At 69.5% G+C, this 56210-nt stretch carries 55 protein-coding genes (2 of these 55 cut by a window edge); 24 read left to right on the top strand and 31 right to left on the bottom strand.

Features of this window, described 5'->3' with window-relative positions; all coding sequences use genetic code 11:
• A protein-coding gene (locus tag NV348_RS14980; RefSeq protein WP_447151046.1) for an HAD family hydrolase crosses the window boundary here: on the top strand, positions 1 to 235 show its end. 569 nt of this gene lie to the left of the window's left edge; only the last 235 of its 804 coding nucleotides appear in the window; its start codon lies off the left edge, out of view; the stop codon is at positions 233 to 235.
• A gap of 46 nt (positions 236 to 281) precedes the next feature.
• Here the strand turns inward: NV348_RS14980 and NV348_RS14975 are convergent, their stop codons facing one another.
• The 4 genes from NV348_RS14975 to NV348_RS14960 form a co-directional block, all read right to left on the bottom strand.
• On the bottom strand, positions 282 to 1331 hold the full coding sequence (locus NV348_RS14975; RefSeq protein WP_447147503.1) for an alpha/beta hydrolase: 1050 nt from the start codon (positions 1329 to 1331) through the stop codon (positions 282 to 284).
• Positions 1332 to 1487: 156 nt separating this feature from the next.
• Positions 1488 to 2252, bottom strand: coding sequence for an AIM24 family protein (locus NV348_RS14970; RefSeq protein WP_447147502.1), 765 nt, complete (start codon positions 2250 to 2252; stop codon positions 1488 to 1490).
• A 4-nt stretch (positions 2253 to 2256) separates the two neighbouring features.
• Positions 2257 to 2958, bottom strand: a complete 702-nt coding sequence (locus NV348_RS14965) for an AIM24 family protein (RefSeq protein WP_447147501.1) — start codon at positions 2956 to 2958, stop codon at positions 2257 to 2259.
• A 7-nt stretch (positions 2959 to 2965) separates the two neighbouring features.
• On the bottom strand, positions 2966 to 3589 hold the full coding sequence (locus tag NV348_RS14960; RefSeq protein WP_447147500.1) for an AIM24 family protein: 624 nt from the start codon (positions 3587 to 3589) through the stop codon (positions 2966 to 2968).
• Positions 3590 to 3755: 166 nt separating this feature from the next.
• On the opposite strand from NV348_RS14960, the gene NV348_RS14955 reads away from it, so the two are divergent.
• Complete coding sequence (locus tag NV348_RS14955; RefSeq protein ID WP_447147499.1) at positions 3756 to 5126, top strand: TerD family protein; 1371 nt, start codon at positions 3756 to 3758, stop codon at positions 5124 to 5126.
• Positions 5127 to 5156: 30 nt separating this feature from the next.
• The gene (locus NV348_RS14950) at positions 5157 to 6683 is read left to right on the top strand and encodes a TerD family protein (RefSeq protein WP_447147498.1); all 1527 of its coding nucleotides are present in this window, start codon (positions 5157 to 5159) and stop codon (positions 6681 to 6683) included.
• Positions 6684 to 6687: 4 nt separating this feature from the next.
• On the opposite strand, the gene NV348_RS14945 is transcribed toward NV348_RS14950, so the two are convergent.
• The 3 genes from NV348_RS14945 to NV348_RS14935 form a co-directional block, all read right to left on the bottom strand.
• Complete coding sequence (locus tag NV348_RS14945) at positions 6688 to 8367, bottom strand: glycosyltransferase family 87 protein (protein WP_447151045.1); 1680 nt, start codon at positions 8365 to 8367, stop codon at positions 6688 to 6690.
• Between the two features lie 71 nt (positions 8368 to 8438).
• Positions 8439 to 10643, bottom strand: a complete 2205-nt coding sequence (locus tag NV348_RS14940; protein WP_447151044.1) for a transglycosylase domain-containing protein — start codon at positions 10641 to 10643, stop codon at positions 8439 to 8441.
• Between the two features lie 802 nt (positions 10644 to 11445).
• Positions 11446 to 11865 (bottom strand): DUF5318 domain-containing protein, encoded by a 420-nt coding sequence (locus tag NV348_RS14935; RefSeq protein WP_218718591.1) that lies wholly within the window; start codon positions 11863 to 11865, stop codon positions 11446 to 11448.
• A gap of 123 nt (positions 11866 to 11988) precedes the next feature.
• Between NV348_RS14935 and NV348_RS14930 the strand changes: the two genes are divergently transcribed.
• The 4 genes from NV348_RS14930 to NV348_RS14915 all read left to right on the top strand — a co-directional run bounded on the left by NV348_RS14930 (position 11989) and on the right by NV348_RS14915 (position 15674).
• Positions 11989 to 13062 (top strand): DUF1707 SHOCT-like domain-containing protein, encoded by a 1074-nt coding sequence (locus NV348_RS14930; protein WP_447147497.1) that lies wholly within the window; start codon positions 11989 to 11991, stop codon positions 13060 to 13062.
• A gap of 8 nt (positions 13063 to 13070) precedes the next feature.
• Positions 13071 to 13862, top strand: coding sequence for a DUF1707 SHOCT-like domain-containing protein (locus NV348_RS14925; RefSeq protein WP_447147496.1), 792 nt, complete (start codon positions 13071 to 13073; stop codon positions 13860 to 13862).
• A 152-nt stretch (positions 13863 to 14014) separates the two neighbouring features.
• Complete coding sequence (locus tag NV348_RS14920) at positions 14015 to 14572, top strand: PadR family transcriptional regulator (protein ID WP_189031469.1); 558 nt, start codon at positions 14015 to 14017, stop codon at positions 14570 to 14572.
• The gene (locus NV348_RS14915; protein ID WP_218718588.1) at positions 14565 to 15674 is read left to right on the top strand and encodes an inositol-3-phosphate synthase; all 1110 of its coding nucleotides are present in this window, start codon (positions 14565 to 14567) and stop codon (positions 15672 to 15674) included. Before NV348_RS14920 ends, NV348_RS14915 begins: the two co-directional genes overlap by 8 nt.
• 219 nt (positions 15675 to 15893) lie before the next feature.
• Here NV348_RS14915 and NV348_RS14910 read toward each other — a convergent pair whose 3' ends face one another.
• The 6 genes from NV348_RS14910 to NV348_RS14885 all read right to left on the bottom strand — a co-directional run bounded on the left by NV348_RS14910 (position 15894) and on the right by NV348_RS14885 (position 22641).
• Complete coding sequence (locus NV348_RS14910; RefSeq protein ID WP_447147495.1) at positions 15894 to 16325, bottom strand: GyrI-like domain-containing protein; 432 nt, start codon at positions 16323 to 16325, stop codon at positions 15894 to 15896.
• A 2-nt stretch (positions 16326 to 16327) separates the two neighbouring features.
• Complete coding sequence (locus NV348_RS14905; RefSeq protein WP_447147494.1) at positions 16328 to 16786, bottom strand: GyrI-like domain-containing protein; 459 nt, start codon at positions 16784 to 16786, stop codon at positions 16328 to 16330.
• 203 nt (positions 16787 to 16989) lie between these two features.
• Positions 16990 to 19314, bottom strand: a complete 2325-nt coding sequence (locus tag NV348_RS14900) for a transglycosylase domain-containing protein (RefSeq protein ID WP_447147493.1) — start codon at positions 19312 to 19314, stop codon at positions 16990 to 16992.
• Between the two features lie 127 nt (positions 19315 to 19441).
• A complete protein-coding gene (locus NV348_RS14895) occupies positions 19442 to 20341 on the bottom strand; it encodes a carbohydrate ABC transporter permease (protein ID WP_447147492.1) in 900 nt (299 codons plus the stop codon).
• Positions 20341 to 21318, bottom strand: coding sequence for a carbohydrate ABC transporter permease (locus tag NV348_RS14890; RefSeq protein WP_447147491.1), 978 nt, complete (start codon positions 21316 to 21318; stop codon positions 20341 to 20343). Before NV348_RS14890 ends, NV348_RS14895 begins: the two co-directional genes overlap by 1 nt.
• A 45-nt stretch (positions 21319 to 21363) precedes the next feature.
• Positions 21364 to 22641: an ABC transporter substrate-binding protein gene (locus NV348_RS14885; protein ID WP_447147490.1), complete on the bottom strand. Its 1278-nt coding sequence runs from the start codon at positions 22639 to 22641 to the stop codon at positions 21364 to 21366.
• A gap of 198 nt (positions 22642 to 22839) precedes the next feature.
• Here NV348_RS14885 and NV348_RS14880 point away from each other — a divergent pair, with 198 nt between their 5' ends.
• Complete coding sequence (locus NV348_RS14880) at positions 22840 to 23640, top strand: DUF2786 domain-containing protein (protein WP_447151043.1); 801 nt, start codon at positions 22840 to 22842, stop codon at positions 23638 to 23640.
• Positions 23640 to 24167: a TIGR04338 family metallohydrolase gene (locus tag NV348_RS14875; RefSeq protein ID WP_447147489.1), complete on the top strand. Its 528-nt coding sequence runs from the start codon at positions 23640 to 23642 to the stop codon at positions 24165 to 24167. The genes NV348_RS14880 and NV348_RS14875 overlap by 1 nt, the downstream gene beginning before the upstream one ends.
• Before the next feature lie 176 nt (positions 24168 to 24343).
• Here the strand turns inward: NV348_RS14875 and NV348_RS14870 are convergent, their stop codons facing one another.
• The 6 genes from NV348_RS14870 to NV348_RS14845 form a co-directional block, all read right to left on the bottom strand.
• Positions 24344 to 24766 (bottom strand): organic hydroperoxide resistance protein, encoded by a 423-nt coding sequence (locus NV348_RS14870; protein WP_447151042.1) that lies wholly within the window; start codon positions 24764 to 24766, stop codon positions 24344 to 24346.
• An 8-nt stretch (positions 24767 to 24774) separates the two neighbouring features.
• Complete coding sequence (locus NV348_RS14865) at positions 24775 to 25206, bottom strand: MarR family winged helix-turn-helix transcriptional regulator (RefSeq protein WP_447147488.1); 432 nt, start codon at positions 25204 to 25206, stop codon at positions 24775 to 24777.
• Between the two features lie 39 nt (positions 25207 to 25245).
• Complete coding sequence (locus NV348_RS14860) at positions 25246 to 25806, bottom strand: RipA family octameric membrane protein (protein ID WP_447151041.1); 561 nt, start codon at positions 25804 to 25806, stop codon at positions 25246 to 25248.
• Between the two features lie 48 nt (positions 25807 to 25854).
• Positions 25855 to 26835: an o-succinylbenzoate synthase gene (locus NV348_RS14855; protein ID WP_447147487.1), complete on the bottom strand. Its 981-nt coding sequence runs from the start codon at positions 26833 to 26835 to the stop codon at positions 25855 to 25857.
• A 59-nt stretch (positions 26836 to 26894) separates the two neighbouring features.
• On the bottom strand, positions 26895 to 27533 hold the full coding sequence (locus NV348_RS14850) for a Uma2 family endonuclease (protein ID WP_447147486.1): 639 nt from the start codon (positions 27531 to 27533) through the stop codon (positions 26895 to 26897).
• A 101-nt stretch (positions 27534 to 27634) separates the two neighbouring features.
• On the bottom strand, positions 27635 to 28804 hold the full coding sequence (locus NV348_RS14845) for a thiolase family protein (RefSeq protein WP_447147485.1): 1170 nt from the start codon (positions 28802 to 28804) through the stop codon (positions 27635 to 27637).
• A gap of 93 nt (positions 28805 to 28897) precedes the next feature.
• Between NV348_RS14845 and NV348_RS14840 the strand changes: the two genes are divergently transcribed.
• Positions 28898 to 29428, top strand: a complete 531-nt coding sequence (locus NV348_RS14840) for a winged helix-turn-helix transcriptional regulator (RefSeq protein WP_447147484.1) — start codon at positions 28898 to 28900, stop codon at positions 29426 to 29428.
• A 33-nt stretch (positions 29429 to 29461) separates the two neighbouring features.
• Here NV348_RS14840 and NV348_RS14835 read toward each other — a convergent pair whose 3' ends face one another.
• Both NV348_RS14835 and NV348_RS14830 read right to left on the bottom strand, forming a co-directional pair.
• Positions 29462 to 30109 carry an NADPH-dependent F420 reductase gene (locus NV348_RS14835; protein ID WP_447147483.1) on the bottom strand — a complete coding sequence of 216 codons (648 nt, stop codon included), beginning with the start codon at positions 30107 to 30109 and terminating at the stop codon, positions 29462 to 29464.
• Positions 30110 to 30266: 157 nt separating this feature from the next.
• The gene (locus NV348_RS14830; protein ID WP_447147482.1) at positions 30267 to 31349 is read right to left on the bottom strand and encodes an ABC transporter ATP-binding protein; all 1083 of its coding nucleotides are present in this window, start codon (positions 31347 to 31349) and stop codon (positions 30267 to 30269) included.
• Positions 31350 to 31494: 145 nt separating this feature from the next.
• Here NV348_RS14830 and NV348_RS14825 point away from each other — a divergent pair, with 145 nt between their 5' ends.
• The 5 genes from NV348_RS14825 to NV348_RS14805 all read left to right on the top strand — a co-directional run bounded on the left by NV348_RS14825 (position 31495) and on the right by NV348_RS14805 (position 36462).
• Positions 31495 to 32289, top strand: coding sequence for an LLM class F420-dependent oxidoreductase (locus tag NV348_RS14825; RefSeq protein ID WP_447147481.1), 795 nt, complete (start codon positions 31495 to 31497; stop codon positions 32287 to 32289).
• A 71-nt stretch (positions 32290 to 32360) separates the two neighbouring features.
• Entirely contained in the window at positions 32361 to 34151 is a 1791-nt protein-coding gene (locus tag NV348_RS14820) for an ABC transporter substrate-binding protein/permease (protein WP_447147480.1), read from the top strand.
• The gene (locus NV348_RS14815) at positions 34148 to 34873 is read left to right on the top strand and encodes an amino acid ABC transporter ATP-binding protein (RefSeq protein ID WP_447147479.1); all 726 of its coding nucleotides are present in this window, start codon (positions 34148 to 34150) and stop codon (positions 34871 to 34873) included. Before NV348_RS14820 ends, NV348_RS14815 begins: the two co-directional genes overlap by 4 nt.
• Before the next feature lie 95 nt (positions 34874 to 34968).
• Complete coding sequence (locus tag NV348_RS14810; RefSeq protein ID WP_447147478.1) at positions 34969 to 35265, top strand: hypothetical protein; 297 nt, start codon at positions 34969 to 34971, stop codon at positions 35263 to 35265.
• Positions 35266 to 35418: 153 nt separating this feature from the next.
• Complete coding sequence (locus NV348_RS14805) at positions 35419 to 36462, top strand: alpha/beta hydrolase (protein WP_447147477.1); 1044 nt, start codon at positions 35419 to 35421, stop codon at positions 36460 to 36462.
• A gap of 4 nt (positions 36463 to 36466) precedes the next feature.
• Here the strand turns inward: NV348_RS14805 and NV348_RS14800 are convergent, their stop codons facing one another.
• The 4 genes from NV348_RS14800 to NV348_RS14785 form a co-directional block, all read right to left on the bottom strand.
• Complete coding sequence (locus tag NV348_RS14800) at positions 36467 to 37684, bottom strand: CHAT domain-containing protein (protein WP_447151040.1); 1218 nt, start codon at positions 37682 to 37684, stop codon at positions 36467 to 36469.
• A gap of 23 nt (positions 37685 to 37707) precedes the next feature.
• Positions 37708 to 39222, bottom strand: a complete 1515-nt coding sequence (locus NV348_RS14795) for a tetratricopeptide repeat protein (RefSeq protein ID WP_447147476.1) — start codon at positions 39220 to 39222, stop codon at positions 37708 to 37710.
• 177 nt (positions 39223 to 39399) lie between these two features.
• Complete coding sequence (locus NV348_RS14790; protein WP_447147475.1) at positions 39400 to 40434, bottom strand: hypothetical protein; 1035 nt, start codon at positions 40432 to 40434, stop codon at positions 39400 to 39402.
• Positions 40434 to 41876 carry a hypothetical protein gene (locus tag NV348_RS14785; RefSeq protein WP_447147474.1) on the bottom strand — a complete coding sequence of 481 codons (1443 nt, stop codon included), beginning with the start codon at positions 41874 to 41876 and terminating at the stop codon, positions 40434 to 40436. Before NV348_RS14785 ends, NV348_RS14790 begins: the two co-directional genes overlap by 1 nt.
• Positions 41877 to 42008: 132 nt before the next feature.
• On the opposite strand from NV348_RS14785, the gene NV348_RS14780 reads away from it, so the two are divergent.
• From NV348_RS14780 to NV348_RS14770, 3 genes are all read left to right on the top strand, one after another.
• On the top strand, positions 42009 to 42521 hold the full coding sequence (locus NV348_RS14780; protein WP_447147473.1) for a lipoprotein LpqH: 513 nt from the start codon (positions 42009 to 42011) through the stop codon (positions 42519 to 42521).
• 41 nt (positions 42522 to 42562) lie between these two features.
• Positions 42563 to 43363: a hypothetical protein gene (locus NV348_RS14775; protein WP_447147472.1), complete on the top strand. Its 801-nt coding sequence runs from the start codon at positions 42563 to 42565 to the stop codon at positions 43361 to 43363.
• A gap of 133 nt (positions 43364 to 43496) precedes the next feature.
• Positions 43497 to 45551 carry a PhoX family protein gene (locus NV348_RS14770; RefSeq protein ID WP_447147471.1) on the top strand — a complete coding sequence of 685 codons (2055 nt, stop codon included), beginning with the start codon at positions 43497 to 43499 and terminating at the stop codon, positions 45549 to 45551.
• Between the two features lie 64 nt (positions 45552 to 45615).
• Here NV348_RS14770 and NV348_RS14765 read toward each other — a convergent pair whose 3' ends face one another.
• Entirely contained in the window at positions 45616 to 46356 is a 741-nt protein-coding gene (locus tag NV348_RS14765; protein WP_447147470.1) for a glycoside hydrolase family 25 protein, read from the bottom strand.
• Positions 46357 to 46526: 170 nt separating this feature from the next.
• On the opposite strand from NV348_RS14765, the gene NV348_RS14760 reads away from it, so the two are divergent.
• Complete coding sequence (locus NV348_RS14760) at positions 46527 to 47210, top strand: pentapeptide repeat-containing protein (RefSeq protein WP_447147469.1); 684 nt, start codon at positions 46527 to 46529, stop codon at positions 47208 to 47210.
• A 1-nt stretch (position 47211) separates the two neighbouring features.
• Here the strand turns inward: NV348_RS14760 and ggh are convergent, their stop codons facing one another.
• Both ggh and NV348_RS14750 read right to left on the bottom strand, forming a co-directional pair.
• Positions 47212 to 48552 carry a glucosylglycerate hydrolase gene (gene ggh / locus NV348_RS14755; protein ID WP_447147468.1) on the bottom strand — a complete coding sequence of 447 codons (1341 nt, stop codon included), beginning with the start codon at positions 48550 to 48552 and terminating at the stop codon, positions 47212 to 47214.
• 54 nt (positions 48553 to 48606) lie between these two features.
• The gene (locus NV348_RS14750; RefSeq protein ID WP_447147467.1) at positions 48607 to 49110 is read right to left on the bottom strand and encodes a DUF6069 family protein; all 504 of its coding nucleotides are present in this window, start codon (positions 49108 to 49110) and stop codon (positions 48607 to 48609) included.
• 213 nt (positions 49111 to 49323) lie between these two features.
• On the opposite strand from NV348_RS14750, the gene NV348_RS14745 reads away from it, so the two are divergent.
• Positions 49324 to 50013: an SDR family oxidoreductase gene (locus NV348_RS14745; RefSeq protein ID WP_447147466.1), complete on the top strand. Its 690-nt coding sequence runs from the start codon at positions 49324 to 49326 to the stop codon at positions 50011 to 50013.
• 217 nt (positions 50014 to 50230) lie between these two features.
• Entirely contained in the window at positions 50231 to 51022 is a 792-nt protein-coding gene (locus NV348_RS14740) for a polysaccharide deacetylase family protein (RefSeq protein WP_447147465.1), read from the top strand.
• Between the two features lie 93 nt (positions 51023 to 51115).
• Here the strand turns inward: NV348_RS14740 and leuS are convergent, their stop codons facing one another.
• Entirely contained in the window at positions 51116 to 54004 is a 2889-nt protein-coding gene (gene leuS / locus NV348_RS14735; protein ID WP_447147464.1) for a leucine--tRNA ligase, read from the bottom strand.
• A gap of 120 nt (positions 54005 to 54124) precedes the next feature.
• Between leuS and NV348_RS14730 the strand changes: the two genes are divergently transcribed.
• The 3 genes from NV348_RS14730 to NV348_RS14720 all read left to right on the top strand — a co-directional run bounded on the left by NV348_RS14730 (position 54125) and on the right by NV348_RS14720 (position 55347).
• Entirely contained in the window at positions 54125 to 54532 is a 408-nt protein-coding gene (locus tag NV348_RS14730; RefSeq protein ID WP_447147463.1) for an SdpI family protein, read from the top strand.
• Between the two features lie 87 nt (positions 54533 to 54619).
• Positions 54620 to 54916, top strand: coding sequence for a hypothetical protein (locus tag NV348_RS14725; RefSeq protein WP_447147462.1), 297 nt, complete (start codon positions 54620 to 54622; stop codon positions 54914 to 54916).
• 101 nt (positions 54917 to 55017) lie between these two features.
• Positions 55018 to 55347, top strand: coding sequence for a hypothetical protein (locus tag NV348_RS14720; RefSeq protein WP_447147461.1), 330 nt, complete (start codon positions 55018 to 55020; stop codon positions 55345 to 55347).
• A gap of 3 nt (positions 55348 to 55350) precedes the next feature.
• Here the strand turns inward: NV348_RS14720 and NV348_RS14715 are convergent, their stop codons facing one another.
• Together NV348_RS14715 and NV348_RS14710 are read right to left on the bottom strand one after the other, a co-directional pair.
• Positions 55351 to 55734, bottom strand: coding sequence for a cupin domain-containing protein (locus tag NV348_RS14715; protein WP_447147460.1), 384 nt, complete (start codon positions 55732 to 55734; stop codon positions 55351 to 55353).
• A 27-nt stretch (positions 55735 to 55761) separates the two neighbouring features.
• On the bottom strand, positions 55762 to 56210 hold the 3' portion of the coding sequence (locus NV348_RS14710) for a pyridoxal phosphate-dependent aminotransferase (protein WP_447147459.1). It continues 580 nt past the right edge of the window; the window shows 449 of its 1029 coding nt (coding positions 581-1029); the start codon falls outside the window, past its right edge; its stop codon occupies positions 55762 to 55764.

Below are 56210 nucleotides of genomic sequence, written 5' to 3'. Positions count from 1 at the left end.
TGCATTGGGCGAGGGCGCAGAGCTTTTCACCGCCGGTGACGGTGCGCTCGACGCGCCGATGCTGGCCGCGGCCGATGCCGCGATCCGGCCACGGCACGGCGAGCTGGAGGAGCTGGACCATACGGCCCCGAATCTGACCGTGACCGAGAACGCGGGGATTCTCGCCGGAGTGGAGATCCTCGAGTGGTTCCACGCCGCGCTCGAGCGGTCCGCGCTGGCGGCGGACCCGGTCTGAGTCGTGAAATCCCGGGTGCCGCTGGGGCACCCGGGATTCCTCGGACTCACGACTCGGGGAACAGGCCCTTCGCCAGCACCGGCCACGAGGTCTTGAGATCATCCTGCCAGTAGCCCCACGAGTGGGTGCCGGTGTCGCGGTAGACGAAGGTGCCGGGGATACCCAGCTGGTCCAGTCGCGTCTGCAGATTGTGCGAGGACACGAAGATCGCGCCCTCGATCAGCGCGCCGAGCGCGACCGTCTTGGGCGTATCGGCGGGCTTCTCCATCCGGAACGGTCCGCCGGGCTGATCATGGATACCCGGGATGCCGGTGCCGGTGGAGACGAAAAGGTGGGTGCCACGCAGCTTTTCGGCATTCACCAGCGGATCGTTGGCCACCCACAGCGGTCCGCCGACCGGACCCCACATGTTCTCCGCGTCACCGCCGCCGTACATCTCGACGGTCAGCTTCACCGCCTGCTGACCCGCCGGATCGCTGACCTGGGTGAGTCCGCTGTACACCGCCGCACTGCGGAACAGGCCCGGCTTGGCGATCGCCAGGTTCAGCACCGGAATGCCCGACATCGACAGGCCCGCGATGGCATTGACGCCATTGGTGCCCAGCGCCGCGTCGATCAGCGGGGGCAGTTCCTCGGCGATGTAGGTCTGCCACTTGTTCACGCCGAGCACCGGATCGGGCTCGAGCCAGTCGGTGTAGAACGTCCACGCGCCACCGATGATCTGGACGACGTTGACGTCCTTGTCCGACAGGAAACTCAGCGCGTCGGTGCGCAGCTGCCAGGAGGCGCGGTCCACCCCGCCGCCCGCGCCGTTGAGCAGGTACAGCGCGGGCTTGGGCGCGGAGGTGTCGGCCGGGCGCTGGATGTCGACCGGGAAGGTCTTGTTCATCGCCGCGGAGTGCACGTACAGGCGCAGGTGCCGGGAGTCGGTGACCTCCATCTTCTCGATGAAGGAACCATCAGGCGCGGTCACCGCGTCGATGTCGACGCCAGGTGCGGTGGCGGGCGCCGCCGACGCGGGGGTGCCGGTGATGATCGACGCGGTGACGGCGCACAGTGCCGCCGCCACGATCCGCCGGATGCTGCGACGCTGCACTGCGCCCACTCCTCTGATCGAGCTCTCGCCGAACCGTTCCCTCGGCGGTGCCCACGGTAGCGGTAGTCCCGCGACTGCCGTCGGAGTTTGGGGCGTACTCGTTTCAGAATTCGTGGGCGGGCCGCCGAGTAGACGGTCGGGCGCTCGTCAGCGGTCTCAGTAGTGCTGCTGCTGACCCGCCAGCTGCTGGGCGATCACGCCCTGGATGCGCTGCAAACCGCCGACGGTGATGCCGCTCTGGAGCTGGCCCTCGATGGTCCTGACCAGGGCATGATCGCTCATCACCTTCTCCGACGACTGGATCAGCACGGTGCCGGCGCCGGTGAAATCGAACTGGCGCTCCTCGCCGGAGTTCGCGCCCATCCTGGCCGCGCCCGCCGCCAGGAAGCTACCGATCCAGCCTTCGTCGAAGTGATGACTGGGAGAAGGGCAGTCCGCCCAGCCCACCAGCGCCTCGGGGTCGACCCGCAGGGGCGGCTCGGCGAACATCACCGGGCCGTTGGAGGAGGCGAGGAACTTGCCGGTGCCGATCAGGGTGAGGAACCCGGGCACGATCGACTGCTTGAGCGCCAGGCCGGGCTCGAAGGCGAGCAGGTTGGCGCCCCGGATGGTGAGGTTGCCGTCCTCGAGATCGTAGGAATTGATGTCGTAGCCACGGTCGCCGATGATCAGCTTGCCGTGGCCCTCGGCCACCACGTAGTCACCGGCGAACAGCGGCGCCGAGAACTGGCTGCTCACCATGTGCATGAGGTTGCCCTGCAGGCCGTGGGTGAGCATCTGGAACTGGATCTGGCCGTAGTAGGCGATCATCGCGCCCTTGCGCATGAACCACGGGCCGGTCAGGTCGATGGAGTAGGCGTAGCTGTTGCCCGGAATGTTGTCGCTGGCACCGAGAGTCATCGGGGAATGGATCTGGCTCATCGGCTCACAACTTCTCTTCGGAGGCCTGCACGTACACGACGCCCTGTCCGTGGCAATGCAATTGCATCGCCTCGCCCGCGCCGCGGCCGACCGCGTCGCGCCAGCTCATCGCCGACTTCAGTTCGGTCTGCACATTGCCGTAGGCCGCGACGAAGGCCTGCGGATCGACGATCACCGGATTCGGGCCGCCCACTTGCAGCTCCAGGAAACCGCCGTGCGCGAGCAGCACCGCGGCGCCGTGGCCGCTGAGCTGGGTGGTGAACATGCCCTGGCCGGTCACGACACCCGCCGCGGCACCGCGCAGCGCGCCCATCAGGCCACCGCCGCCACCTCCGCCGCCACCGGAACTGGCCACCGAGACGACCGAGGCCTGCAGGCCCGCGGTGTTGGCGAGCAGCCGCGAGGCCTCCGCCCGCAGGACCGCACCGGGCTGCATCTGCACCACATGCACCTCGAGCCCGGCGAAACCGTAATGGACGGAGCCGTTTCCGCGCGCCAGCATGGTGCGCTCGTGCTCACCCGCCATCATCGCGCCTGCCATCCGCATCAGCCCGCCGCCGCCCATGCCGGGACCAGCGCCGGGGATCTGGTGCGGCGCGAACGCGACCTGACCCTGGTAGAACAGCATCGCGCCGGTCCGGGCGACGACGCCGCCCGCCTGCCCGACGTCGACCTTGACGACCTTGCTGTTGACCTTCTCGAACATCGCCTGCCTACCGTTCCGCCGGCTGGATCAGCACGACACCCTGGCCGTCCCACCGCAGCGAGAAGGCCTCACCCGCGTCCTGGCCGACCATGGTGCGCCAGGAGACATCGGTGACGAAGGACTGGTTGAGGTTGCCGCGGGCCGCGACGAACGCGTCCGGATCCACGATCAGTGGATACTGCGGCGAGACCTCGAGATGGATCAGGGGACCACCGGCCGACAGCAGCGCCACCTGGCCCTGCCCGCTGACGGTGGTGGTGAACAGGCCGCTGCCCGCCGACATCCCGCCGACGCCGGCGAAGCGCACGTCGGTGCGCAGATTGCCCGCGAAGGCGAGCAGCTGCTGCGACTCGACCTGCAGGGTCTCGTTGTTGAGATCGACCACGGTGACGTTCTGGCCGTTCACCGCGAAGAAGACACGGCCGTTGCCGGTGCACTCCATCAGGGACAGCTTCTCGCCGGTGGCGCGGCGCTTGAGGCCCGAAAGCACGCCCTCGCCGCCGCCGAACCCCGCCGATTTGAACTGCACATTGCCTTCGTAGGCGATCATCGAGCCGGCGATCGCGCGGATACTCGTCCCCGCGAGGTGGGCCTCGATCACCTTCTTCGATTGTTCGAACAGCTGCGCCATGACGGCCCTGAGGTCCCCTCTGAACAGCGGGTGGAATGCCCGATACGTACTGCGTGGACACCCTAACCGATCGATCGGGCGCGCGCCGTGGCTGCGGAGCGCGGACGCTCGTCGCCGCTTTCTCGTAGAGTGGCAGACGACCGCACCGACAAGCGAAGGGTCGAACTTGTCTGCAACACTCGCCAAGGGCCAGAACGGTCCACTGGCCGTCAGTGACGTGGTGATCTCGCTCCAGCTCACGGCACCGGCCGATCTGTCCGCGCTGCTCGTGACCGAGCAGGGCAAGGTCCGCACGGATGCCGATTTCGTCTTCTACAACCAGCCCAGCGGGCCCGGTGTCGACCTGCGTCCCGGACCGGCGGGTCAGGCAGCCTCCCTTGCGGTTTCGCTGCCCGCGGTGCCCGCCGACATCGATCAGATCCGCGCCGTCATCACCCTCGACGACGCGAACAGCAACTTCGGCCGGTTCGCCCCGCCCACCGCGATCGTCTCCGACGCCGCGGGTAACCAGCTGTTCGAGTACCGGATCGACGGGCTCAACGCCGAGTCGATCGTGATCGCGCTGGAGCTGTACCGCCGTCAAGGCAGCTGGAAGGTCCGCGCCGTCGGCCAGGGGTACGCCGGTGGCTTCGCGGCGCTGGTCACCGATCACGGTGTGCAGGTGGACGATTCGCCCGCGCCCGCCGCCGCGCCCCAGCAGGCCGCCCCGCCACAGGCCGCACCGCAGCAGGCTCCGCCGCCGCCCGCCTACCCCGCGCAGGCCGCGCCGAGCTATCCGCCGCAGCAGGCCCCCGTCTACGCGCCGCCCGGTGGTGGCTACCCGCCGCCGCCCGGTCCGGCGCAGCAGCCGCCCGGCGCGGGCTACCCGCCGCCGCCCGGCCCCGGCCCCGGCTACCCGCCGCCCGCGCAGGCCGCGCCGCCGCAGCAGGCCGGTGAGATCAGTCTGAGCAAGGATCGCCCGGTCAGCCTGCAGAAGGGGCAGCGTGTCACGCTCCGCAAGGAGGGCGGCGCCGCGCTCACCTTCGTCAAGATGGGCCTGGGCTGGGACCCGGTGCGCACCCGTGGCATGTTCGGCAACCGCACCGTCGACATCGACCTCGACGCCTCGGTCTGCCTGTTCGCCGACAACAACCTCGTCGACGTCGCCTACTACGGTCAGCTGTCGTCCAAGGACGGCTCGGTGCGCCACCAGGGTGACAACCTCACCGGTGAGGGTGAGGGCGACGACGAGATGATCCTGGTCGACCTCACCCGGATCCCCGCGCACGTCTCCACGCTGCTGTTCATCGTCACCTCGTACAAGGGCCACACCTTCGAGCAGGTGCAGAACGCGTTCTGCCGCCTGATCGACGGCGCCAACAACGGCGAACTCGCCCGCTACACCCTCGCGGGTGGCATGCCGTTCACCGCGATGGCGATGGCGAAGGTATACCGGGTCGGCGGCGACTGGAAGATGCAGGCGCTGGGCGAGGGCTTCCAGGCCAAGCATCCCGGCGAGGCCGTGCCCCAGCTGGGCCGGTTCCTCGGCAAAGACTAGGGCCGTACGACACAGAGCAGGCATAACGACGTGATTCACCTGAAGGCGGGTCAGAACACCGCGCTGTCCGCCGACACCGTGCGCTTCACCGCACAGACCACCGGCACCGTCGAAGTCGGCGCGCTGGTGGTGGACGAGAATCTGCGGGTGCGCGACGAGCACGATCACGTGTGCGCGTCGCGCCCCGCGGCTCCCGGCGTCACCTTCGCCGGTGGCGCGGTGGACATCGCGCCCGCGCAGCTCAGGTCGGATGCGAACGCCGTGCTGCTCTACGTCACCGCCGGGCACGTGCTCGGCAGCGTCACCGCGACGCTGTCCGAGAACGGCTCGCCCACCGCGGAATTCGTGGTCACACCGACCGCGGGGGAGAGCGCGCTGATCTGCCTCGAGGTGTACCGGCGCGGTGGCGGCTGGAAGCTGCGCGCGCTGGGCCAGGGCTACGACGGCGGCGCTGCGCAGCTGCTGCCCGCGCACGGCGTGCCCGCCCCGGTGACACCGCGGGCGACCGCGCCCACCGAGACGGTCGAGCGGCCTGCCGCCGCCGCGGCGCCCGGTGTCCCGCTGGAGGTCGATTACGGCCTGCAGCGGATGTGGATGATCTTCGAGGACGCCGCCCGCTCGGCGGCCGCCCTGCTCTCGGCTCGCGACTACGCCGCGAACCGGCTGGATCAGGAACTGTCCGAAGCGGTGTCGAACCCGGCCACCCGCAACACCCCGGCCGCCGATGCCGCGCGCGCCGCCGCGCAGCGCCGCCACGACGAACTGGTCGGTGTCGCCGACGGGAACCATCGGCGCGACAGCGACCAGCTCGGTCGCGAGATCGCCGAGGCCGACGCGGTGATGCCCGCCGCGCTGGCGTCCTGGCTGGCCCCGGCCTGGACGACGAAAGCCGTTCGCAGCGACGGCATCCGGCTCGGCGAGCTGTACGCGCTCGATCGCGGCGCGCTGCGCGTGCCGTATTGCGTTCCGGTGCCGCTGAATCGGCCGCTGTGGGTCGACACCGAGTCCAGCGCCGCCGCGTCCCGGGTGGTCGGCGCCTTGGTGGCCCGGCTGGTCGCGGCGCTGCCGGACAAGCCGACCCGAGTCGACCTGATCGATCTCACCGGTGGTCTGCGCGGGCTCGCCGCACCGCTCGCCCCGCTGCTCGCCGGACCGGTCGTGTCCGATCACGCTGACATCCCCGCGCGTCTCGGTGAACTCGCGCACGCGGCCGAGCTGGCCGAAATCTCTTACAACAGTGGGCAAGCCGTGCCGCCCGCCGAGCACCGGATTCTCGTCGCGGCCGACTTCCCGCACGGCTACCAGGCCGCCGATGTGGTGCGCCTGGGTCAGCTGATGGTGCGCGGCGACCTGATCGGGCTGTCACTGGTGATCGTCGGCAGCGGCGGCGTGGACTTCGGTGACGGACCGCTGTCGCTGCTCTCGCAGTCGTGCAGGCACCTGCCCACCGTGCCAGGCACCCCGCTGTTCGATCCGTGGACCGGCAACGCCTGGGAACTCGACCTCGACATGCTCCCGGCCGAACCCGAACTCCAGGCCCGCTACCTGCGGATGTAGCCGGTCACTCGACCATCGCGGCGGGCCGCGAGCTGGTGCACGCCTGCTTGGGGCGCAGGAACTCCGGCAGCCACGGCAGCAGGGGGTCGGGGGCGCGGTCCAGCACGCCGCCCGCCGGATCGTCGACGAAGTCGCGGCGCACCAGATCGGCCTGCGGGCGCAGGATCTCGTGCACGATCAGCGCGCACAGGCCGAGGACGGCGAGATCGCGCAGCACGACGGTGCCGGTGAACCACTGCTCGGGCAGGCCCTTGGCATCCTCGCCGAGGTAGTAGTACATCCGGGGCACCCAGACGAGCGCGTCGATCGTCATCCAGGCCAGCAGGATGCGCCGATGCGGCAGCGCGAGCACGGCCAGCGGCACCAGCCACAGCGAGTACTGGGGGCTCCACACCTTGTTCGTCAGCAGGAAGGCGGCGACGACCAGGAAGCACAGCTGGGCCACGCGCGGGCGGCGGGCCGCGGTCAGCGCCAGATAGGCGATACCGGCGCAGGCGAGCGCGAACAGCAGCAGCGAGACCGTGTTCAGCACCGTCGGCGGCTGGCCGTGCGCGAGCTCACCGTCGAAGCCACCCCAGCCGGTGAACGAGGTGATCACGTTGTAGATCGAGTCCGGATCGGCGTGGCGGGTGGTGTTGAGCCGGAAGAACTCTCGCCAGCCGTCCGGGTACAGCACGGCGATCGGCAGGTTCACCGCGATCCAGGTGCCCGCCGCGGCGAGGATGGCGAGGACGGCCGCGCCGAGCGGGCGCAGCGCGAAGAGGTGGGTTCTGGCCGGGGTCTCCCGGATCCAGGTGCGGGCGCTGTCGACGCTGTCGACGTCGCGCAGGCGCAGGCCCGCGCGGGCGGCGGGCTGGCGCTGCATCGGGTCGGCGCGCAGGCACAGCACCAGGATCGGTCCGAGCAGCAGCAGCGGATACAGTTTCGCGGCGCCGCCGAGACCGAGCAGCACGCCGGCCAGCACCGGCTTGCGCCGGGCCCAGGCCAGCAGGCCGGTGGCCGCGAAAGCCGTTGCCAGCGCGTCGAAGTTGGTGAACGCGTGCACGATCACCAACGGCGACACCGCGATCAGCGCCGCGTCCCAGACCCGCCGCCCGGCTAGTCGCGACGACGCCCAGACGGTGATCAGCCAGCCCACCGACAGGCCCAGCGCGACGACGTTGAAATACACCACCACCGACAGCGCGCCCGGCAGCGGCAGGTGATCCCAGACGTTGCCGAGCTGCATCGCCACGTACTGGTAGAGGCCCGAAAGCACCGGATACTCCATGTATCTGGTCTCGGTGCCGCCGTCGGGCGTCGACTCGGTCCAGGACTTCTTGTACGGGAACGCGCCCTCGTTCAGCCGTTCGGCGCCGTAGAGCGGGACCGTGTCCGAGTAGCACATGGCCACGTACTGACGGCCGTTGTTCCAGTCGAGCATCAGCCCGCCCGCGCCGTCGGAGGTCTGCTGGATGCAGCCCGCCTTCGCCGTCCAACCGAGCGCGAGGAACACCACCGTGAAGGCGAACATCACCCGCAGCGGTGTCCAGAACCGCACCCGGCCGATCAGCGCGTGATCGCCGACCGGGCCGCCGATCACGGTCGACAGCTGCGCGGTCAGCGAATCGTTGCGGCTGGGCCGGTCTCGCGCGTCGATCGAGCGCAGGTCGGGGGCCAGCTGGGCGGGCGCGACGTACTGCACTTCGCGTCCCGGCCGGGTACCACTCGACGCCGGCTGGTCCGCGAGTTGCTGATCGGTCACGACATCCGAGGCTACCGGGATCTGGTCGGCGTGGTGCCTCCGCCGCCCTCGGTGCCGGTCGCGCCCGCGCCGGGCCGGGTGCTGTTGCCGTTGCCGTTGGTCGGCGGGGAGCCGTCCGCGGGCGCGGTCGGCTGACCCGGCAGCGGGCCGGTGGTCGTCTCCGGCGTCTGCTGTGAGGGCTGCTGACCGGCGGGCTGCTGCACGCCGGGCACCGGGATCCGGATGCCGGGCAGGATCTCGACCTGCGAGGGCACGATCACCGGCGGGGCGATCGTCGGCGCGGTGGTCGACGGTGCCGTGTACGGCGCCGACCATTCCGGCACACCGGCCTGGCCCTTGATCGGGGCGGGCTTGGGGAACGACTCGTTCGACGTGCCGGACAGCGCGCCGTCCATCGTCGCCTTCCAGATGTCGGAGGGCAGACCGGAACCGTAGATGCTGGCGCCGCCGTAGTTGCGCAGCGGATCGCCCTGCTCGGTGCCGACCCAGACCGCGGTCGACAGCGACGGGGTGTAGCCGACCATCCAGGCGTCACGGTTGTTGCCGGTGTCGCCGAGCTGGTGGGTACCGGTCTTGGAGGCCGACTCGCGGCCGCCCGCCAGGTTGTGATTGCGCGAGTACGCCGCGATCGGCTTCATCGCCGCGGTGACGTTGTCGGCCACCGCCGCGCTCACCCGCTGCTCACCGGCGGGCTCGCCGCGATCGAGCAGCACCTGACCGTCGGCGGTCACGACCCGCTGCACGAAGTGCGGCGCGTAGTACGTGCCCGAAGCCGCCAGCGTGGCGTAGGCCGAGGCCATATCCAGCGGGCGCGACTGGTACTGGCCGAGCACGATGCCGTTGTTCGGACCGGCGCCGTTGGGCTCGGTCAGGGTCTTGCCGATGCCGGGCAGCTCCTCGGGGATGCCGAGCTTGTGGCCCATGTCCGCGATCTTCTGCGGACCGTTCTGCATGTCCAGCTGCATCCGGTAGAAGCTGGTGTTCAGCGAGCGCTTGAGCGCCTCGGCGATGGTGCACATGCCACAGGACTCGCCCTCGACATTGCCGATCTGGACGCCGTTGACGGTGATCGGCGAGCTGTCGTACAGCTGCGAGAGCGGGATCCCCAGCTCGAGGTTCGCGGCCAGGCCGATCACCTTGAACGAGGAGCCCGTCGGCAGACCCGCGTTGGCGAAGTCGAAGCCCTGGCCGTCCTCGCCGCCGTAGTAGGCGCGCACCGCACCGCTGCGCGGGTCGATCGAGACCACCGCGGTCCGCAGGTTCTCCGGCTCGCCCTGCAGCTTGGACTGCGCGGCGTTGACCGCGGCCTCCTGCGCCTTCGGGTCGATCGTGGTGGTGATCTGCAGGCCCTCGGTATTGAGCTGCTGTTCGCTGATGCCCGCCGCGGACAGCTCCTCGAGCACCTGGTTCTTCACCAGGCCGCCCGGACCCTCGTCCTGGTTGCCATCGTTGAGCGAGGCCAGCGGGACCACCTGCGGGTACTGCATCGAGGCTCGCTCGGTGGCGGCCAGGTTGTTGCCGCTGACCATGCCGTCGAGCACGTAGTTCCAGCGCGTCTTGGCGCCCTCGGGGTTCTTCTCCGGATCGAGCAGCGAGGGCAGCTGGATGGTCGCGGCCAGCACGGCGCCCTCGGCCACGGTCAGCTCCTGCACCGGCTTGCCGAAGTAGGCCTTCGACGCCGCGTCGATGCCGTACGCGCCACGACCGAAGTAGATGGTGTTCAGGTAGGCGGCGAGGATGTCTTCCTTGCTCCACTGGCGGGCCATCTTGGCCGAGATGACCAGCTCGTGCATCTTTCGGGTCATCGACCGCTCGTCACCGACCAGCGCGTTCTTCACGTACTGCTGGGTGATCGTGGAGCCACCACCGGCGCTTTCCTTGCCGAGGATGTTGTCACGGGCGGCGCGGGCGAAGCCCGATACCGAGAAGCCGGGGTTGGTGTAGAAGTCACGGTCCTCGGCGGCGATCACGGCATTGCGCACATGCGGCGGGATCTGATCGATCGAGACCTCGGTGCGGTTGCCCTGCGGCGGGACCACCTTGCTGATCTCGGTGGTGCCGTCGTTGGCGTAGATCATCGCGACCTGGTTGGTCTCCAGATCGCCCGGCTTGGGCACCGACACCGTCGTGTAGGCGACGAGGAACACCGCGCTCGGTACGACGATGGCCAGCGCCATCAGCACGTACATGGTCCGGCGAATGGCCCGCCACGGCATTTTCCTCACCGAACCACCCTTACCGGAGCCGTCGTCGCCCCCGCCACCATCGCGGCGGTTACGTGGCCCACTGGGCGGCGGGGTGCCGCCGGCGCCGGTGGCCCGGCGTTCTCCGGTGGTCGGCCCACCGGGACGGCGGCCCGCGCCGGGGCGGGCGGCCGCGGCCGACGCACCGGTCCGGGTGCCTCGGTTCAGGTCGTCGCGGACGGGCCTGGCGCCGTCGGGATGACTCGCGCGCACGGTCGACTCGTCGTGCCCGGGGCGCGGCAGCTTCTGGGTGGCGCCGGCCGCGGGCGGGCCGACGGGCCGACCCGGCTGGGCGGGCCTGCCCTGCGGCGGCCTGCCCTGATTCGGTCCACCCTGCGGACCCCCTGGCCGCTGTGGCGGCGGACCGGGACGACGCGGCGGCATGCCGCCCGGCGGCGGCGCCTGCCGATTCGGCGGCGGTCCGCCCTGCGGACCACGTCCACCAGGGGCCGGTCCACGTCCGTTCTGGGGACCCGGCCCGGCGGGCGGCATCGGCCGACGCGGCGGCGGACCCGGCCGGTCACCCGGCTGGGGAGGGAGACCCGGCTGCGAACCCCGCGCCGGACGGCCGCCGTGCGGATCATCGCCGAAGGGGGAGGACTCGTAGGGCGAACTCACTGACCAGATCTCCATAACTCGTAAGGTTCAACCGGCACACAACATCCGCGCCGGAGAACCGGCGCGGATACCTTGCACCCCGAACTGTGGCGCATCAAGCGGTGGCCGCCGTCACCCGGCGGCCTGACATTCGGCGGCCCATTGCTCGGCAGCCCCATTACTCGGCAGCAGAGCGCCGCCCCGCTCGCGAACTCGTCCGGCGCCGGGCAGGCGCGGGCGCCGAACCGAGCACATACGACTGCACCAGGTGGTTCCAGCTGCACGAGCGGCATACCTCGACGACATGCACCGAGAACTCCTCGCTCGACTCTGCCATCCGGATCAGCTCCTCGGGTGTCCGCGCGGAGCCGGCCGCCTGGCCGAGTCCGTCGCCGTACACCCATGACACCAAGGTCAGCTGCTCTTTCCGGCAGATCGGGCAGGTCACCTCGCTGCCCCGGCCGTGGAACTTGGCGGCCCGGAGCAGGTACGGATTCGCGTCGCACACCTCGGCGACACCGACCCGGCCCGCGTAGACGTCAGCCAGCAGCGACCTGCGCCGGAGCGCATAGTCGACTACCTGCCGCTGAATTCGCACGATCACCAGAGTAGCTGGGATTGATTTGCGGTGCCGGTGGCACCGCTGGATCCGTTCACCGCCCGTACACTCCCGATACCGGGGTTGACCCGGGTGTTTTCGCAGGTGAGGCGTACCAGGGCAATGGCTGTTTCCGAGCGGGCCGGCGGCGGCCCCGATTCCGTGACGAGGGCGCGTGATATCGATCGCGCGCAGGCGTCGACCATGCTTGACGCGGCCTATGCCGAGGGCCAGCTGGGTGCTGACGAGTACCACGACCGATCGGCGCGCGCCGGTACGGCGAGGACCCTCGGCGAGCTGGCGAGCCTGACCGCTGACCTGCAGTCACCGGCTGTTTTCGGTGGTCAGGCCACGATCGAACGGAAGCGTTTCGGTCGCAAGCACTCCGGTGAGTACCCCGCCCGGACCAGAGCCCGCGACGCCGACCGGGCCCGCACGACCGAGGCCCTGGACGCGGCGCGGGCCGATGGCCAGCTCGATGCCGACGAGCATGCCGCGCTCACCGAATTGGCTTCGCAAGCACGCACTCTCGGTGATCTGTCCACCCTGGTTGCCGAACTGCAGCAGCGGCCGGTGGCGCCGGTGAAGCCGAAGGCGCGCAACACCTTCCGCCTCGCCACCATCGCGGCGGCCGTGGTGGTCGGGATCGGCTGCTTCGGGTGGACGGTGCGCCCGGACGAACCCGCGCCCGCGGTGGTCGCGGCGGACGCGATCAACTACAACGCGGCGCCACCGCTGGTGATCCCCACGCCGACGCTCACCACCCTCGCCGGTTTCGTCCAGTTCCGCGACGACTACCGGGTCAAGTTCGGCGACACCCTGGTCGACGAGGCCGTGCTGCACGACGAGCACGCCTCGGCCGTCCGGCGCGCGCCCGGCAACGCCGACTGGACCGCCGACTACACCTACCGGGGCGGCTTCGCCCGATCGAACTCGCAGATCAGCACCCGCGAACGCGACGCGATCGACATCGATCTGGCACAGGTGAACGCCGAGGCCCTCGGCGCGGCGCTGACGAACGCGGCCGCCACCGTCCGGGTGCCCAACGGCGCGGTCACCCACTTCCGGATCGCGAACGACAGCTGGGTGGGGCGGCCCGGGATCACGATCTTCGTGCGCAACGAGGTGGCCCAGTCGGGGCATTTCGTCCTCGCGCTGTCGGGCGAAGTGCTGAAGACCTACCCGTACGAAGGATGACCCGAGCGATGAAGACCCAGTCTCCGGCGAAGAACCTGCGGGCCCGCGACGCCGACCGCGCCGACGTGTGCGCCCTGCTCGACGCCGCCCTGGCCGACGGTCAGCTGACCGCCACCGAACACGACAAGCGCACCGCGACCGCCATGCGGGCCGAGACCTTCGGTGCCCTCGACCGCCTCGTCGACGATCTCCAGGTCCCGGGCAACCTGGCCGCGACCCCGGTCGCCAGGGGCGTGCCGCGCGCACCCCGGCGCTGGTGGATCCCGGTCGGCGCGGTCGTGCTGGCCGCGCTGCTCGGCGCGGGCGCGGGCCTGATCGGCCGCACCGCGGGCGAGGCCGCCTTCGGCGACCCGCTGCCCGACCTCACCACCGGCAACGGATTCGCGCACTTCCTCGCCGCCTACCGCACCGAATACGGCAGCACCGTCGCCGACGAGCTGACGCTGTACCCGGAATACGCCCTCGTCGAACGCGATTCCGGGCGACCGGGCAAGCAGGACGAGCTGCAGTACCGCGGTGACTTCGAGGCGTGGGGTTCGCCGGGCAGCCGCCCGCCCGACACCAAGTCGTTCGACCTGGCCGACGTCGACATCGCCCGCTACGCCCGGCTGATGTCCGGCGCCTCCCAGACCACCCGGGTCCCCAACGGCTGGGTCTCGCATGTGCTGGTCAGGTACCCGCCCGGCGGCGGCAAGGACGCCGAGCCGGAGATCAGCATCTACGTCAAGAACGAAGCCGAACAGAGCGGCTATCTGAAGATCCGGCTCAACGGCGAGCCCATCGCCGTGTACCCCGCCTAGTCCCTGACCAGGCCGTCTCACCAGCGATGACGCAGTGATGTGCGTCATTGCGCTATGTCTTGTTATATCGCTCCGATATAGTTGGAACTCGCATCCATCGGTTAGGTCCGCTCGGCCTGTCAGGCCGACATAGTCAGGGAGTGAGGTCGGCAGTGCTCGAATTGGCGATTCTCGGCCTTCTCCTGGACGCGCCCATGCACGGTTACGAGCTGCGGAAGCGGCTGACGGGCCTGCTCGGAGCGTTCCGGGCCTTCTCCTACGGTTCGCTCTACCCGACGCTGCGCAGGATGCAGACCGACGGGTTGATCGCGGAGGAGCTTCCGGAGGGCGCGATCGCGCGTCGTGCGCGCCGCGTCTACCGGCTGACGCCGGTCGGGCGGGAACGTTTCAACGAACTCCTCGCCGACACCGGTCCGCAGAACTACACCGATGACGGCTTCGGCGTTCACCTGGCCTTCTTCAGCCGCACCCCCGCCGAGGCGAGGATGCGGATCCTGGAGGGTCGGCGACGTCAGGTCGAGGAGCGCCGAGAGGGACTGCGGGAAGCGATCAAGAAGGCCAGCGGCTCGCTGGATCGCTACACCCGTCAGCTCCACCAGCTCGGATTGGAATCAAGCGAGCGCGAAGTGCGCTGGCTCAACGAGTTGATTGCGGCGGAGCAATCGACGAAGGCGGCACCACAGAAAGAGGGAAAGAGCGGCCATGAGTGATGTCAACAAGGTTGGGTCCGGCGAGGTACGCGTCGCGATCGTCGGTGTGGGCAACTGCGCATCGTCGCTGGTGCAGGGCGTGCAGTACTACAAGGATGCCGACGAGAACGCCACCGTTCCCGGGCTCATGCACGTCAAGTTCGGTCCCTATCACGTCAAGGACGTGAAGTTCGTCGCCGCGTTCGACGTCGACGCCAAGAAGGTCGGCTTCGACCTGGCCGAGGCGATCTTCGCCAGCGAGAACAACACGATCAAGATCTCCGACGTGCCGCCCACCGGCGTGAGCGTCCAGCGTGGCCCAACCCTCGACGGCATCGGCAAGTACTACGCGATGACCATCGAGCAGTCCGAGGCCCCGGCGGTCGACGTCGTGCAGGCGCTCAAGGACGCCCAGGTCGACGTGCTGGTCTCCTACCTGCCGGTCGGCTCGGAAGAGGCCGACAAGTTCTACGCCCAGTGCGCCATCGACGCGAACGTCGCCTTCGTCAACGCGCTGCCGGTGTTCATCGCCTCCGACCCGGTCTGGGCGCAGAAGTTCGTCGACGCCGGTGTCCCGATCGTCGGTGACGACATCAAGTCCCAGGTCGGCGCGACCATCACCCACCGCGTGATGGCCAAGCTGTTCGAGGACCGCGGCGTGGTGCTCGACCGCACCTACCAGCTCAATGTCGGCGGCAACATGGACTTCAAGAACATGCTCGAGCGTGATCGCCTGGAGTCGAAGAAGGTGTCCAAGACCCAGGCCGTGACGTCGAACCTCACCGGTTCGCTCGCGGGCAAGGTCCACGACCGCAACGTCCACATCGGTCCCTCGGACTACGTGGAGTGGCTCGACGACCGCAAGTGGGCCTACGTCCGCCTGGAGGGTCGCGCCTTCGGTGACGCCCCGCTGAACCTGGAGTACAAGCTCGAGGTGTGGGACTCGCCGAACTCGGCCGGCATCATCATCGACGCCGTGCGCGCCGCCAAGATCGCCAAGGACCGCGGCATCGGCGGACCGGTCATCCCGGCATCGGCCTACCTGATGAAGTCCCCGCCGGAGCAGATCGCCGACGACGTCGCGCGCACCCAGCTCGAGGCGTTCATCATCGGCGCGGAGTAATTGGAGCGCTGGCGCGCTCGAGTCGCGGCCCCTTCTGTCCCGCCGATCAGGCACCGGTGCTTGCTCCTTCGTCGCTTGCGCACCGGCGCCTGATCGGCGGGACGGCCGCGACGGCCGACTGCGTCGGCCTGCCCCTCCTCGGGGTCGGGGCGGGGCTGGTTGCTCAATGACAAAGGCCGGGTCACGGGGGTTTCCCTGTGGCCCGGCCTTTGTCGTGTATCAGTCCAGTGAGACGTAGACCTCTACGCTCGTCGGGCCGGTGTAGCGCTCGAGTTCGGCGGTGTGCGAGCGGGTGATGGTGCCCGCGTTCTCCGCCTTGATGACCTGGGCCCACGCCGTGCGCAGCAGGTCGTAGGGCTTGTCGGAGACGACGAACTTGGCGTAGCGGCCCGCGGGGATGCGGGTGAGCACGTCGCCTTCGTCGATGTCGTCGAGCCCGGCGACCTCGTAGCCGAGCACGGCGACGGCGTGATCGTTCTGGCCGATGTAGGCCGCCGCGCGGGGCACCGTCTTCTCCCTGGATAGGTACCGGTCCCAGGTGAAGTTCACCAGGTCGAGGTCGCGGGCGGTCACCTCGCGGCCGGCCAGCGGCACGGTGAGTCCCGCGATCAGCCCGTCCTCCAGGGTGACGATCTCGAAATCGACAGCCATGGCTATTCGCCCCCCTCTGCGGTCAGCGACACGTAGATCTCGACCGTGCGCTCGTCCGGATACTGCTCGTAGTCGCCGGCGTAGGCGCGCTCGAACTCCCCGGCGGACTCGGCGTCCCAGATCTGGCGCCACAGCGAGACGATGGTGTCGCCGCGATTGTCGCCGGTGGCGACGAAACGGGCGTAGCGGCCCGCCGGGATGCGGGCGAGCACGTCACCGACCTGCAGATCGGCGAGGGTCTTGCATTCGTAGCCGACGATATGGGTCAGGTAGGAATTGATTTCCGACGCGAAATCGACGTACCCCGTCGCGATCGGTCCCGGTAACTGCGGTCTCGCCAGCAGGTGCTGCCACGCCTCCACCACCTTCGCGCGGCGTGGCCCCTCCACGGCGAGCGCCGGACTGCGGAGCACTGTGCCCGCGATCAGCGTCTCGGGACGGTCAACGACATTGAAATCCACCTGCGTAGCCCCTATGTCTAGTCTCGTCGTCGCTCGAGCGCATATCTTCCCGCATCGATATGACAGGTTCCGCGCCGGGATCGTTCGACGCGCCGTCGCGTCGCGGCAAACCGGCGGTGCCGACTGGTCGGGCTGGTTCGCGCTCTGGCCAACGATGTTGCCATGTCCGCGGGGGTGTGTGGTCCGGGTGGCCAATCCGTGATCTATCGACCGCCGTCACCACCCAGTCCGGGGAACAATTCGCCGGGCGTGGCCGGGCGTGGCGCGGGCGGGATGATGATCACCGGCGCCGGGTTGCGCGAGGACGGCGGCGTGGTGGACGGCGGGGTGATCAGCTCCGGCACGGGGTTGCGCGGTGAATTCGTCGGCGGGTTGAGGATGTCGTAGGGGCTGCTGCCGCCCGGCGCCGCCGGTGCCGGTGCCGGGCCGGGGATCAGCCCGCCGCCACCGGTCATCGCCGGCGTGGGGAACTGCTCGACCGGCGTGCCCGCCAGCGCGGTATCCATCACCTGCTTCCAGATGTCGGACGGCAGACCGGATCCCCAGATCGCGCCGCCGCGCCCGCTGCGCAGCGGCTGCGGCTGTTCGGTGCCCACCCACACCGCCGTCGACAGCGACGGCGTGTAGCCGATCATCCAGGCGTCCTTGTTGTCCTTGGTCTCGCCGAGCTGGGTGGTACCGGTCTTGGCCGCCGACGGCCTGCCCTCGGCGAGCCCGTGCCCGTTGGAGTAGTTGGCGATCGGCGTCATCGCCTGGGTGGTGGTGTCGGCGATGGCCGCGGTGATCCGCTGCTCGGGCTCCGGAAGTTGTTTGCCCACCCGGTTTTCCGGTGCGCCCCGGTCGATCAGCACCCGGCCGTCACCGGTGACGACCCGCTGCACGAAGTACGGCTGGTGGTAGACGCCGGACGCGGCCAGCGTCGCGTACGCCGAGGCCATATCCAAGGGGCGCACCAGGTACTGCCCGAGCACGATCCCGTTGAGCGGCGCTTCGCCCGCCTCGGTGAGGGTTTCGACGTCGAGGCCGGGGATGTGTTCGGGAATGCCCGCCAGGTGGGCGGCCTCGGCGATCGAGCGCGGGCCGTCGGCCATCGTCATGGTGAGCCGGTAGAAGCTGGTGTTCAGTGAGCGTTTGAGCGCTTCGGTGAGCGTGCAGCGGCCACAGGAGTCGCCGTCGGCGTTGGTGATGGTGGTGCCGCGGTCGACGACGGGGGAGCTGTCGATCGCCCTGGTCGGCGGGATGCCCTGCCGCTGCGCCGCGACGAGCGCGAACACCTTGAACGACGAACCGGTCTGCAGCGGCGCCTGCGCGAAGTCGAAGCCGGTGCCCGCCTCGCCGCCGTAGTAGGCGCGCACGGCGCCGCTGCGCGGGTCGATCGAGACGACGGCGGCGCGCAATTCGGGCGGCTGCCATTCCAGCCGCCGGCGCACGGTGTCGACGGCGCCCGCCTGCGCCACGGGGTCGATGGTGGTGGTGATCTGCAATGCGCCGGTGTTGATGTCGGCGTCGGTCAGACCCGCGGCGCGCAGCTCGCGCATCACCTGGGTGCGGATGTGGCCCTCCGGCCCGAGCGCCACCGGCTCGGCCGGGATGTCGGGCAGCGGGATGATCGCCGGGAACACCGTCGCGTCGCGCTCGCCGGGCGCGAGCACTTTCATCTCCACCATGCCGTCGAGCACGTACTGCCAGCGCGCCTTCAGCTGGTCGAGGTGGGTCTCCGGGGCGAGCACCGAGGGCGAGCGGATCACCGCGGCGAGCACGGCGCCCTCGGCCAGGGTCAGTTCGGGCACCGGCTTGTCGAAGTAGGCCTTCGCCGCCGCCGCGATGCCGTAGGCGCCGCGGCCGTAGTAGATGGTGTTCAGGTAGGCCGCGAGGATCTCGTCCTTGCTCCACTGCCGCGACATCTTCGCCGCGATGATCAGCTCGCGCATCTTGCGGGTGACCGTGCGCTCGGAGGTGAGGAAGGCGTTCTTCACGTACTGCTGGGTGATCGTCGACCCGCCGCCGGCATTGTCGTGGCCGAACAGATTGTCGCGGGCCGCGCGCAGGAACCCGCTCGTCGAGTAGCCGGGGTTGGTGTAGAAATTGCGGTCCTCGGCGGCCAGCACGGCGTCGCGCACCGGCATCGGCACGTCGGTGAGCGGGATCGGGATCCGATTGCCTTGCGGCGGGATGAATTTCGTCAGCACGGTGGTGCCGTCGGCGGCCAGGACGGTGGCCGGCTGCTCCACCGCGACCTCGGCGGGCTCGGGGATCTCCGAGCTCCAGTAGATCGCGAAGAACAGCAGCGCGGGCACGCAGACGAAGATCACGAACAGTGCCAGGATCAACCGCCGGATCTTCTGACCTCTGGTCCGTGGGGTGCGGGGTTCGTCGCCGTCGGCGGCCAGCCGGGCGGCCTGGGCGCGTCGCGCCGCGCCCTTGCGCTGCGGCTGATCGCGGCCGAGCGGGTCCTTGAAACCGGCGATCGAGGTATACGGCGCGTCCGCATCGGAACGCCTGCGCCCGCCCTCGGAGGCCACGACCATCTCCTTCCGGAGCGAGGGGAAGAACTCACCTGTACCGACGTGCCATCGATAGGAAGACTCTACCCGCCGGGTGTCGTGGAACCCGGGAGGAGCGCGTGGGTGCGGCGAACGCGCCGCCCCGCACCGATCAGCTCTTCACGCCACCGGCGGTCAGACCGGAGATGATCCGGCGCTGGAACACCAGAACCATGATCACCAGCGGCACCGTGACGATCACGCCCGCCGCCATGATCGCCGCGTACGGCTGCACCAGCGGATCATTGCCGGAGAACTGGGCGATCGCCACCGTCACCGGCCGGGTCTTCTCGCCCGACAGCAGCCGGGCCAGCAGGTACTCGTTGATCGAGGCGATGAACGCCAGGATCGCCGTGGTGAACACCGCCGGCGCCGCCAGCGGCAGCATGATCAGCCGGAACGCCTGGAACTTGGTGGCGCCGTCGATCCGCGCGGCTTCCTCGAGCTCCCAGGGCAGCTCCGCGAAGAACGACGCCAGGATGTAGACCGTCATCGGCAGCACGAAGGAGATGTTCGGGATGATCATCGCCTGGTAGTGGCCGATCCAGCCCAGATCGGTGAACAGCTGGAACAGCGGCGTCACCAGCACGACGGCCGGGAACATCGAGGCCGACAGGATCAGCCCCGAGACCAGGTACTTGCCCGCGAACGCCATCCGGGCCAGCGCGTACGCGGCCAGCACGCCGAGCAGCAGCGCCACCGCGGTGGTCGCGGCGCCGATGATCACGCTGTTGAGCAGCGCCTGCCCGAAGTTGTTGCCGCGACTGGTGTCGAAGGCGTTGCGGAAGTTGTCCAGCGTCACGTGGGTCGGCCACGGGGTGCTGTCGAAGGTGTAGGCCTGGTCGCGGAACGCCACGACCGTCATCCAGTAGAACGGGCCGAGGCCCCACACCAGCACGATCAGCACGCCGAGGTACATCCGCACGGTGCCGATCCGCTGGCGCCACGACACCGGCTGCACCGGCGCCACTGCGCGCTCGACGGGCGCCTCTTTCGTCATCGAGATGCTCATCAGTTCGCCTTCCGCTGTTCTTCCTGCGTGCGAACGGCGTTGGCGCCCAGCACCTTCACCAGCACGAACGCGATAGCGAAGACGAGCAGGAAGGTGATCGTCGAGAGCGCGGCGGCGCTGTTGGGACCTTGGCGCACCTGCTCGACCACCAGGATCGACAGCGTGTTCGTCGAGGGGTTGCCCAGGGTCATGATCGCGGGCAGGTCGTACATGCGCAGCGCGTCCATCGTGCGGAACAGGACCGCGACCAGCAGCGCGGGCTTGAGCAGCGGCAGCGTGATGTGCACGAACCGCTGCCACGCCGAGGCGCCGTCGACCTTGGCCGCCTCGTACACGTCGGCCGGAATGACCTGCAGGCCCGCCAGAATCAGCAGCGCCATGAACGGGGTCGTCTTCCACACGTCGGCGGCGATGACCGCGAACCGTGACGCCCACATGTCCGAGGTCCACAGGATGTGGGTGCCGAGCACCCGGTTCACCACGCCGTCGTACTGGAACATGAACTCCCACAGCCGCGCGGTGACGGCGGTGGGAATCGCCCACGGGATCAGCACCGCGGCCCGCAGCAGGGCCCGGCCGCGGAAGGTCTTGCCCATCACGATGGCCATGCCGAGGCCGAGCACCGCTTCCAGCGTCACGGTCACCACCGTGAAGAACAGGGTGACCCCGACCGCCGACCAGAACTGCGAGCCGAGCGTGCCGGTCGGGCAGGCGACGACGCCACCGAGCGTGTTGCACTGCTGCAGCAGCCAGTGCGTGTAGTTGCTCAGCCCGGCGCCGCCGCCCTCGACGAACATGCCGGTGGCCGGGTCGATCCCGGAGTCCTTCTGGAAGGACATGATGATCGCCTGGACCACCGGATACCCGATGACCACGGCCAGCGCGACGAGCACGGGCGTGACGAACAGCCACGCCTTGCCGGATTGTCGCAGTTCCAGCGCTAGCCCGCGCTGCTTGGCTCCCGAAGGATCCGACACCGTTACTACTCTCCTACGGTCTGGTCGGGTCCGCTGCGCGCTCCGCTACGAACCGGCGGTCTCGATGCCCTTTTGCATGCCGGCGACAGCGTCGTCGACGGACTTCGTGCCGTTCAGGGCAGCATAGGCGTTGTCCTGGATGGCCTTCGACACCGCGGGATAGAACGGGGTGACCGGACGCGGCACGGCGCTGGCGATGGATTCCTTCAGCGCGGGCAGGTACGGCATCTTCGCGATCAGGGCCGGGTCGTCGTAGAGCGAGGCGCGCACCGACGGCAGCGCGCCCGAGGCGATGATCTGCTGGGCCTCTTCGCTGATCAGGTAGCGCACGAAATCGGCCGCGGTGGCCTTGTTCTTGGAGAACGCGCTGATCGCGGCGTTGTAGCCGCCGAGGGTGGACGCGCCGACACCGGTGTTGCCGGGCAGCGGGGCCACGCCGAACTTGTCCTTCACCGAGGAGGTGTCGGCGTTGGCCTGGGCGTACAGGTACGGCCAGTTGCGCAGGAACAGCAGCTTGCCGGACTCGAACGCGCTGGCGCTCTCGCCCTCCTTGAAGGTGATGGCTTCCTTGGGGATGTCACCGTTCTTGTAGGCGTCGACGAGGACCTTCAGGCCCGCCTTCGACTCCGGGCTGTTCACGGTCGGGGTCTTGCCGTCGGCACCGACGAAGCTGCCACCGAAGGCGTTGATGACCTCGGAGGTGTTCACGGTCAGGCCCTCGTAGGGGGCGAGCTGACCGGCGTAGCAGCCGATGTTGTTGTCGCGCGCCACCTGGCACTGGCCGAGCATCTCGGTCCAGGTCCGCGGCGCGTTGGGCACCAGGTCCTTGCGGTAGTACAGCAGGCCGCCGTTGGTGTTGCGCGGGGCCGCGTACAGGGTGCCGTTGTAGGTGGCGCTGGCGACGGTCGGCGCGAGCAGCGGCGCGGTGTCGATGGCGAAGGTGTCCTTGAGCGGCTGGATCCAGCCCTTCGCGGCGAATTCCGCGGTCCACGGCACGTCGAGGGCGACGACGTCGTAGCCGTCCTGCTTGGCGCGGAAGTGCTCGGCGAGGTCGTCGTGCTGCTGGTTGGCGTCGGCCGACTGCTCCTTGAACGTCACCTGCTCGTTCGGGTGCGCGGCGTTCCAGCGGTCGATGAGCTGCTTGACCACACCGGTCTCGGTGGTGTCCTTACCCTCGACGTAGGTGATCGGGCCGCGGCCGGTCAGGTTCTGGTCGAGCGCGTTGCCGCCGTTGTCACTGGAGCAGGCACTCGCGAACGATGCGGTAAGCAACGCAATCGAGGCAGCAGCCATCGTCGCTCTGGGGACAAACTTCAAGGCCATCGCAGACACTCCAGGGTCGAGACGTGAGCAGCAGCACACCCGTGCGGTGCACGGGTCAACATACATGGTGGGCGGTCGTCACGTCCGATCGTCCTGTCCAATCACATACTTTCCGGTCAGTTCGCGAACGGATCACAGTCGGTGGCGTGCCCTACCCTCGACGGGGTGACCAGTCCATCGCCGTCGACGCCCGACCGGATGCTCTCGCGCATCGGGGGTTTGCTGCGCAAGGCCGAGGCCACCGACAACGAACACGAGGCCGAGGCGTTCCTGGCCGCGGCCCAGCGGCTGGCGACGAAATCCTCGATCGATCTGGCGGTCGCGCGCTCGCACGTCGCCGACCGTGAGCGCAGGTCCGCGCCGGTGCAGCGGATCATCCCGATCGGCGAACCGGGGCGAAAGGGACTGCGCACCTACGTCCAGCTGTTCGTCGCGATCGCCTCGGCCAACGATGTGCGCTGCGATGTCGCCCGCAGTTCCGCCCAGGTCTATGCCTACGGCTTCGCCGCCGATATCGACACCTGCGAGGCCCTGTACGCGAGCCTGCTGATCCAGATGGTGCGCGCGTCCGATCACTACATCAAATCCGGTGCCTACCGGGAGGCGACGGTCGTCAAGATCGTCGCCGAGAAGCGCCTCGGGCGCACCGTCCGCCGCAAGGTGGAGGCGCCGGTCGCCGGCGTCACGGCGCGACTGAACTTCCAGATGGCCTTCGCCGCCCGCGTCGGCACCCGCCTGGCCGAGGTGAAAGCCGAGGTCGTCGCCGAGCGGGCCCCCGTCGAGTCGACCGGCACCGCACTGGCCCTGCGCGACAAAGAAGTAGCCCTCACCGACTTCTACACCGCCACTTCCGAAGCGCGCGGCACCTGGCGCGGGCCCCAGGCGTCCACCGGTCACTCGGCGGCGGCCCGCCGCGCCGGTGATCGCGCCGGGCGCGCGGCGAGACTGGGCACCTCGCCGGAGTTGCCCGCCGCGCGAGCGAAGCTCACCGGCGCGTAGTGGCCTCATCTGATCCCGGTCGTCGCCGGGATGCCCAGCGGGCCAAGGTCTATGACGCCGAGCAGCTGGTGCGGGGTGTGTTCGATCGTGCGCAGGAGTTCGGGCACCGCACGGTCGAGGTCTACGGTTCGCAGATCACGCTGCCGGTCGAGCGGCGCTTCGCGTCGGTCGAGTCGGTGCAGTCCTACGCGGACAAGGTGCTGGCGCTGAATTGGGTTCGCGCGCAGTGGGACAGGGCGGAGATTCCGGTTCGGGTCCGCGCGCGAGCAGGCGCGTCGGCGGCCCACTACGAACCCGCCGACGCGGTGCTGGCCGTTCCGCTCCACACCGGCGCGACCGCGTGGGCCTTGCGCGAACTGGTGGTGCTGCACGAACTCGCCCACCATCTCGCGACCGGTGCCGACGAGCCCGCGCATGGCCCCGAATTCTGTACCCGATACGTCGAATTGGTCGACGGCGTCATCGGGCCCGAAGCGGCCCTGCTGATCCGCGCGACATTCGCGGGCTGCGGTGTCCGCTTCGGCTGAGACGATCCGCCCACGGTCTGCCCGTCGACGAGCCGCGCGGCGCTCCGTCGACATCCGTACCGGCTCCACACCGACCGCGCGTCGATCCGAGCGAATGTGGGTGCGGCGTGCCGTGGAGGCTGTGACACGGCGAATCCCGCCGGTGTCACACCACCGGCGGGATTCGGGGAAGCGGCTCAGTCCTCGGCGACCTGGAGGTCGACCTCGATATTGCCGCGAGTCGCGTTGGAGTACGGGCAGACCTGGTGAGCCTGTTCGGCCAGGGCCTGGGCATCCTCGCGCGACAGGTGCGGCAGGGTGATCTCGAGCGTGACAGCCAGTCCGAATCCGCCGTTGCCGTTCGGGCCGATCGACACCTGCGCGCCGACCGCGGAATCGGCGATATTCGCGCCCGCCTTCTTGCCGACCAGGCGCAGCGCCGAGTGGAAGCATGCGGCATAACCGGCCGCGAACAGCTGCTCGGGGTTGGTGCCCGCGCCGTCGCCGCCCATCTCCTTCGGCGGGGCGAGCACGACGTCGAGCTTGCCGTCGGTGGTGCGCGCGGTGCCGGTGCGGCCTTCGCCGCTGGCCAGGGCTTCGGCGGTGTAGAGGACCTGCATGGGAGCTCTCATTTCTCTGTGAGGGTGTCGGTGAGTTTGCGGAGTAGTCCGCGCAGTGCGGTGATCTCGTCGACGGATAGTCCCGCGATCTCGGCCATCTCGGCCGGAATCCGGCACGCCTCGGCGCGTAGCGATCGTCCGTGTTCGGTGAGCACGATGTCGACGCGACGTTCGTCGTCGGCCGCCCGCCGCCGCTCGACGAACCCGGTCGCCGCCAGCCGCTTGAGCAGCGGAGACAACGTTCCGGAGTCCAGTTCGAGCGCCTTGCCGAGCTCGCCGACGCTGCGCCCGTCGCGTTCCCAGAGCGCGAGCATCACCAGATACTGCGGATAGGTGAGCCCGAGCCGTTCCAGCTTCGGTCGGTAAACCGCCGTCATCGCCCGCGATGCGGCGTACAGCGGGAAGCACAGCTGCTCGTCGAGGGTGAGTCCGTCGGTCATGAAAATAATGTAGCCCACAATTAAGTTGTGCACAACCATTTAGTGGAAGACGACAGCGAGGAACCCCGAGACGTACGCCACCCCGAACAGCGCGGGCACCCACTGCTCGATATGCGACAGCGGCCAGTACCGGGCCCGATCCTTCCCCTCCCCGAGCGCCCACCACTCGCCCTTCCAGAACGGCGACGCGGGCAACCGCTCCTCCAGTGCCCCCACCACCCGGAACTTCGCCCCGTTCAGCAACCGATAGCTCCGCACCAGGTAGAACCAGGCGAAACACTGCCCGAGGACCGCGATCAGCGGAATCACCAGCCACCCCGCGGTGTCCGCCGGCGGCGACTTCCCGAAGACGGTGACCAGGGTGAAGATGCCGGTGTTCAAGGTCAGGAAGAACGAATTGGCCAGCCCCCGCCGCGCACTCACCCGATCGGCCATCTCCACGTAGAGCCGATACTGCTCGAGCACAGCGCTGTCGTAGGCGGCGGTGCGTTCCTCGGGTCCTCGGCTGGGCACCGGAGCGTTCCAGAGCCGGGTGCGGAGTTCGGCCCCTCGATCGTTGTCGTCCACCGCTCGCCGCCACGGTGTCGCGCGCAGAGTCATCACCCACCGAGCCTGCCGCCGACGGGCGCGTGGGTCGCGGGTAGTCGGCTACTCGGCTTCGCGGCGGTCCGCGTCCAGCAGCGCGCTGACCCGCTCGTACCGCCGCAACCACCATTCGGTGCGCTCCGGGTCGGGGTGCCGGTAGGTGTCGAGCAGCGCCGGGTCCGGTTCCGGTGGGGTGGTCGGCACCGTGAGCCAGCCGTTCACCGGCAGGAGTGATTCGGCCACCAGGTCGCCCTCGAACAGGGCGAGCGTCCCCAATCCGCAAGCGAACTCCAGCTGTGGCAAGGCGCCGGCCAGGGCGATCTGGGCGGCCAGCCCGACGCTCGTCTCCAGCGCCGAGGACACCACGGTCGGCAGCCCCGCCGCGTCGGCGACGGCCAGTGCGCGCCGAACACCGCCCAGCGGAGTGCATTTCAGCACGGCCACGTCGGCCGCTCCGGCGACCGCGACGCGCAGCGGATCCTCGGCCCGCCGGATCGACTCGTCCGCCGCGATCGGCACCCCGACCCGCCGCCGCACCTCGGCCAATTCCTCGACCGTCCGGCACGGCTGCTCGACATACTCCAATCCGCCGGCGGCCCGGTCGATCTCACCGATGTGCCGCACCGCGGTCGCCACATCCCACACCGCGTTGGCATCCACCCGAATCGCGCCATCGGGCCCGATCGCCGCCCGCACGGCAGCGACCCGCGCCATATCCTCCGCCAGCGACCCGGGATGATCAGCGACCTTCACTTTCGCGGTCGCGCACCCGGACTCACGCACGATCCGCGCGGCCCGCTCCCCATCGACCGCAGGCACCGTGCAATTCACCGGCACCCGATCCCGCACCGGCGCGGGCCACCCCACCGTCGCCTGCTCGACCGCGGTAGCCAGCCACCCCGCCGCCTCCCGGTCGTCATATTCGGGAAACGGACAGAATTCCCCCCATCCCAGCGGCCCCCGAATCAACATCCCCTCGCGCACAGTGATCCCCCGAAACCGCGTACGCAGCGGAATCGCATAAACGAACGTATCGGCGCCCACCGCCCGATCGTAGAGGTCGCCTACGCGGGGCCGGACTGCCGATGGTGCGCTGACTTACTTCAGTCGATGCCTTCGTCCAGCTGTTCCCAGGTCAGCAGGACCGGGAACGGCGTCAGCGTATCTATGGCCGCGGCGTAATCATCGGTGCGGTTCCGGAAACCGTTGGAGACGTAGCGCCCTTCGGAATTGAGGGTCAGCATCTCGATGGACACGGCGGGTCCGTCGTCATTGACCATCCGGACTATCCAATAATGCTGAATTCCATACCGGGCGTATTCGGAGCGTTTGTCGATCGTGTCGGCGGTAACCGTGGTCGGTGATACGACTTCCACGACCAGAATGGTGTCCGCGACGGTCGGTTTGGTCTTCCAGCGATTCCGTGGCGTTTCGATGCATCGGTAGACGATGGTGTCCGGCCGCTTGTAGTGGAACGGGACTTCCGACACCAGCATGTCGATATCCCGGTTGATCCGCAGGCAGGGTTCACGCTGGTCGCGCTTCGCCTCGCCGTCGGCGAGTGCGCGCTCGATCGCGCGTGACACCGCGTTGTGATTCGGCGAGGGCGACTCGCAGAAAACGATCATCCCGTCCTTGATCTCGACGGAACGTGCGACGTCCTCCGGCATGGTGAGGTAGTTGTCCATGTCGACGGGCTGGCTGTAGGTCTTCGGAACGGACCAGTCGAACGCTTCGGACACGGTGCGACCCTTCGGCTCGAGGCAAGCCTCGCCATCGTACGTCGCGGCGGTGCCGAATTGCCCGTGACGGCGCTGACGGGAGCGCCGTCACGGGGATGATGTCAGAGGCGTTCGATGATGGTGGCGTTGGCGAGGCCGCCCGCTTCGCACATCGTCTGTAGCCCGTAGCGGGCGCCGCGCTGGTGCAGTGCGTGGACGAGGGTGGTGGCGAGGCGGGCGCCGGAGGCGCCGAGGGGGTGGCCGAGGGCGATGGCGCCGCCGTTGACGTTCACCTTGCTCAGGTCGGCACCGGTTTCCTGGGCCCAGGCCAGGACGACCGGGGAGAAGGCCTCGTTGATCTCGATCAGGTCGATGTCGTCGAGGGTCAGGCCGGACCGGCGCAGCACCTTCTCGGTGGCGGGGATGACCGCGGTGAGCATGAGCAGCGGATCGTCGCCGGCGACGGCGAAGCTGTGCAGCCGGGCCAGCGGGCGCAGGCCCAGCTCGGCCGCGCGTTCGCCGGACATGATGAGCACCGCGGCGCTGCCGTCGCTGACCTGGCTGGCCGAGGCCGCGGTGATCTCCCAGCCGATCTGCGGGAAGCGCGCCGCCATGGCGGGGTCGTAGTAGGCGGGCTTCAGCTTGCCGAGCGTCTCCAGGGTGGAGCCGACCCGGATGCCCTCGTCGGTGGCGAGGCCGTTCAGCGGCGCGAGCTCGGCGGTGAAGAGCCCGTCTTTGGTTGCACGGGCGGCCTTTTCGTGGCTGCCGAGCGCGAACTCGTCGAGTCGGGTGCGCGAGAGCCCCCACTTGGCCGCGATGAGTTCGGCGCTGATGCCCTGGGGCACCAGCCCGTCCGGGTAGCGCTCGGTGAAGGCGACGCCGGACAGGTCGGTGGCCCCGATCAGATTGGCGCCCATGGGAACCCGGCCCATGGACTCCACGCCCGCCGCCACGACGATGTCGTACGCGCCCGCGATCACACCCTGCGCGGCGAAGTGGATGGCCTGTTGACTGCTGCCGCACTGCCGGTCGACGGTGGTGGCGGCCACCGATTCCGGATAGCCGGCGGCGAGTGCGGCCCGCCGGGTCATGTTGGAGCCCTGTTCCCCGACCTGGGTGACGATGCCGCCGATCACGTCGTCGATGAGGGCCGGGTCGATGCCGCTGCGCTCGACCACCGCGCGCAGGCTGTGCGCGAGCAGGTCGACGGGATGGATGTCGTGGAGTGCGCCGTTCGGTTTGCCCCGGCCGATGGGGGTGCGTACCGCTTCGACGATGACCGCGTCTCGCATGGGAGTCCTCTTTCGACGGTGAGCCTCAGCTGGCTCTATCCAACAATAGTCAGCGTAGGCGCTAACTATGATCTCCTCAAGTCAGGGATGGGTATGATGTCGGTCATGGCAGCCGTGATGGAAGGGCCACTGGCCGATCTGAGCAAGTGGGAGACCGCGGGCTGTTCGATCGCGCGGGCGATGGACCTGATCGGGACGCGCTCGGCAGTGCTCATCCTGCGCGAGGCCTACTACGGCACCACCCGCTTCGACGGCTTCGCCCACCGCGTCGGCATCACCGACGCCGCCGCGGCGAGCCAGCTCCGCAAACTCACCGCGGCCGGGCTCCTGGAAAAGCGCCCCTACCAGGAAGAAGGCAAGCGCACCCGCAACGAGTACGTGCTCACCCCCATGGGCCGCGACCTGCTTCCCGCGGTCGTCGCGCTGTGGCAGTGGGGCGACACCTACCTCCAGCCCGGCCCGCCCCCGCTGCATCGCGTCGACGTCACCACCGGCGAGCCGGTCCGCGCCGAACTACGCAGCGCCGACGGAACCGAGGTCCCCCTCGAACAACTCGCCGTCCGCGTCAACCCCGACTACCTCCGCTACCGCGACGCCGAGCGCGCGAAGGCGCGGGACGCCTGATCACCACGCTCCGGCGCCACCGAAGCCGGCCGCTCAGGCGGTGAAGACGCCGATGTTCACGTCCTCGGTGCCCAGGGCCTGGAACAGGCTGACCCAGAGCAGGACCAGGGGCTCGGTGCTGCGGGCGGTGTGCAGCGGGCCGAGGTCGATGAGCTGATCGGGGGACCAGCCGAAGGCGGTCAGCAGTTCGGTGACCGTCTTCTTGGCGCCGGCGTCGTCACCGCTGAGGAAGATGCTGTGCTTGCCGGGGATGCGGGCCGGATCGACCATCACCTGGTTGTTGGTGGTATTGAGCGTCTTCACGACGAAGGCGTCGGGGAAGGCGGCCTGGAGCGACTCGGCGACGCTGCCCTCCGCGGGCACGACGAGTCTGGGTGGGAAGCCCTGGGAGAAGTCGAGCGGGTTCGACACGTCGACGATGACCTTGCCGCGCAGGTTGTCGGCGCCCGCCGCCGTGAGGGCGGCCAGCGAGACGGTGCCGGAGGTGGCGTTGACGATCAGCTCGGCATCGGCCGCCGCGTCGGCGAAAGTGCCATGCGCGCCGCCGGTTTCGGCCGCCCAGGCGGTGGCGTCGGCATTGTCGGCCGTGCGCGATCCCATCGTCACCGTGTGCCCGATCTCGACCAGCTTGCTCGCCAGCCGACGGCCGACCTGCCCCGTACCGAGTACTGCTACGCGCATCTCCGCTACCTCCGCTGTCGAGTGACACTCGCCCGGTGAGCACCGAGCCAGATCAGCATAAGTCCAGGTGAGGGCACCCGCCGAGCGACTATGCGCACAGCTGAATCGGGGCGTGTGCGGCCGGGCGGGCGACACCGGTCGCCCGCGCGGCCGGGAGTCAGCGCAGGCGACGCCCGTCCACCGCGCTGAAGAAGTACACGTGCTCGGGATCGGCGATCAGCTGCAGCAGCTCGCCCTTGGCCGGCGGCTTGCGCCAATCCACCCGCGCGACAATGGTTTCCCCGGTATGCCCGCCGGCGCCGTCGGAGACCGCGCGACCGTAGACGTAGGCGTCGGAGCCGAGTTCCTCGACCACGTCGACCTCCATCCGCAGCCCGCCGTTGCCCACCTCGAGGTGTTCGGGCCGGATGCCGAGCACGACCGAGCCCTCGCCCGCGTCGGCCACCGCGCGCGGCACCCGCACCGGGTAACCGCCGATGGTGACGGTGCCGTCGGCGACGGGCAGCGTGAACAGGTTCATCGCGGGCGAGCCCATGAACCCGGCGACGAACATGTTCGCCGGATCGCGGTACAGGTCGCGCGGCGAGGCGCACTGCTGCAGCAGGCCGTCCTTGAGCACGGCGACGCGGTCGCCCATCGTCATCGCCTCGACCTGGTCGTGGGTGACGTAGACGGTGGTGGTGCCGAGCCTGCGCTGCAGCTGGGCGATCTGGGTGCGGGTCTGCACGCGCAGCTTGGCGTCGAGGTTCGACAGCGGCTCGTCCATCAGGAAGACCTGCGGCTGGCGCACGATCGCGCGGCCCATCGCCACCCGCTGACGCTGACCGCCGGACAGTGCCTTGGGCTTGCGGTCCAGGTACTGCTCGAGGTCGAGCAGTTTGGCCGCCTCCAGCACCCGCTGGTCGCGCTCGGCCTTGGACACCTTGGCCAGCTTCAGCGCGAAGCCCATGTTCTCCGCGACCGACATGTGCGGGTAGAGCGCGTAGTTCTGGAACACCATCGCGATGTCGCGATCCTTGGGTTCGGCGTTGGTGACGTCGTTGTCGCCGATCAGGATGCGGCCGCCGTTGACCTCCTCGAGGCCGGCCAGCATCCGCAGCGAGGTGGACTTGCCGCAGCCGGAGGGGCCGACGAGGACCAGGAATTCGCCGTCGGCGATCTCCAGGTCGAGTGCGTCGACGGCTGGTGTATTCGCACCGGCGTAGAGCCTGGTGGCGCGGTCGAAGGTGACGGTAGCCATGCGTAGATCAACATCCCATCCCGGCAGGAACGTGCCGGACGATCCGAGTACAGGGTCGCTGGGATCGTAGCGGCCCACCCGGACCGGCTCGGTGTTTCCGGGTAGCCTCGGGCGCGGAGTCCACCCGAGTGCCGAGGAGCACGGTATGAATCGTCCGGTCCGTATCGGAGTCCAGCTTCAGCCGCAGCACGCGCCCGAGTACGCGCTCATCCGCGACGCGGTGTTGCGCGCGGAGGACGCGGGCGTGGACATCGTCTTCAACTGGGATCACTTCTTCCCGCTCACCGGCGACCCCGCCGGGGAGCATTTCGAATGCTGGACCATGCTCGGCGCGTGGGCCGAGCAGACCGAGCGGGTCGAGCTCGGCGCGCTGGTCACCGGCGGCGGCTACCGCAATCCCGATCTGCTCGCGGACATGGCCCGCACGGTCGACCAGATCAGCGGCGGCAGGCTGATCCTCGGGATCGGCGCGGGCTGGTTCCAGCGCGACTACGACGAGTACGGCTACGACTTCGGCACCCCGGGCACCCGGCTGAACCTGCTGAAGGAGAACCTGGCCCGGATCAAGGCCAGGCTGGCGAAGCTGAATCCGGCGCCGGTCCGGGAGATCCCGATCCTCATCGGCGGTGGCGGCGAGCGCAAGACGCTGCGGCTGGTCGCCGAGTACGCCGACATCTGGCACTCCTTCGTCGATGTGGCGACGCTGGCGCACAAGAACAAGGTCCTCGCCGAGCACGCCGCCGCCATCGGCGCGGACGCGGACCGGATCGAGCGCTCGGTGCAGTGGCAGGGCCGCGAGCAAGCTGACGCGTTGCACGCCGCCGGTGTCACACTGTTCACCGTCGGCGTCTCCGGGCCCGACTACGACCTCAGCACGGTGCGCAAGGCCATCGAGTGGCGCGACGATGTGAACCCCGAACTCCTCGAGGGCCTTGCCTGACCTGCTGATTCGCTCCGGCGCGGGGTGCGCGTAACCCTCGCCGTGCAACCTTGCGGCTAGGGTTTATCGCCATGGCTGGTGTGCGTGCTGTGCGAACCCGGGCGCGGATAGCCGCGTTGTTACTGCTCGTCGGCGTGGCCGTGACCGGCTGTGGTGACGGCGGCGACACGGCGACGCGTGATCTGTGTTCCCCGCCCGGCGCGAGCGCCGCCACGGCGGCACCGACCAACCTCGCCGCCTCGGCGACCGCGGGCACCGATCGCTACACCACCGCGACGACCGCGCCGGTCGAGTCGATCGACACCGGCAAGCTCGGTCTGCTGAATCCCGGGACGCTCAGCGTCGGCACCCTGTCCGACGCTCCGCCGAGCATCTGCGTGAACGGGCAGGGCACGTTCACCGGTTTCGACAACGAATTGCTGAAGGCGATCGGCGCGAAGCTCGGTCTGCGAGTCGAGTTCTCGGGCACCGAGTTCGCCGGTCTGCTCGCGCAGGTCTCGGGCAAGCGCTTCGACGTCGGCTCGTCCAACATCACCACCACCGACGCCAGGCGTGAGCTGGTCGGTTTCACCAACGGCTACGACTTCGGCTACTTCTCGCTGGTCGTGCCGCAGGGGAGCCCGCTCGAGGGCTTCGGCGATCTGAACAACAGCACCAGGATCGCGGTCGTGCAGGGCACGGTGCAGGACGAGTTCGTGGTGAACCAGCTGCGGCTGGACCCGGTGAAGTTCCCCGACTACAACACCGCCTACGCGAATCTGAAGTCCGGCCAGGTCGACGCCTGGGTCGCCCCGTCGGCCCAGGCCGAGGGCGCGATCGAGCCCGGCGACGGAATCGTGGTCTCGGAGAACACGTTCAGCCTGGACAACTTCGTCGGCTATGCCGTCGCCAAGACCAACCAGCCGCTCATCGACGCGCTGAACTCCGGCCTGGACGCGGTGATCGCCGACGGCACCTACGCCCGGCTCTACGAGGACTGGGTGCCGCGCGAGCTGCCGCCCGGCTGGAAGCCCGGCTCCAAAGCCGCACCGGCCCCGCAACTTCCGGACTTCGCCGCGATCGCCGCGGAGCAGGAGCCGGGGCAGCCCGAGCAGGCGGTACAGAAGTCGACCCTGCAGCAGTTGCAGGACACGTTCTTCGACTGGTCCCTGTACCGCAAGGCCTTTCCCGACCTGATCAAGACCGGTCTGCCGAACACGCTGATCCTGGCGGTGGTGTCGGGTGTGCTGGGCACGGCGCTCGGCATGATCCTGGCGGTGATGGGCATCTCGCGCACCCGCTGGTTGCGTTGGCCCGCCCGCGTCTACACCGACATCTTCCGCGGTCTGCCCGCCGTTGTGATCATCCTGCTGATCGGCCTCGGTATCGGTCCCGTCGTCCGCGACATCACCGGTGGGAACCCGTACTGGCTCGGCGCGATCGCGCTGGCGCTGCTCGCGTCCGCCTATATCGGCGAGATCTTCCGCTCCGGCATCCAGTCGGTGGAGCCGGGGCAGCTCGAAGCCGCGCGAGCCATCGGTTTCGGGTACCGCCAGGCGATGACGCTGGTGGTGATCCCGCAGGGTGTGCGGCGGGTGCTGCCCGCGCTGATGAACCAGTTCATCGCGCTGATCAAGGACTCCTCGCTGATCTACTTCCTCGGCTTGCTCGCCACCCAGCGCGAGCTGTTCGCCGTCGGCCGCGACCTCAATGCCCAGACCGGCAATCTGTCCCCGCTGGTCGCGGCCGGTCTGATGTATCTCGTGCTGACCATCCCGCTCACCCACCTGGTGAACTACATCGACGGGCGGATGCGCACCGGCAAACCGACGCCCGCCGACCCGATCGAGCAGGCTGTCATCACGGAAGGACGGGGAGCATGAGCGCCTCCTTGACCGGCACCGGCCTCAACCTGACGCTGGGCAACAACCACATCCTGCGCGGGGTCGACATCCACGTCGAGGCCGGCCACGCGACGACCGTCATCGGCCCGTCGGGTTCGGGCAAGTCGACCCTGCTGCGGGTGCTCAACCGCCTGCACGAGCCCGATTCCGGGGACGTGCTGCTCGACGGCAAGTCGGTGCTGCGCGAGGACCCCGACAAGCTGCGCCAGCGCATCGGCATGGTGTTTCAGCACTTCAACCTGTTCCCGCACAAGACGGTCGCCGACAATGTCGCGCTCGGCCCGCGCAAACTGCGCGGGCTCTCGGCCGAGCAGGCGCGGGCGCTGGCGCTGGAGCAGCTCGAGATCGTCGGGCTGGCAGGCAAGGCCGACGCCAGGCCCGCCGCGCTGTCCGGCGGCCAGCAGCAGCGCGTCGCCATCGCCCGCGCGCTGGCGATGAAGCCGGAGCTCATGTTCTTCGACGAGGCCACCTCGGCGCTGGACCCGGAGCTGGTGAAGGGCGTGCTCGCGCTGATGGCCGACCTCGCCTCGGGCGGCATGTCGATGATCGTGGTGACGCACGAGATGGGCTTCGCCCGCAGCGTCTCCGACAGCGTCGTGTTCATGGATCAGGGCGTCGTCGTGGAGACCGGCAGCCCCGACGCCGTCTTCGACAACGCGGAGACCCCGCGCCTGCGTCGCTTCCTCGATCAGGTCCTCTGACCAGGTCGAACGCGATTACAGCAACGCATGCGCAACTGTTAATGTCGATGGTGTTCCAGTGTGAATCGACCGGTACGAGTACAGGGAGAGCACCGATGACAACGGCACATGTCGAGCATCCAGAACACACCCACGTCCACGGCCCCACCTGTGGGCATGTCGCGGTTCCGCACGGCGACCACGTCGACTACGTCCACGACGGCCACCTGCACCGTGAACACGAAGGCCACTTCGACGAGTGCGAGACCGCGGCACACGTCGAGCACTCCACCCACGAGCACGCCCACGGCCCCGGTTGCGGGCATGTCGCCGTGCCGCACGGCGATCACGTCGACTACATCCACGACGGCCACCGGCACGCGGCCCACGACGGCCACTACGACGAACACTGATCCGCTGATCACTTTTCCGCGCCCGTAATACTGTCGGCTCGACGGCCGATCCCCGCCCGGATACTGTTCGGTGTCCTGGCGGTCAGCTGAATGTCTGCCGATTCATGTTTTCTGGGGAGATCGCGGCGGATGGTCAGAACAATCAGGCGCGCAATGGCTTTGGGTACCGCTGCCAGTGTGCTGGCGGTGTGCGCCGCCGTCCTCGGCGCGGGCAACGGCTCCGCCGAAGGCGGTGATCCGATCGTCGAGTCGAAGAAGCTGCTCGCGACGCCGACCACGGCCGACGGCTCGCACATCGTCTCCAGCCGGATCGGCGAGCGGGATCTGAGCATGCTGGTCTTCTCGGCCGCGATGAACAAGGCGATCACGATCAAGGTGCAGCGCCCGAAGGACACCTCGCAGCCGCGACCGGTGCTCTACCTGCTCAACGGCGCGGGCGGTGGCGAGGACCGGGCGACCTGGTGGCAGAACACCGACGTCGGCGATTTCCTCGCCACCAAGGACGTCAATGTGGTGATGCCGATCGGTGGCGCGTGGGCGTACTACACCGATTGGCAGCGCGACGACCCCACACTGGGTCGCAACAAGTGGCGTACCTTCCTGCTCGACGAGCTGCCGCCGCTGGTCGATCAGGCCCTGGGGACCAACGGCGTCAACGCCATCGCCGCGAACTCGATGACCGCGACGGCCGTGCTGCAGCTCGCCGAGGCCCGGCCGGGCTTCTATCAGTCCGTCGCCGGGTACAGCGGGTGCGCGCAGATCGCCGATCCGATCGGTCAGCAGTTCACCAAGCTGGTGGTGGAGACCTATGGCGGCGGCGACGTCCGCAATATGTACGGCGCCGACGACGACCCGGCCTGGGCCGCCAACGATCCGGTCCTGCATGCCGAGAAGCTGCGCGGCACAAGGCTGTTCGTCTCCGATTCGTCCGGTCTGCCGGGCCCGCACGACAGCATCGCCGATCCGTACATGATGAACCCGACCCCGGTCGGCCTGGCGAATCAGCTCATCGTCGGCGGCGTCATCGAGGCCGCGGTCAACTGGTGCACCCGCAACCTCGAGACCAAGCTCGCTGAGCTGGGCATTCCGGCCACCTTCGACCGCCAAGCCACCGGTACCCACTCGTGGGGCTACTGGCGCGACGCCTTCCATCGGTCGTGGCCGGTGCTCGCCGCGGGGCTCGGCCTGCCCGAATAGGCCCTCAGTCGGTGACCGTGGCGAAGGCCGCCCAGAGCAGCGGGGAGTTCTCCGGGGCCGGGTCCGCTCGCCACGCTGCCAGGCGCGCACGCTGCCAGGTCAGCAGCGTGGGGATGGGTGTGGACGAATCGTGGGCCGTGTCGACAGCGCAGATCGCGGCCTGCAGGGGATAGCCGGTGGCGGTGGTGAGGGTGTGGAAGGCGTGGTCGGTGGGGAGCGGCCAGCGGGTCGCGGTGACCAGTTCCGCCCCGGCCGAGAGCGCGGCGGTGGTGAGGCCGAGGGCTTCGGTGAAGCGCAGGTCGCCGCCGCTTTCGCAGGCGATCAGGGCGACCCGGCTCGGCATCGGCCACAGCGCGCGGCCCGCCGTGGGGGCGGGGTCGAGGGTGTGGGTGCCGAGCAGCAGGTCCTTGGCCGACAGCGGACGGTGGGTGCGGGTGGGGGTCGCCAGGCCACGGGCCTCGGCGGTGCAGCTCAGGTGGAGTTCGGCGTGCTCGCTCTCGCCGGACTCGGGCGGCGGTGCGGTGACGTGGCCGACGTAGACGAGGCGGCTCGCGCCGGCGCGCAGCACCGTGGACAGCCACTCGCGGTCGGTGTCGGTGCGGCGGAACAGGTCGACCGGATCGCCGACGTGCGGGAGGAGTCTGCCGTCGTACTGGCCGAAATGCTGGGCGACAAGCGTTCCCGCAGTCGGCCTGCCGAGGACCGAGCCCAGTTCGGAGTCGGCGCGATAGCCGGGCACCCGCGGATCGAGCACCGCGACGACCGGTAGTCCGGCGGTGTCGGCCCAGCGATGCACCACCCGTTCCGGCGCGTGCACCACCGAGGCCGGTGCCAGCAGACTGACATCGGCGATATCGAGCAGCCGGAGTTCGGGATCGGGCGCGATGATCTCCCACGGCACCTGGGCCAGGCGCGGCGACGGCTGGATTCGCAGGTGCGGCCGGATGCCGCGCTGAGACAGCTCGTAGAGCTGCACGGCGAGCCCGTAGGGCAGCAGGGCCCGCGAAAGCGCCTGGGCCAGAACTTTTTCCGCGACCGGGTCCGCGAGCGCGCCCTCGGTCATCACCCGCCGCAGCTCGTCGGGCCGCGCGGGATCGGGGACCGCGGCAGCCAGCAGCCGCAGCACCTCGCGGACCTGGTCCCTGGGCAGAATCCCGACGCCACGGGCCGAGGTGTCGTCGAGCCAGCGCCAGGACACGTAGACATCGCCCGCGTCGGCCATCCGGATCACGGCGGTGGGGGCACTCACAGCGTGATCACCCGCCCGTCGCGCACCGGCCGCGCGTAGCGCTGCTCGGCGTAGGAGATGAAGTCCGACAGCACGATTCGACCGTGGTCGGACAATCTCGGCGGCGGTGCGACGGGGATGCCCGCGGCGGCGGCGACATCGGCGAGCGCGGTGCCGAGCTGGAGCGCGGGCGCGAAGACGTTCTCCTCGTCCGGTGCGTCGAGCAGCTCGAATCCGAGCGTCGGCGCGACCGCCTCGTCGAAGGCGGCCGGGTCGAGACTCGTACCCGCGCACTGGGTATCGATCAGATCGCTGACCAGCTGTCCGTCCCCGGACAGCACCGCGAAGCGGAACGCGAGCCGCATGGCCGGTTCGGCGACGGCGCGATGCCAGTGCTCGCGCTGGTTGCCGTTGGGCAGGGTGTGGCGCACCGCGTCGATGGCCAGCGCGGCGGGCACCGCGAGCCCGACGCCCTGGGCCACCAGCGCCGGATCCGGGTGCGCCGCCTGCTCGATCGCGGTGTGCAGTAGTTCCGCGTGCCAGTAGTCGAGCTGGGCGCAGTGCAGGCCGAGCGCGTGGGCCGAGTACTCCGCGAAGGCCGCCGCGAGCAGTTCCTCGCAGCCTGCCGGATCGCCGAGGGCGAACAGCACGGTGGCCAGCCGCAAGCGGACGTCGGCGGCGTCGAGGACCACGCCGGTGCTGTCGAAGCGATCCAGCGCGCGCAGGTAGTGGTTCTGCGCGGCGTCGTAGTCGCCGCGGCCCTCGGCGAGGAAACCCAGTGTCTTGTAGCCGATTCCGGACCAGTGTCCCAATTCGGCGCCTTCGAAGAACGCCTGGCTGGACCGCAGCGGCTCCTCGGCCTCGTCGTAGCGCCCCGCCCTGACCAGCATGATCGCCAGGTTCTGTGACGCCTCGGCGACCGCGGCCTGATCGCCGGTCGCGGCGAAGGCGGTCATCGCCTGCCGGGCGAAGTCGAAGGCCATCTCGTGCCTGCCGGTCTCGAACGAGCTCGCGGCCAGGTTCATCAGCGGATGCCCCGCCAGCTCGGGCGCGAAACGCTCGGTCACGCCCAGTGATTCGTGGGCCAGCTCGGTGGCGTGCGCCCACTGCTGGCGATGCAGCGCCACCGCGGTCAGCGAGAGCAGGCAGGCCACCCGGACCATGCCCTGGTCGGTGGTGTCGGAGAGCAGGTCGCGCGCCTCCTCCAGCGACTGCTGCGCCGCGTCGAGTTCGCCGAGATGCTGTTGCGCCTGCGACAGGTTGACCAGGGCGGCGGGTCGCTGGTGCGCCGCGTCGTCCGGCATGACGGCCAGCGCGCTCTGGAACAGCTCGACCGAGCGCCGATGCTCGCCGATCTCGTCGGCCATGCTCGCGGCATTGATCAGCGCCGCACTGCGCAATCGAGGCGCCGCACCCTCGGCCACCTGCTCGAAGATCGCCAGCGCGCCGACGAGATCGCCGCGCTGATAGGCCGCGTACCCCGCGGTGAGCTGGGCGTCGTCCTGGTCGGAGGTCTTGCCTACCGCTGCCATCTGTCTACCTCTCCTCGGTCGAGGACGGTTGCCGCGTTCGGTCGCCGCGGTCGGCACTGCCTTGCCCGCCGTAGCCGGGGGACGGTCGACTTACCTCGGGACGAGGGCATGGCGGGCCAGGTCGAGCACGGCGGCTCGACCGAAGAGCATCGGTATCCCGGGCGGTCGTCAGGGACATCAGAAGTCCGAATCATCTTCGGCTGCGGCAGCTTCGGCGCCCAGTAGCGATTCGCCGGTCGACGAGCCGGCGAGCCGCTGCCGGGCGAAATCGCGGATCAGCCCGCGCGCGGAGGTCTCGTCCGGCTGCGGGTACGCCGGTCCGACACCGGGCACGAAGACCTCGACCGACGGCTCGCTGCCGAGGAATTCGCCGACTCGCACGGTGCCGACCCAGGCGTCACCGTGGCGTCGCAAAGCCACCTCGGCGACATCGGCACCGGCCGTGATCCTGGTACGCGGGCGCAGATGCTCGGGCACCTCGCGCGGGCCGCCCGGCGCCGCGACCACGCTGACCTGCACGGTCGACGCCCCGTCTGCCCGCGTGAGCTGCCACGACACCGCACTGCTGCCCGCGTCGACGATGCCGGGCGGGCACCGGCGCCAGTCGCATTCACCACTGCCGCGCGCGAGAACCAGTCCGCCGGTCCCAGCGGGCCCTCCCGCGGCGAGCGCGTAATCGTCTGCGCGTACGGGTGATTGATGAACCGCGCGGGTGGACTTCGGTGGTGGCGCGTCGAGGGGGTCGAGCGGTGTGGGCGTCTGCGCGTCGAGCGCCATATCGCACGCCTCGGTCAGCTCGTCGATATCGGCGGACAGCAGCGCCGGGTCGAGCGCGGGGATTCCGTCGACTGTCGACGCGGGCCACCATCGAGTCGCCCAGTGCGCGTACGCGAGTCGCCGCAGTGCGGCCGCGAGTTCGGGCCGGAGCGGGGTCGCGGTGAGGGTGCGCTGGTGCCCGTCGGCGACGGTGAGCGCGGCCTCCTCGCCGTAGACCGCCCACAGCCAGTCCTGTGCGGAATCCGGGTCGTCGAGGACGGCGGCCGGAAGGGGTTGGTCGGCAAGCAGACTCCAGGTCAGATGGCCGCCGACGACGTCGAGCACGAGCACGTCGAGGGTGGGCGCGTCGTCGAGCACCGTCGGCTGGGCGGTGGGCGCGTCCTGGGGGATCATCGTCACGATGCCCGCCGCGCGCTGGACCCGGATCGTCGTCATCAGCTCGCCCTCGCTTCTATCGCGGCGTGCTCGCCCCTCGCCGTGAGCGCCTGCTTCACCCTGGCTCGATGGTCCAGGATCACCGACCGGGCGACGCCGTCGAGCAGATCCCACAGCTCACCCGGCTCGAATACCGGCATCTCCCGCACATCGCGCCCATGCAACCGGACCCATAATCTGCGCAGGTAGGGCCGCCACGGGGTATACAGCTCGGCGGCGACGGCCGCCAGCGGACCGCTCGCGCCGTCGACCATGTGCACCGCGTAGCGCCGTGCCTGCAGCACATACGCTTCCCGCCGCCAGCGGCTGTTCACCACCTCGTGCGCGCGCGAGACGGCACCGTCCGGCGTTGGACGTGTGGACTGCTGCGCAGTGCCACCGGCATCACCGGTCGGCGTGTGCGCGCCGGTGCCTCGTGCACCGGCCGATGGGCCACCGCGCCCGATCGACTCGTGGCCCGGCTGATCGGCGGACGCACCGATCGGTGAGAGGCCCAGTGCCAGTTCGCAACCCGCTGCCGCGACCACTCGCAGCGACTCGTCCAGCAGTCCCCACGGCGAGCAACTGCGCGAGATCTCCGTGGTCACCAGCTCCGGGATGTCCGGCAGGTCGGTGCGGTCGATGCTGCCCTGCAGCACGGTGAAGACCCGCTCGTACACGGTCCGGTCGAACGGCAGTCCGAGATTCGCGGTCGACGCCGATGCGCCGAGGCCGGGGCGCTGGGGACAGGTGTGCACCGTCAGCCCGAGGTCGTCGGCGCCGTGCGCCGGGTGCGCGCGCCACAGGGCGATGCCGCGGTGGGTGCCTGCCTGGTCCTCGACGAGTTCGTCGAGCAGGGGGCCCGCGTCGGCGGGATCACCGTCGCGGGCCAGGGTGCTCGCCTCGAGCAGCTCGGTCAGCGCGGGGGCCAGATCACGGACCCCGAAATCCGAGAGCGGCCGCCGGTTCCAGGCGAGGTCGAGCAGCGCGGTGAGCTCGACCAGCCGATTCGGGTCGGTCACATGGTCTTTCAGGGCCGCCGTGGTGCGTCCGCCGGTGCTCTCGTGCACTTCACGCAGCATCGCCTCGGCCCGGGCGCGCGCGTCGAGGCCGGGGGCGCCGTGCACGGTCGCGAGTTCGAAGCAGCGCTGGAAGTACAGGTCCTGGGCATTGCCCTCGGTGATCCGCAGCGCCCGGCGCACCTGTTTGAGCACGGTGAACCACTCCGCGCAGGCCCGCAGTACGTCGGATCGGGCGAGCACCAGCGAGGTCAGCAGGGTGCTGCCGTCGGCCGAGAGCACGGTGCCCGCGCACAGCGGATGCTGCACGGGCCGGATGACCAGCGGGTCGAGGATCAGCTTCACAGTGCGGCGCAGTGGGCCGCCCTGTGGCCCGCTCAAGGCGTCGACGCCGTCGAGCCCGCGCCACACCTCGTCGAGCACCAGGGCGCGGGGTCTTCGCATTCGACCAGGTTAACGACATTTCCGGCGGGTGGCGCCCGGAAAAGTTGGGATCGGTAGGGCGCCGATGATTTCTACCTTTCTCACAACGGGTCAACCACAACCGGCCCGCTCAACCGAGAGAACGGAAACACCATGAACACCAAGCTGATCGCCGCCCTCGCCGCTTCCGCCGCCGCCACCGCGCTGTTCGTCACCGGCTGCAGCGACTCCGGCACCAGCTCGACCCCGTCGAGCACCGGCTCGGCCGCGCCTGCCCCGGCCGCGGGCAAGTCCACCGCCAGCGTGGACGGCAAGGAATTCGCTGCCAAGTTCGACACCACCTGCGCCAAGCAGGGCGGCACCCTGGCGCTCGCGCTGACCGACTTGGCCAACGCCACCTACGGCAACCTCTCGGTCAGCGCCTCGGTCGAGGGTGACACCGTCCAGGCGGTGGCCATCGCGGGCACCCAGGGCGGCTCGAACGGCCTGCCCTACGCGGTCGGCTACGGCAACGGCCAGCCCGGCGGGTCGGCCCAGCTCGCCAAGGACGGCAACACCTTCCGCATCACCGGTGAGGGCGTCAGCGCGCCGGACATGACCAACCCGCTGGCCGGCCCGGCCACCGCGAAGTTCGACATCACCTTCGCCTGCACCACGATCGCCTGACCCGTTCGCGACCCGGTCGCACCACTTCACGAGGAGGAATCATGAAATCCAAGCTCCGCGCGGCCGCGGTCGCCTTCGGGGTCCTGTCCATCGGCTACTACCTCTACTACGGCCTCACCTACACCCCCGACGAGTTCACCGGCGGCATGTTCGGCTGGGTCGGCCCGCAGATGGCCCTGCCGATCATCGCCCTGACCATCGTGCCGATGGTCTTCGCCTTCACCGGCGACGGCATCATGGCGGCCTTCACCGGCCGCAACAGCGGCGAGTTCCGCCAGGGCGAGGTGGGCATCGGCACCATCACCTCGTTCCGCCAGACCGGAGTCTCGGTCAACGATCAGCCGCAGGTGCGGATCGAATTCCGCGTCGAAGGCGCGGACGGGAAGGTCTTCGACTCGCACGCCAAGATGATCGTGCCGCTCACCGAGCTGGCGCTGCTGCAGCCCGGCGTCGTGCTGCCGGTCCGGTATCTGCCGGGCCGTACCGACAAGGTCGAAGTGGACCGCTCCGGTGACACCGGCGCCGCGCAGCGGGCGATGAACGAATCGCTCATCCGCAAGGGCATCACCACCCGCGGCAAGCTCGACATCGCCGAGCGCGGCCTGGCCGCCCAGGCGGTGGTCCGCAGCCTCGACGTACCCGGCCGGATCCGCGGCGGCTACACCGAGATCATCCTGGGCCTGGTGGTGACCCGCCCGGACGGCAGCACCTTCCAGACCAGCGCCGAGAAGTTCCTGCCGCCGTCGGCGATCGGCCACGTGCAGGTCGGCCGGATCCTGCAGGTGCACTACCTGCCCGGCAACGAGCAGGAGGTGGTGATCTCCCTGCCGGTCAACGCCTGATGACAACCGCACCCACCCGAACTCGGCGAGGACAGCACTCGCCGAGTTTTGGTCGTGTGTTCATCTTCGCGTTCCCGCTGGCTCGCCTGGACTGCCTACCGTGCGGCGAAGTCCGACCTACTCAGGAGTCACCGTGAGTCCGAAACCGCTCGCCCTGTTCGTCAAGCACGACGGCCAGTCGGCACGCGCCGCCCTGACCTGTGAATACAAGTGTGGCAACGCTTGCTTCCACGAGGTGCCGAACACCTCCCCCGGTGAGTACTTCGGCGACATCGTTGCCACCCTCAACCGGCGTGGCCTGATCAAGGGCGGTGCCGCCGCGGTCCTCGCGGTGGGCGCGGCGAGTGCGCTCGCCGCGTGTGGTGACGGTGGTTCCGACGCCGGGTCCACGCCGTCCGGCTCGCCGGGAACGGGCACCGGGTTCACCGCTGTCGCCCCGAACAAGGACGACGCGGTGGTGGTCCCGGACGGCTACGAGCAGTCGGTGGTGATCCGCTGGGGTGATCCGGTGATCGAGGGTGCGCCGCAGTTCGACTTCGACAAGCAGACGGCCACGGCCGCCGCCGCGCAGTTCGGCTACAACTGCGATTTCGCGGGTCTGCTCCCGATCGAGGGAGCTGCCGACAAGTACCTGCTGGTGGTCAGCCACGAGTACAGCACCGAGCCGATGATGTTCCGCGGCTACAGCAAGGACGCACCGACCCGCGAGCAGTTCGATATCGCGCTGGCCAGCCACGGACTCAGTGTCGTCGAGGTGCACGGTACATCGGGCTCGGGTGCGCTGAAGCCGGCGTTCGGCAAGTACAACCGACGCCTGACGGCCACCTCGGTCTTCGAGGTGAAGGGTCCGGCCGCGGGCAGCGACTTGCTCAAGACCAAGGCGGACCCGACGGGGACGAAGGTGCTCGGCACGTTGAACAACTGCTCGGGCGGCGTGACCCCCTGGGGCACTGTGCTGTCCGGCGAGGAGAACTTCAACCAGTACTTCGGCAACGCCGCGACCGTGACCGATCCGGCGGCCGCCGCGCGCCTGAAGCGCTACGGCATCGAGGGCGCCGCCTCCGAGCGGAAGTGGGAGCGCTTCGATCCGCGCTTCGATGTCGCGCAGGAGCCGAACGAGGTCAACCGTTTCGGGTACGTGGTCGAGGTCAATCCGTGGGACGCGACCTCCGTGCCCGTCAAGCACACTTCGCTCGGCCGGTTCAAGCACGAGGCCGCGACCATTCATGTGACCGCCGACGGCAGCGTCGTCGCCTACAGCGGCGACGACGAGCGTTTCGACTACATGTACAAGTTCGTCTCGGCCAAGAAGGTGCAGTCGGGCACGGGCGCGTCGAGCATGCGGCACAACATGACCATCCTCGACGAGGGCACGCTGTACGTCGCGAAGCTGACCGGTGATCATGCCGCCGAGATCGACGGGTCCGGCAAGGTGCCCACCGGCGGATTCACCGGCAAGGGGCAGTGGATTCCGTTGCTGCAGACCGGGGCCGACGGCAAGGGCAAGTCCCTGGTCGACGGGATGTCCGCCGAAGAGGTCGCGGTGTTCACCCGGCTGGCGGGCGACAAGGTCGGCGCGACCAAGATGGACCGCCCCGAGGACTTCGAGACCAACCCGAAGACCGGCAAGGTCTATGTCGCGCTGACCAACAACTCCAATCGCGGCGCCGACGGCAAGCCTGGTGTCGACGAGGCGAACCCGCGCAAGCTGAACAAGAACGGTCAGGTGCTCGAGCTCACGGACAACCACACCGGCACGGAGTTCACCTGGTCGCTGCTGCTCGTGTGCGGCGACCCCGCCGCCGCCGACACCTACTTCAGCGGGTTCGACAAGACCAAGGTCAGCCCGATCTCCTGCCCGGACAACCTGGCCTTCGATCCGTACGGCAACCTGTGGATCTCTACCGACGGCAACGCGCTGAAGTCCAACGACGGCTTGTTCTCGGTCGTCCTCGACGGGCCGAATCGTGGTGAGACCAAGCAGTTCCTGACGGTGCCGCGAGGTGCGGAGACCTGCGGGCCGATCGTCACCGAGAAGCAGGTGATCGTCTGTGTGCAGCACCCGGGCGAAGCCGATGACGCGACCCCGGACAAGCCGCTGTCGAGTTGGCCCGAAGGCGGCGCCGCGCAGCCGCGACCGTCCGTCGCGGTCGTCTGGAAGAAGAACGGTGGCCGCATCGGCGTCTAGCCGAGACCGGTCCCGCTGACGAAACCGCTACTCGACTGGGCGAGTAGCGGTTTCGTCATTCCACTCAGCTGCTGCCGAAGCTCGGCATGTTGGCGAAGCGGGCGAAGTCGCCCTGGGCGCCGCTGTAGATGTTGACGTCGGTGGCGCCGCCGATGCCGGGGATGCTGCCGCGGTCGGTGGTCTGCCAGAAGGTCCAGGTGGGCCAGTTGCCGGGGACTTCGGGTTCGGCCTCGCCGCGGTAGTCGGCGATCCACAGGGGGTAGCGGGTGAACAGGCTGGTGTCGGCCATCGCCGACTTCCAGAAGTTCGGATAGGTGTAGATGATCGGGGCGCGGCCGGTGAGAGCACCGACGGTGTTGAGGTAGCGCTGGGTCCAGTCGATCAGGGCGTCCGGCGGCAGGCCGCCGGTGGTCTCCAGGTCGAGGACCGGTGGCAGGTCGAGCGGGCCGTTCTGGCCGAGGACCGTGGCCGCGTACAGCGCCGCCTGCGGTTCCGGCGGCAGCTCCGGCCGGGCGAAATGATAGGTGCCGCGCGCGATACCGGCCGTGCGCATGAGCAGGCTGTCCGGCACGAAGTACGGGTTGACGTAGTGCAGGCCCTCGGTGGCCTTGACCATCGCGAACTGATGCCCGGCCGCGCGGACCGCGTGCCAGTCGATCATCCGGCCGTCCACATGCTGCCAGGACGACACATCGGGACCGCTCGGCGCGGCCTGCGCGGTCACGGGTACGAAACCCGCCAGCGCGACCAGCGACAGCGCGGTGCAACTGCGGCGAACCGTCGAACTCCAGCGCTTGGTGTCCATGGCCCTCGACCGTAGGTCATTGATGCGGGTGGGGCCAGTGTTGCTGATGAGATGTTGTCGAATAGTTGGCGTGACGCCCACGCCCGCCCGGTCAGCGGCCTCGACCGCCCGGACCGGTCGGTGGGTGCCCGTATCTTGGTGCCGACATCCGAGGACGGGAGTGATGGGCGATGGCGCGCAAGCGTGAGGTGCGGTTCGAGCCGGCGGTGGCGACACCGGGCGGGTTGCGACCGGCGACCCCGGCCGACGACCCGGCCGACGACCGCACGGTGACCGACGTCGAGTATCGCGGCGCCGACTTCGCCGAGATCCACGTCTACGGCTTCACCGCCGAGGGTTGCCTGTTCGACAGTGTCCGGTTCCCGAGCACCCTGCGCCAGGCCACCCTCAGCGAATCCGCCCTGCGCGTCTGCGATCTCGCCAATGTGCAGGCCGACGACTCCTCGATGTTCGAGACCGAGATCGCGCACGGCAGGCTCACCGGACTGTCCTGGACGGCGGGCGTGCTGCGCGACGTGCTCATCGATTCGAGCCGCGCGGACCTGGCCTCCTTCGCCGAATCCCGGCTGCGGACCGTCGTTTTCCGCGACTGCGACCTGCGCCAGGCCGACTTCCAGCGGACCGAGTTCCGCAACGTCCGCTTCGAGCGCTGCAATCTCACCGGTGCCAGGTTCAGCGATGCCCGGCCGCAGCAGCACCTGCGCTTCGAGGAATGCGACCTGACCGGCGTCTACGGCCTGACCGCCCTGCGCGGCGCCACCATCCAGGGTGGTGACCTGGAATCGCTGGCCGCCACACTGGCCCGCGAACTCGGCATCACCGTCGAGCCGCAGACTGTCGGCGGCGAGTACTGAGTCAGCCGAGCCAGTCGAGAACCGAAGCGGCGGTCCAGGATTGCTGCATGCTGCCCAGCGGCGCGCCGGTGAACGGTTCGTAGTATTCGGCGAAGCTGCCGTCGCTGGCCTGGCGCAGTCCTTCCGCGCGCAGCATGTAGGCGCGTTCGGCCCAGCCACGACGCGCGAACGCCCAGGAGAACAACCAGCTCATCACCGGCCAGACCGGCCCGCGCCAGTACTCGCGCGGGCGGAAGTCCTTGGAGACCGGTGAGGTCGACGGCGGCAGCGCGTAGCGCAGATCGGGGTGGCCGCAGAAGCGTGGCCCCTCGAAGGTGTTGAGCAGGGCGCGCTCGGCGGGCCGGGGGAGTCCGCCCGAGAGCAGCGGCGCGAACATCGCCAGCGTCTCGGTGCCGATCCAGCGTTGCAGTCGCACGTCGTAATCGCGTGCGGCGCCGGTCCGTTCGTCGGTGGTGGCGACCACGCCCGTGCGGAACCGGTCGGCCCAGCTGTGCAGCTCGCGGACGTCGGCGTGCGGCTGCTTGTACTCCTCGCCGATATCGGCGAGCACCTCGCAGGCGAGCGCGAAGATCGCCGAGACGAACACGTCCTCGACGGCGAAGCTCATCACCGAGGTGAGCTGGTAGTCGTCGTAGTTCGCGCGCCGCATCTGCTCGACCAGCCACAGGTAGCGGTCGTATTCGCGGTCGCTCGGGCGCTGGGTGGGGTCGGAGATGACGGCGGTGTCGGCGCGCCGGTACGGCGGCAGATCGGCGCCGGGAATCACGTTGGCGTAGGCGCGATCCCAGCGCGGCGAGTTGTCCATCCCGGACTCCCAGCCGTGGTACAGCGTGATCCGCCCGGTTTCCTTGAGGTCGCGGGCGTGTGCGAGCCAGCGGTGCCAGCGCACCAGATCCGGCCAGCGGCGGTTCAGGAACTCCTCGGCGACGGCCCTGGTCGAGCGGCCGTGCCTGCGGGAATGGTCGAGGATGCGCTGTACCGCGATGGCGTGCACCGGCGGCTGGGTGATGCCCGAGGTGTCGGGGCCGTCGGGTGCGTTGGTGGCCAGCTTGCGACACTCCCAGCGCGCGGGGCCGGGGAAGTAGCCGTCGACGCCGTTGGCGAAGACGATGTGCGGGATCATCCCGTTCTTCCACTGCGCCGACAGCAGGGTGTCGAGTTCGACGACGGCGCGCTCCACGCTCAGCGGAGCCAGGCCGACGGCGACGAACGCCGCGTCCCAGCTCCACATGTGCGGGTAGAGCCGGGGCGCGGCGCTGGTCATCGTGCCCAGGTCGTTGCCACGCAGGAGGTAGGCGGCGCGGGCCGCGAGCTGCGTTGCGGTGAACCCGGGGTCTGTCATCTGTCTATTCTGCGGCCGACCAGGCCGGATGGCATCCCGGCAGGGCTGTGACCGTCAGTACCCCACTTGACGCGGATCATTCTGCGCCGCCGAGCCGACCGAACTGAGCATGGTCGTGATGCACAGGCCGACGAGCAGGTTGATCACCGCGGTCGCGATCTTGGCGTCCATGTCGGCGACCAGGGTGAACGGCAGGATCACCGCGACGGCGGTGACGAGCAGGCAGATCCAGGTGAAGAAGGTCATCGGACTCGGCATGGCCAGCAGCAGCACCATCAGCAGGGCCGTCGCCAGCAGCGCCGCGCCCGCCGCGGCCAGGGCGTAGGAGGTGGTCGACACCGTGCCGTAGGCGCCGGCGCCCTCGGGCGAGAGGATCGCGATGCCGAGCACGCCGCGCACCAGCATGATCGCGACCACCACCAGCAGCGCGGCGACGACCGCGGTGCCGATGCCACCGGCCCAGAGTTTGCCCACATTGACCTTCGGTTGGGGCTGCGGCTCCTGCCCCTGGGGATACTGCGGGTTAGCTGGTCCGTAGTTGTACCGGGGATCGGTCATACCTCGACGGTACTAGCGTGACCCGCCGATCTACGCCCAATCCACGCGGATACCCAGCCGAAATGCCCCCCTGGCCGGTTTGTCCGGGTTCGCCGCCCCCGCCCCCCACCCACCTCGCTGGACGCTTGCTCACCACGCTCTGAGGTAGGCATCGGCCGGGAGGCGGACGCCACCACCGCGTGGTGATCTTGATACGGGCGTTAGCGTGGGCCCATGACGGTGACCAGTACTCCGGCCCCGACCGCTTTGATCACCGGTGCGAGCCGTGGGCTCGGGGCGGCGATCGCACGGGAGCTCGCGCCGACCCATGAGCTGCTGCTCGGCGCCCGCTCCGCCGATGCGCTCACTCCGATCCTCGCCGAGCTGCCCGGCGCGACCGGCTGGCCGGTGGCGCTCACCGACTATCCGGCCGTCGCCGCGGCGGCGAGCGGGATCCAGCGGCTCGATGTGCTCGTCCACAACGCGGGCATCGCCGATCTCGGAACCGTCGCCGAGTCCTCGGTCGACCAGTGGCGCAGCACATTGGAGGTCAACCTGATCGCGGTGGCCGAGCTGACCCGGGTGCTGCTGCCCGCCCTGCGTGCCGCGAACGGTCACGTGGTGCTGATCAATTCGGGCGCGGGGCTGCGCGCCAATCCGGGCTGGGGCTCCTACGCGGCGAGCAAGTTCGGCCTGCGCGCCTTCGCCGACGCGTTGCGCCTGGAGGAACCCGCCCTGCGGGTGACCTCGATCTTCCCCGGCCGCATCGACACCGACATGCAGCGCGCGATCGTGGCCGACGAGGGCCGCGAGTACCGCCCGGAGGAATTCCTCACCGCGGAGACGGTCGCGGGCGCGGTCCGGACCGCCGTCGATACTCCGCGCGACGGCCACCCCACCGAGATCGTGCTCCGGCCGCGCTGAACCCTGATCTGCCGCCCGGTCGTCGAATCGGTAGCCTCGCTTCTCGTGCGCGCGGCGTGTGCGGAGTACCGCCGTGGGAGTTCGCACGAATGTGCGCGCCGGTTCAGCTGCTCGATGGATTCGGCGGGTACGGTCCCGCTGTTCGAGTCGTGCCCCGGCCCTCGGTTCGTGGTGCACCTGGTTGGAGTAGGGGTTGTCGTCAGTGGATAGACGTCGAATGCTGGCGTTGCTCGCGGCGGGTGGCGCGGTGGCGCTGACCGGCTGCGCGACCGCCGAGGGCGAGACCGTCGACGCGGGCGCGGCAGGCGAGATCCCCGCCCCGCCGACCCTGCCGCCCGCCCCGGCCGGGCCGCGGCTCCCGCCGCCGCCCAGTGGGCCGAAGTCGATCATCCCGGCCGAGACCATCACCGCGCTGCCCGGCCAGGGCTCCAGCATGGCCCTCACCGTCGACGACGGCGCCAGCCCCGAGGTGGTCGGCGCCTATGTGAAGTGGGCCGAGGACACCGGCGCCCGCTTCACCTTCTTCGTCACCGGCTACTACGAGTCCTGGACGATCCACCGCGACGCCCTGCGCCCGCTGGTCGAGTCGGGCCAGATCCAGCTCGGCAACCACACCTGGGACCACGCCGCGCTCACCAAGATCAGCGCGAGTGCCGTCGCCGACCAGCTGGGCCGCACGAAGACGTTTCTGCGCAACAACTTCGGCGTCGACGGCACCCCGTTCTACCGGCCGCCGTTCGGCTACCACAACGCCACCGTCGACAAGGTGGCCGCCGACCTCGGCTACACCGTGCCCACCATGTGGTACGGCTCGCTGTCGGACTCCGGCCTGATCACCGAGGAGTACCTGATCGAGTGCGCCCGGAAGTACTTCGCGGCGCAGACCATCGTCATCGGCCACGCGAACTTCCCGCCGGTCACCCACTGCTACGGGCAGCTGGTCGACATCATCAGGGAACGCAACCTGTCGCTGGTCACCTTGAACGACGTGCTCCAGGTACAAGCCTGAACCTCAGCGCCGCCAGTCGCCCTGGGGCCCGGGCACCCGTTCGTCGGTCGGATCGGTCATCGTGCCGCTCCTCGCGTCGAACGGGTACCGGGCTCACGGCACGATATTGACCATCTTGCCCGGCACGACGATCACCTTGCGCGGTGCCGCGCCCGCGAGCAGCGCGACGACCTTCTCGTCGGCCAGCGCCGCCGCTTCGATCGCCGCCGGATCCGCGTCGGCGGGCACCTGGATCCGGCTGCGCACCTTGCCCTTCACCTGGATCGGGTACTCCACCGAGTCGGCGACCAGCAGCGCCGGATCGGCGATCGGGAAGGGGCCGTGGGCCAGGGAGGTGGTGTGCCCCAGGCGTTCCCACAGTTCCTCGGCGATGTGCGGGGCGAGCGGGGCCAGCATCAGCACCAGGGGTTCCACGGCGGCGCGCGGGGCACCGTCGGGGTAGTTCTTGGTGAGGTGGTTGGTCAGCTCGATCAGCTTGGCGCCCGCGGTGTTGTCGCGCAGCGCGGCCAGATCGTCGTCGACACCGGCGATGGTGCGGTGCACCAGACGCAGGGTCTCGTCCGAGGGCGCGGCGTCGGTGGCCTTCACCGCGCCGGTCTCCTCGTCGATCGCCAGCCGCCACACGCGCTGCAGGAAGCGGTGCGCGCCGACGACGTCCTTGGTCGCCCACGGGCGAGAGGTGTCCAGCGGACCCATCGACATCTCGTAGAAGCGGAAGGTGTCGGCGCCGTACAGATCGCACATCTCGTCGGGCGAGATGGCGTTCTTCAGCGATTTGCCGATCTTGCCGTACTCCTGGCTGACCGCGATCTCGACGCCGTCGGCGCCGGTCCAGAAGAACTCGCCGTCGCGCTCGACCACCTCGGCGGCGGGCACATACGCGCCGCGCTCGTCGGTGTAGGCGTAGCCCTGCACGTAGCCCTGGTTGTACAGGCGGCGGTAGGGCTCGCTGCCGGACACGTCACCCAGGTCGAACAGCACCTTCTGCCAGAACCGCGCGTACAGCAGGTGCAGCACGGCATGCTCCACGCCGCCGACGTACAGGTCGACACCGCCCGGATCGTTCGCGCCGTGCTCGGCCGTGCGCGGGCCCAGCCAGTACTTCTCGTTCTCCTCGGCGCAGAACGTCTCGGCGTTGGTCGGGTCGGCGTAGCGCAGCTGGTACCAGGAGGACCCGGCCCAGTTGGGCATCACGTTGGTGTCGCGGCGGTACTGCTTGGGTCCGTCGCCCAGGTCCAGTTCCACATTGACCCAGTCGGCGGCCTTGGCCAGCGGCGGGGACGGCTCGGAGTTCGCGTCGTCGGGATCGAAGGTGACCGGCGCGAAGTCCTCCATCTCCGGGAGTTCCACGGGCAGCATGGATTCCGGCAGCGCGTGCGCGACACCGTCGGCGTCGTAGACGATCGGGAACGGCTCGCCCCAGTAGCGCTGGCGGGCGAACAGCCAGTCGCGCAGCTTGTACTGCACCGTGCCGGTGCCGTGGCCCTCGGCCTCCAGGTGGCCGATCATGGTCGCCTTGGCCTCGTCGACCTCCAGGCCGTTGAGGAAGTCGGAGTTGATCAGTGTGCCCTCGCCCGCGTGCGCGGCCTCGGTGATGTCACCACCGTCGATCACCTCGATGATCGGCAGTTCCAGCGCGGTGGCGAAGTCCCAGTCGCGATGGTCGTGGCCGGGCACGGCCATGATCGCGCCGGTGCCGTAGCCGCTCAGCACGTAGTCGGCGATGAAGATCGGCACCTGCTTGCCGTTGGCCGGGTTGGTCGCGTAGGAGCCGAGGAAGACGCCGGTCTTCTCCTTGTTCTCCTGGCGCTCCAGATCGGTCTTGGCCGCGATCGACTTACGGTATGCCGCAACGGCTTCCGCCGGGGTGGCCGCGCCGCCGTTGGTCCAGGCGGCGACGGTGCTGTCCGGCCAGGCGGCGGCGATCAGCTTGTCGACCAGCTCGTGTTCGGGGGCCAGCACCACGTAGGTGGCGCCGAACAGGGTGTCGGGACGGGTGGTGAAGACCTCGATCTGCTCGCCGTCGGGCGCGTCGAAGCGCACCTGCGCACCGCGCGAGCGGCCGATCCAGTTGCGCTGCATGGACTTCACGTTGTCCGGCCAGTCCAGCGTGTCCAGGTCGTCGACCAGGCGATCGGCGTAGGAGGTGATCCGCATCATCCACTGCCACATGCGCTTACGGAACACCGGGAAGTTGCCGCGCTCGCTGCGGCCGTCGGCGGTGACCTCTTCGTTGGACAGCACCGTGCCCAGGCCGGGGCACCAGTTGACGATCGAATCCGACTGGTACACCAGGCGATACGAGTCGAGCAGCGCGCCGCGCTCGGCGGCCGGCAGCGCGTTCCAGTCGCCGCCGTCGGGCACGGGGCGCGCGCCGGTGGCGAACTGCTCTTCCAGCTCGGCGATCGGGCGGGCCTTACCGGCCTCCTGGTCGTACCACGCGTTGTAGATGCGCAGGAAGATCCACTGCGTCCACCGGTAGTACTCCGGGTCGGTGGTGGCGAAGGAACGCCGCGGGTCGTGGCCGAGGCCCAGCCGGTCCAGCTGCCGCTGCATCGTGGCGATGTTGGACTCGGTGGTCACCCGCGGGTGCGCGCCGGTCTGCACCGCGTACTGCTCGGCGGGCAGGCCGAAGGCGTCGTAGCCCAGCGCGTGCAGCACGTTGCGGCCGTGCATGCGGTGGTAGCGGCCGAACACGTCGGTGGCGATGTAGCCCAGCGGGTGGCCCACGTGCAGGCCCGCGCCCGAGGGGAACGGGAACATGTCCTGGATGAACAGCTTGTCCGCGGGCGTCTCGCCGGCGAGCGGGCCGACCGGGTTGGGCGCGTGGAAGGTGCCGCGCTCGGTCCAGTTCTGCTGCCAGCGCCGCTCGATCCGCCCAGCCAGCTCGGCGTTGTACCGGTGCTGAGGTACGTCACTCTCGGTTGCACGAGTGTCCTGCACGGTCCTGCCTTCTTGTTCTCGCCGATCCCCGGTAAACATCGTCTAACAGGGTAGAACGTCGACGCCAGGTGATTTCCCACGGGCACTGTGGTGTGTGGGCGGTCACCTCGGCGGGGAGCGCTCGATCCGGCCCCGACGGCGGTGCGCTAGCCTGCAGGAATGGTCGTCGTCGCTCTCCTGCTGTTCGCGCTGGCCGCGGTCGCCATCGTGACCGGCGTGCTCGGACTGATCGGCAAACTGCCCCGCAACCGCTTCCTCGGGGTCACCACCGAGGCCGCCCTGCACAGCGACGACAACTTCCGCCTCGCCAACCGCATCGCCGCCCCGACCTCCGTCGGCGCGGGCGCCCTGCTGTTCGCCGGTGGCCTGGTCGTCCTGGTCGCGGGTGGTTTCGCCGGCCTGGGCGTGGCCGTCGTGGTCGCCGTGATCGCCATCTTCACCCTGGGCGCCGGCGCCAACGCCGCCGCCCGCACCGTCGAACCTCTCCTCCCGCCCGCCCCCGTCGGCGGCTGCGGCTCCTCCTGCGGCGGCTGCTCCCTCCGCGACACCTGCGCCCCCGCCAACTGACCCGTCCCGCGCTGCCGGGACGTCGTCCTGGCCGGGGTCCCGCCGTTCCGGTACAACGGAGGCAGGACTCGATTTCGGGGGGAATCCATGCGGCTCGTCTTTTCGGCTCTGCTGTTGGCCTTGATCGGCCTCGTCGCCACCACCGTCTCGGCGGCCATCGGCATCGCGCTGATGGTGCTCGCGGTGCTGCTGCTCATTGTCGCCTGGGTGCGTGCATCCCGTGGGGCGTCCACGGCCGGACGGCGCTGGGGCGCGGGGTCCGGCGCGGCGGGCGCCGGCGGCTTCGGGTGGATGGCCGGCGGCGGTGACTCGCACCATGGCGATGGTGGGGGCAGCGGCGGGTGCGGTGGCGGTGGGTGTGGTGGCGGTGGTGGCGGAGGCTGATCGCTGACCCGTCGACCAGGTGTGCAGCTCGGTCGCAAGGGGATTGCAAGGGCGCGGTTCTACCTTCGGCATCGATAGACCAGGCCGAAAGGGGAGGTTCCATGAGCGACTTGATCGTGACGATCTTCGCGAGCGTCATCGTCATCACCGGACTCGCCGTCTTCGTGATGGTGCCGGTGCTGATCATCGTGGCCATCGTCCGGGCAGCGGCCGAAACTCCCGGGCAGCGGCGAACCAGGCAGGTGCGCACCAGGACTCGACGGCGATCCAGCGGCAGCGGCTGGTCCGGCGGCAGCACCTGGACCGACTCCGGCTCGAGCGGCTGGTCCAGCGGCAGCGACTCCGGGTCGAGCAGCTGGAGCAGTTGCAGTAGCGGTAGTTCCAGCAGCTGCGGTGGGGGCAGTTCGAGCAGCTGCGGGGGCGGCAGTTGAGTTTCAGTCCCGCTCGGGTGGGGTGATCTGGTGGGCGAGGGGGCTTCCCGCCGGGTTGAGGTAGAGGACGAGGATGCGGACCTCGGTGGCGCCCTGGTTGCGGGCGACGTGGGCGTTGTGCGGGCCGCTCGGCTCGCGGAACAGGCGCAGGCGTCGGTAGCGGGCAGGCCCGCGTTCGAGGTAGGGGTGATCGAGAGTGCCGCGGGTGACCAGCACGAACAGGGTGCCGTCGTGGTAGTGCCAGCCACTGCTGCCGCCGGGGGCGATGCGGGTCCGGCGGACCACGATGTCGTGGCCCGCCGTGCGCAGGCGGAGCAGGGTTCGGCTGGCCGTGCCGACCGCGGGCGCCGGGTTGGGGAGGAACGGCCGGGGTCGCCACCAGGTCATCCGGCTATCGAACCATGCGCTCCGGTGTCAGCGCAGACCGGCGAGGGCCGCGAGCACAGCCCGGCCGGCGAGTGGATCACCCACCGCTATCCGGGCACTGCCATCCGGATAGGACTTGGCTTTGATGCCGGCCTTGCGCAGTGCGGTGGCCACCCCGGGACCGGGCAGGTACAGGAAGTTGGCGTGACTGCGAAACGCGTCGATCCCGCAGGCGCGCAGCGAGGTTCGCAGGGCGTCGCGTTCCTGGTTGATCCGGTGGATGCGGTCGTGGAGTTCGTCGTCGGCGGCATAGGCGGCGCGGACCGCCGCCACGGCGGCGGTGCCGATGCCGAAGGGCAGCTGCTGGCGGCGGATGCGTTCGATCAGGTCGCCGCGGCCGACGCAGTAGCCGATGCGCAGGCCCGCCAAGCCGTACGCCTTCGAAAAGGTGCGCAGGATCAGCAGATTCGGGTACCGGTGCAGCAAGGTGTGCAGGT

Source organism: Nocardia fodinahabitans (assembly GCF_052983615.1).
Note: the sequence above shows the minus strand (reverse complement) of the source record. Positions and strands in the feature narration are given on the sequence as shown.

Excerpts from the sequence above, each read along its gene's own strand:
- NV348_RS14970 (WP_447147502.1), bottom strand. The coding sequence starts at position 2,252 with ATGAGCCAGATCCATTCCCCGATGACTCTCGGTGCCAGCGACAACATT.
- NV348_RS14965 (WP_447147501.1), bottom strand. The coding sequence starts at position 2,958 with ATGTTCGAGAAGGTCAACAGCAAGGTCGTCAAGGTCGACGTCGGGCAG.
- NV348_RS14960 (WP_447147500.1), bottom strand. The coding sequence starts at position 3,589 with ATGGCGCAGCTGTTCGAACAATCGAAGAAGGTGATCGAGGCCCACCTC.
- NV348_RS14940 (WP_447151044.1), bottom strand. The coding sequence starts at position 10,643 with ATGCCGTGGCGGGCCATTCGCCGGACCATGTACGTGCTGATGGCGCTG.
- NV348_RS14930 (WP_447147497.1), top strand. The coding sequence starts at position 11,989 with ATGGCTGTTTCCGAGCGGGCCGGCGGCGGCCCCGATTCCGTGACGAGG.
- NV348_RS14925 (WP_447147496.1), top strand. The coding sequence starts at position 13,071 with ATGAAGACCCAGTCTCCGGCGAAGAACCTGCGGGCCCGCGACGCCGAC.
- NV348_RS14915 (WP_218718588.1), top strand. The coding sequence starts at position 14,565 with ATGAGTGATGTCAACAAGGTTGGGTCCGGCGAGGTACGCGTCGCGATC.
- NV348_RS14910 (WP_447147495.1), bottom strand. The coding sequence starts at position 16,325 with ATGGCTGTCGATTTCGAGATCGTCACCCTGGAGGACGGGCTGATCGCG.
- NV348_RS14900 (WP_447147493.1), bottom strand. The coding sequence starts at position 19,314 with ATGGTCGTGGCCTCCGAGGGCGGGCGCAGGCGTTCCGATGCGGACGCG.
- NV348_RS14895 (WP_447147492.1), bottom strand. The coding sequence starts at position 20,341 with ATGAGCATCTCGATGACGAAAGAGGCGCCCGTCGAGCGCGCAGTGGCG.
- NV348_RS14885 (WP_447147490.1), bottom strand. The coding sequence starts at position 22,641 with ATGGCCTTGAAGTTTGTCCCCAGAGCGACGATGGCTGCTGCCTCGATT.
- NV348_RS14880 (WP_447151043.1), top strand. The coding sequence starts at position 22,840 with ATGCTCTCGCGCATCGGGGGTTTGCTGCGCAAGGCCGAGGCCACCGAC.
- NV348_RS14870 (WP_447151042.1), bottom strand. The coding sequence starts at position 24,766 with ATGCAGGTCCTCTACACCGCCGAAGCCCTGGCCAGCGGCGAAGGCCGC.
- NV348_RS14865 (WP_447147488.1), bottom strand. The coding sequence starts at position 25,206 with ATGACCGACGGACTCACCCTCGACGAGCAGCTGTGCTTCCCGCTGTAC.
- NV348_RS14860 (WP_447151041.1), bottom strand. The coding sequence starts at position 25,806 with ATGACTCTGCGCGCGACACCGTGGCGGCGAGCGGTGGACGACAACGAT.
- NV348_RS14845 (WP_447147485.1), bottom strand. The coding sequence starts at position 28,804 with ATGCGAGACGCGGTCATCGTCGAAGCGGTACGCACCCCCATCGGCCGG.
- NV348_RS14840 (WP_447147484.1), top strand. The coding sequence starts at position 28,898 with ATGATGTCGGTCATGGCAGCCGTGATGGAAGGGCCACTGGCCGATCTG.
- NV348_RS14835 (WP_447147483.1), bottom strand. The coding sequence starts at position 30,109 with ATGCGCGTAGCAGTACTCGGTACGGGGCAGGTCGGCCGTCGGCTGGCG.
- NV348_RS14830 (WP_447147482.1), bottom strand. The coding sequence starts at position 31,349 with ATGGCTACCGTCACCTTCGACCGCGCCACCAGGCTCTACGCCGGTGCG.
- NV348_RS14825 (WP_447147481.1), top strand. The coding sequence starts at position 31,495 with ATGAATCGTCCGGTCCGTATCGGAGTCCAGCTTCAGCCGCAGCACGCG.
- NV348_RS14820 (WP_447147480.1), top strand. The coding sequence starts at position 32,361 with ATGGCTGGTGTGCGTGCTGTGCGAACCCGGGCGCGGATAGCCGCGTTG.
- NV348_RS14815 (WP_447147479.1), top strand. The coding sequence starts at position 34,148 with ATGAGCGCCTCCTTGACCGGCACCGGCCTCAACCTGACGCTGGGCAAC.
- NV348_RS14810 (WP_447147478.1), top strand. The coding sequence starts at position 34,969 with ATGACAACGGCACATGTCGAGCATCCAGAACACACCCACGTCCACGGC.
- NV348_RS14805 (WP_447147477.1), top strand. The coding sequence starts at position 35,419 with ATGGCTTTGGGTACCGCTGCCAGTGTGCTGGCGGTGTGCGCCGCCGTC.
- NV348_RS14800 (WP_447151040.1), bottom strand. The coding sequence starts at position 37,684 with ATGGCCGACGCGGGCGATGTCTACGTGTCCTGGCGCTGGCTCGACGAC.
- NV348_RS14795 (WP_447147476.1), bottom strand. The coding sequence starts at position 39,222 with ATGGCAGCGGTAGGCAAGACCTCCGACCAGGACGACGCCCAGCTCACC.
- NV348_RS14790 (WP_447147475.1), bottom strand. The coding sequence starts at position 40,434 with ATGACGACGATCCGGGTCCAGCGCGCGGCGGGCATCGTGACGATGATC.
- NV348_RS14785 (WP_447147474.1), bottom strand. The coding sequence starts at position 41,876 with ATGCGAAGACCCCGCGCCCTGGTGCTCGACGAGGTGTGGCGCGGGCTC.
- NV348_RS14780 (WP_447147473.1), top strand. The coding sequence starts at position 42,009 with ATGAACACCAAGCTGATCGCCGCCCTCGCCGCTTCCGCCGCCGCCACC.
- NV348_RS14775 (WP_447147472.1), top strand. The coding sequence starts at position 42,563 with ATGAAATCCAAGCTCCGCGCGGCCGCGGTCGCCTTCGGGGTCCTGTCC.
- NV348_RS14765 (WP_447147470.1), bottom strand. The coding sequence starts at position 46,356 with ATGGACACCAAGCGCTGGAGTTCGACGGTTCGCCGCAGTTGCACCGCG.
- NV348_RS14760 (WP_447147469.1), top strand. The coding sequence starts at position 46,527 with ATGGCGCGCAAGCGTGAGGTGCGGTTCGAGCCGGCGGTGGCGACACCG.
- ggh (WP_447147468.1), bottom strand. The coding sequence starts at position 48,552 with ATGACAGACCCCGGGTTCACCGCAACGCAGCTCGCGGCCCGCGCCGCC.
- NV348_RS14750 (WP_447147467.1), bottom strand. The coding sequence starts at position 49,110 with ATGACCGATCCCCGGTACAACTACGGACCAGCTAACCCGCAGTATCCC.
- NV348_RS14745 (WP_447147466.1), top strand. The coding sequence starts at position 49,324 with ATGACGGTGACCAGTACTCCGGCCCCGACCGCTTTGATCACCGGTGCG.
- NV348_RS14740 (WP_447147465.1), top strand. The coding sequence starts at position 50,231 with ATGCTGGCGTTGCTCGCGGCGGGTGGCGCGGTGGCGCTGACCGGCTGC.
- leuS (WP_447147464.1), bottom strand. The coding sequence starts at position 54,004 with ATGTTTACCGGGGATCGGCGAGAACAAGAAGGCAGGACCGTGCAGGAC.
- NV348_RS14730 (WP_447147463.1), top strand. The coding sequence starts at position 54,125 with ATGGTCGTCGTCGCTCTCCTGCTGTTCGCGCTGGCCGCGGTCGCCATC.
- NV348_RS14725 (WP_447147462.1), top strand. The coding sequence starts at position 54,620 with ATGCGGCTCGTCTTTTCGGCTCTGCTGTTGGCCTTGATCGGCCTCGTC.
- NV348_RS14720 (WP_447147461.1), top strand. The coding sequence starts at position 55,018 with ATGAGCGACTTGATCGTGACGATCTTCGCGAGCGTCATCGTCATCACC.
- NV348_RS14715 (WP_447147460.1), bottom strand. The coding sequence starts at position 55,734 with ATGACCTGGTGGCGACCCCGGCCGTTCCTCCCCAACCCGGCGCCCGCG.